Source organism: Limnohabitans sp. (assembly GCF_023910625.1).
Taxonomy (GTDB): domain Bacteria; phylum Pseudomonadota; class Gammaproteobacteria; order Burkholderiales; family Burkholderiaceae_C; genus Limnohabitans_A.
Genome location: NZ_JAAVVW010000003.1, coordinates 503,537 through 559,837, shown reverse-complemented (window position 1 = coordinate 559,837; position 56,301 = coordinate 503,537). Strand labels below are relative to the sequence as shown.

Below are 56,301 nucleotides of genomic sequence, written 5' to 3'. Positions count from 1 at the left end.
TGCCATCAAAGGCATAACCGTTGCAGGATTGAGCGCATTGGAGGTGGGCGCTGATGGTGCAGGAGCTTCTGAGGAATCTTTGCCCTCAGCCGCGGGGGCAATGGCCGGCGCGGGCACAGGGGACGTCTGCAAGTTGTCCTCTTGAGTGATTTGATCTGAGGAGGGCTTGTTGAATAGAGTGAGATTCAACCTGTCCCAGATTGCCCACTCGGATGGTGAAGGCATCCACAAGAATGAAACCGTCAATGCAAACAACAAGAACCCCAACCAAAAGACCTTGGCGGAAAACACTTGCCAAAAAGACGGGCGGCGGCGGGCCCCCTCAAGCAAGGCGTCATAGGGTAACTTTGAAGTTTTACGAGCAGAAAGTTGCCCCGGCAACTGAGGCAAACCATCCAGAATGGGGCGTGGATCGGTATTCAACTGCCTGCACATGCTGGAAGCCAGCCCACGGTAAAAAAACGGCCCTTTACCGGGATCCAACTCATCGGCCTCCAGGGCTTCCAATTCTCGGACAGGTACTTTCAGATGAGATGACAAAACCGCAAGATGCACGCCAGCCAGTAGCCGGGCCTGCCGCAACAACTGACCTGCCGTCAAATGATTTTTGACCTCAAACTCAGGGCTATTTGTCATGAAATGCCTCCTGTTGAATCATCGTGGAGAATGGAACCAAGCGGACAGTGCGCTGCCGGGCCATGCGCGATTGCACCTGAGTGCGGTCTTTCACATCACCCGCCAATTGACCGCAGGCAGCATCGATGTCGTCACCCCGGGTTTTGCGCACGGTAGTCACCAAACCCGCGTCTTGAAGATTTTTGGCAAAAACCTGAACTCGAGCCTGGGGAGAGCGCAGTAAACCCGAGGCTGGAAAGGGGTTGAATGGGATCAGGTTGAACTTGCTGCGCAGACCATGACGCGCGTGTTTTTGCACCAGGTCAATCAACTGGCTGGCGTGCTCGGGCTGGTCATTGACGCCGTCAAGCATGCAATACTCGAACGTGATGAAATCGCGCGGGGCATGGGCCAAGTAGCCAATGCAGGCCTGCATCAGTTCATCCAGTGGGTATTTGCGGTTGAGCGGCACCAGGTAGTCGCGCAGCTTATCGTTGGGGGCGTGCAGCGAGACCGCCAGCGCCACAGGACAGTCAAGCGAAAGGCGCTCAATCAAAGGCACCACACCCGAAGTGGACACCGTAACTCGGCGACGCGACAGGCCATAGCCATGGACATCAAGCATAGCGCGCAAGGCGGGCACCAATGCCGAATAGTTTTGCAGCGGTTCTCCCATGCCCATCATCACCACGTTGGAGATGACGCGTTCATCGGTTGACAAGTGTTGGCGCAAAAAGTGCTCGGCAAACCACAGCTGGGCCAAGATCTCGCCCGTACTCAGGTTGCGGCTGAAGCCCTGATGGCCAGTGGAGCAAAAGCGGCACCCCACCGCGCAACCAGCTTGGGAAGAAATACACAAGGTGCCCCGATCGTCTTCGGGAATAAACACCGTTTCAATGGCGTTGCCATCGCCCACATTGAACAGCCACTTGATGGTGCCGTCGGTGGAGACGTGCTGACCAATCACGGGCATGGCTGCGATGTGGGCGTTTGATTTGAGCTTATGGCGCAAGGACTTGGCCAAATCGCTCATTTGATCGAAGTCAGAGTTGCCGCGCTGGTGAATCGCGCGGAACAACTGGGTAGCCCGAAAGCGCTTTTCCCCCAAACCGTCACAAAAAACGGCCAGACCTTCAAGGTCAAATTCAAGAAGGTTGGCCGTCATGGAGCACCGGGCAGCGCAGAAGGCGCGTCACGATCAGCGTGCGTAAACATTCATGCCGGGGAAGAAGAAGGCAACTTCAGCGGCAGCGGTTTCGGGGGCGTCAGAGCCGTGCACGGCGTTGGCGTCGATGCTGTCTGCAAAGTCAGCGCGGATGGTGCCGGTGGCGGCCTTCTTGGGGTCGGTGGCTCCCATCAGGTCGCGATTTTTAGCAATGGCGTTTTCGCCTTGCAGGGCTTGGATCATGACAGGGCCGGAAACCATGAAGTCCACTAAGTCCTTGAAGAAGGGACGCTCTTTGTGCACAGCATAAAACTGCTCGGCTTCCCCGCGCGACAAATGGGCCATTTTGGCGGCAACCACTTTCAGGCCAGCAGCTTCGAAGCGGGCGTAGATCTGGCCGATCACGTTTTTGGCAACGGCGTCGGGTTTGATGATGGAGAGGGTACGTTCGATGGCCATGATGTTTCCAGTGACAGAATAAAGTTTTAAATGCATTTATGCCCAGCGGCAAAGCCACTCATTCTAACCTGAGCGGAACCGATCAAAGCCTGTGAAGTCCTTCAGTACCCGTGGGAATCGGGCCAGCCGCGTGCAGCCGTGCAGACAGAGGGTTTCAACGGCTGCGGCCCGAACTGCCCCGACCGCCACGACCTGCTTCACCTTTAGCCTTCTTAAGACGGTTAAAGCTGTCTGCACCAATGTATTTGGCTTGTGCTTTTGGCGCATCGGACTTGGCGTGCAAGTCGACGCCTCCCTGCATTTGCTGGGTTCTGGCGACCGGTTTGGCACGCGGAACGGCTGAACCCGCCCTGCCCTGCCCCCCGGTACGGGGGCGGCGGTCGTTTCGATGGTTGCGAGCCGACTGATCGTTGAAAGGTTGTGAGCGTTCCCTGGTACCCGCTGCCCGCATCAGGGAACGAATGTCGGCTTCGTCCAGCTCCAACCAGGCCCCACGGCGCAAGCCGTGGGGCAGAACCATCGAACCATAGCGGATGCGGATGAGGCGGCTAACAGCATGGCCCACGGCATCCATCATGCGACGCACTTCTCGATTACGGCCTTCAGAAATGGTCACGCGGTACCAGCAATTGGAACCTTCGCCGCCGCCGTCTTCGATCGAGCCGAACTGTGCCAGGCCGTCTTCCAGCATCACGCCGTCCAGTAATTTTTGTTTTTCTTCCTTGCTCAAGGCTCCCAGAACGCGCACGGCGTATTCGCGCTCCAGCCCAAAACGCGGGTGCATCAGTTTGTTGGCCAATTCGCCCAAACTGGTGAACAGGAGCAAACCTTCGGTGTTCAGATCCAGGCGCCCCACCGACTGCCATTTGCCATTGTGCAAGCGGGGCAGTTTGCGAAACACCGAGGGGCGGTTTTGTGGATCGTCGTGGCTGACGATTTCGCCGGCAGGCTTGTGGTATGCAATCACGCGTGCTGGCGACGGGTCGATGCGGATACGGATGGGCTTGCCGTCCACCTTGATCTGGTCACCGTATTGAACACGCTGGCCAACATGGGCCATCTCGTTGTTCACGGCAATGCGCCCTTCGGCGATGAGTTTTTCCATCTCCAAGCGAGAGCCCATGCCCGCCTGGGCCAGCACCTTGTGCAATTTGGGCGAGTCCAATTGAGGGGGCAATACGCGTTTGCCCATCTCATCGTTCAAAACATCCCTGCCCTCTTCTTTGTCATACTCTCCCGAAACCACATCGGCCAAGACAATCGGCTTGAATGTAACGGTCAGGGGCTGCGAGCCGGCAAGCGACTTGCGGTTGGCATCAACACCCGGGTTGGGGTTGGGGGCTTGGGAAATGCGATCGCTCATTGATTTGGATTTTCGTCCCCATCTGTCGGGGCAAAGTGGGTTAAACCGGTCACATCAGAAACCAAGGAATGGTCCAAAGGGTGGTCGGCTAGATGATCCTCAAGAGACAAATTGGCTTGTATGGACTCATCTTCCAGCACACTGGCTAGGGCCGTGATCTGGGGATCAGCTTCAGACAAAAGGGGTAACTGATCCAAGGAATCCAAACCCAGGTCATCCAGAAACTGTCGTGTTGTGGCGAACAAACTCGGCCGCCCCACTGTTTCACGATGACCGATCACCTCCACCCAGCCCCGGTCTTCCAATTGCTTGATGATCTGAGAACCGATAGTTACCCCTCGAATGTCCTCCATGTCGCCTCGGGTGACCGGCTGCCTGTAGGCGATGATGGCCAAGGTTTCAAGAACGGCACGGGTGTATTTGGGCGGTTTTTCGGGATGTAGGCGATCAAGATAACTGCGCAACTCAGGCCGACTCTGAAAGCGCCAACCGCTGGCTACATGGGTCAACTCCAAGCCCTTGGTAGCCCATTCCAATTCGAGCTCTTGCAACATCAGCCGCAGGGAGTCGGCCCCCAGCTCATCGTCGAAAAGCACCCGTAAATGGCGCAAGGACAAAGGTTGACCTGCGGTGAGCAAGGCCGTTTCCAGGACACGCTTGGCTTGCGCCGTCATCATGGTGCCGATCTTTCGGAAAAAACGCCTCACGGCGAGGTTGGGGAGAGGCAGTCACCATGGCGTAACAAGTTCAGCCAAAAGTTTGACTGTCAAGCATGTAGCTGCATGGGAGATGCAATGATCAAAAATCAGTGCTTGGATTGTAGCGGAGGCCCAATGGTTCCAAAGCAGCAGCCATGTCCGCCGGGCAATCTGTTCTGAGGTCGATGTCGATACCCGTGATCGGGTGAACAAACGCAAGACGCCAAGCATGCAGGGCCTGACGCGTCATTCCGGCCATCTCCCTTCCACCATAAACAATATCACCCACCAGCGGATGCCCCAGATGAGCCATATGGACCCTGATTTGGTGAGTACGTCCTGTGTGTAAAGTGCACTGGACCAAGCAACAGCGCTGACCTTGCGCCAATAAATCCAAAGTCGTTGAAGCAGGTTTGCCGGACTGTTGGGGCAAATTCACAACCGCCATGCGCAAGCGGTTACCGGGGTCTCTGCCAATCGCAGCATCCACAAATCTTTGAGCAGGACCCGACCAACATTCGTGCGCAATCGCCAAATACTGACGGTGCACCTGACGAGCGGCAATTTGAGCCACCAAGGCATCCATGGCCAGTCGTGTTCGGGCCACCACCATCAGTCCGCTGGTGTCCTTGTCCAAACGATGAACAATGCCAGCCCGAGGCACCTCGCTGGCTTTGGAGTCCCAGGCCAAAAGCCCATTGAGCAAGGTCCCCCCCCAGTGCCCAGGCGCGGGATGCACGACCAGCCCCGCTGGTTTTTGGATGATACGTAAATGGTCATCCTCGTAAACCACATCGATGTGCATCGTTTCAGGAACAAACGCTTGGGATTGAGGCGTGGCCCTCAGGGTGATCCGGATTTGATGGCCCAAACGCACTTTGGAAGAAGCCTTGGTGGTCACCCGACCATCCACCAGAGCATCACCGTGCTCGATCATTTGCTGCAAAAAACTACGCGAAAACTCTGGGACCAGTTGTGCGACAACCCGATCCAATCGTTGCCCATGCAGCGAAGCTGGAACACAAACCTGTCTGACCTCCTGGATGTTTTCAAGGAGGCGATCAGAATCGTCCAGTGCGTGAACCGGATCGTCGATTTCGGAGTAGGTCGATATAATCAAAGTGTTCAACAGTTCCAAGGTGTTACAGATGCAAAGCTTCAGATTATCGATGGTTCCGGCCAGTCTTTTATTGGCTACGGGACTCTTTCTGACTGGCTGCGCCAACAATCCCAAAGACCCGACCACGGCATGGACGCCTGAAAAAATCTACAGCGAAGCACGTGATGAGGTCAGTGCTGGAGCTTGGGACAAAGCGATTAGCTATTATGAAAAACTCGAAGGTCGCGCCGCTGGAACAGTCCTGGCCCAGCAAGCGCAAATCGACATGGCTTTTGCCCAGTACAAAACGGGCAATAAAATCCAAGCATCGGCAACCCTGGACCGATTCATCCGTTTGCACCCCACCAGCCCAGCAATTGACTATGCGCTTTATCTGAAGGGGCTGGTGAATTTCAATGACAACCTCGGGCTTTTTTCTTTCATTAAACGGCAAGACCTTTCCGAGCGGGACCAGAAAGCAGCCAAGGACTCCTATGAGTCATTTCTGGAGCTGACTACACGGTTTCCAGACTCCAAATACAGCCCAGATGCGCGCCAACGGATGAGGCATGTGGTCAATTCATTGGCGGCCTATGAAGTTCATGTGGCGCGCTACTACGCCAAGCGTGGAGCCCATGTGGCGGCCATCAATAGGGCGCAACTAGCCATCTCTGACTATGACGGTGTGCCCGCCATCGAAGAGGCCTTGGCGATTTTGGTGAAATCCTACGATGCAATGGGCATGGTGGTGCTTCGCGACGATGCCCAGCGCGTCTTGCGCAAAACCTACCCGCAATCCATTTATCTCCAGTCCACCAGTCCTGCCAAGGCTAAAAACCGCTGGCTTCCTTGGTGAGTTGACTCAGCGCTTCTAAAAAATCTTGGTGCTTTTCAAGTCGGCGCATAGGCGGCAATGCGCTCAGCAAGCGTCGACCGTAAGACATTGCACGCAAACGGGTGTCACACACCACCAAAATTCCCCTGTCGAGTTCACTCCGTATCAAGCGCCCGGCACCCTGCTTGAGAGACACGGCCGCTTCAGGCAAGGCATGGTCTGCAAAGGGGCTTTTCCCTTGTTGAGTCATGCGCTGGCTGCGCGCTTCGAAAAGCGGGTCATCTGGGGGGGGGAATGGCAACTTGTCGATCACAACCAACTGCAGAGCATCCCCGGGCACATCAAAGCCCTCCCAAAAGGAAGCCGATGCCACCAAGACACATCCCGATCGTCCCTGCGGATCGCCAACGCCGCCACCGTCTCGAAAACGCTCCATCAAACGGCGCTTGGGACTTTGACCCTGCACCAGCACTTCGAACCTTGCATCCGCTTGAGCCTGCAACTGCTCGCCAATGCTACGCATCGCAAACAGGGTAGTGGTCAGCACCAAGGTTCTTCCACCGAGAATGGCCAGACTTTCCAGCACCAGACTCGCAACTTGCCGGACATGGTCCGGATCACCTGGACGTGGCAGATGTGACGGCACATACACAGCAGCTTGTTGTGCATAATCAAAGGGACTGCTGACCTGCATGACCTCGGCAGAAACCAGACCGCAAGGCTCTGTAAACCAGCGCAAACTCGCCTCGTCACCCAAAGTGGCTGAAGTGAAAATCCAGGCTCGTTGAGCCAAGCCCGGTGAAGTCTTGATTGCGAGAGCCCCCTCCTCCAGCGCTCTTTCCTGGACATCTGGCCTATGCACCTCTTGCGACATGGGCCGGGACAAGGCGTGCGTGGCGAACTTGGGATCAGTTGAGCGCATCAAAGCCTCAAAAGCCTGAGCAATATCCAATGGAGACTCCACCACACGCAATTGCGCACCAACTTCAACCCAGCGAACCCCCTCTGGATTGGGTGCAGTGGTGAACAATGCGACACGTTCAAGCAATTCTCGGTTGCGGTCGCAAAGACGCTGAAAATCAGGCGCCAGCTCGCTGACCATGTCCAAACCCTTTTGCAAATCCAACAAGGACTGGGTCAAGATCTGCAAACTCAAGGTCCATTCCTGAGGGTTGACGCCGTCTGGCAGTTGGCTGATCCAGCGCAAGCGCGCACCGCCCCGGTGCACTCCTGCTGACAAACGCCAATCGCGTACAGACTTTTCCAACTTTGCGGTCAATGTCTGCCAATCGACGAGACCCCGTGCCAGCTGCAAACCTGTTGCCATCACATCTCGAACCAGTTCGTGCAATTGAACGGTGGACAATTGCTGCCCTAAAAAATTTACCCCGATTTCATTGAGCTGGTGAGCTTCATCAAACACCGTGATGCGAACTGTTGGCAACAACTCGGCCACGCCAGACTCGCGCACCGACAAATCGGCAAAGAACAAATGGTGGTTAATGACCACCACATCCGCAGCCATGGCTTCTTTGCGTGCCAAATTGACATGGCAAGCACGATAGCTTGGACAAGCCGAGCCCAGGCAATTGTCGCGGGTCGAGGTCACCAATGGCCGCAATGGCGAACGTTCATCCAGCCCGGACATCTCAGCAAGGTCACCAGTGCGAGTGGACTGGGCCCAGGATTCAATCTTGGCCAATGCCGTTAGTGAACCAGGATGGTCCAGCTCGTGGCTGTTCCTGGCTTGAGCCATGCGATGAAGGCAAAGGTAATTGGAACGGCCTTTGAGCAAAGCGATCCGAATGGGCAATCCCAACGCATCTATCAGGCGCGGAATGTCACGCGAAAACAATTGGTCTTGCAAGGCCTTGGTGGCGGTGGAAACCAAAGCGCGCTGACCACTCAGCAACACAGGCACCAGATAAGCATAGGTTTTGCCTGTACCCGTACCAGCCTCTACCACCAGCTGTCCGCCCGCTTGAAGAGTACGACTGACCGCCATGGCCATGTCGCTTTGCCCCTGTCTGGGCTGAAAACCTGGCACCGCATGAGCCAATACCCCATGGTTGGACAAGGCTTCGGCAACCCGTTTATCCAGAAGGTTCAAGCAGGCTCCTTGGGTGTCGATTGCAACTGCAGCAAAGCAATCTGATCGCGCAGTGCCAAGCGTTTCTTTTTCATCCGCCGAAGGCTCAATTCATCGATGTCATTGATCGCCGACGCCTGGTCGATCAGTGCGTCAAGTTCTCCATGTTGAATTTGGAATTCAAGCAAACGCTGCTGAAGAGCGTTCAACTCCAGCGTTTGGGCCGAAGGCAGCACAGGCTTTGGGGGCTGACTCATGGCTTGTCCCGATTATCGAACTGCTTCCCTTGCAAGCGCTTTTCCCTTTGCTCGGTTTTCCACAGGCGCTCTTGTTCATTGAGCACCAATTCGCGCTGCGTCAAGGGGTCCAGGGCTTGCCTGCGGACCCGACGGGCTTCGATCAAACAAGCATTCACTGCAAATTTCTGCCAGCAATCGGCTTGCAGTTTTGTATCAGCCCGCAAAACCGCATCTCGCTGCATTGCCAAAGACTGCCTTTGCTGGGCGATGAACTCCGGTACTTGCAGACCATCAAGTGAATCCACCGCCGACAAAGAAAAGGGGGACGGATCAAATTGAACCGTGGTTTGTGCGAAAGACACACCCTGCAGACCCATAGTTGCAATCCCCAAAAAGGCCAGGCTCACAACACGCAGCATCATGTGAGGCGGGTGTCCACGGCTCTGTGTTCCAAAGCCAGGAATTCACTGGACTGCATCTCGTGCAAACGTGAAACCGTACGCGGAAACTCATGTGACATGGGGCCAGATGCGTACAGCGCCTCGGGTTCGACTGCGGCCGACATGATGAGTTTGACGCGTCTGTCGTAGAGCACATCAACCAACCAAGTAAAGCGACGCGCTTCAGACGCCATGCTGATCGGCATTTGCGGCACGTTACTCAGCAAAACCGTGTGGTACAGAGTGGCAATTTCGAGGTAATCATTTTGCGAACGCGGTCCACCACAAATAGTCTTGAAGTCAAACCACACCACGTCCCCGGCACGCCGTTTGGCGGTGATCTCACGCGCTTCGATGTGCAAAACTGGACCTTCGTCGGGACCCGTAGCCAGACGGTTGAAGGCATCGTTCATCTCTGCGTCAGCCTGTGCACCCAATGGCGAATGGTAAAGCTTGACCATTTCTAATGTGCGTCGGCGGTAGTCAGTGCCATTGTCCACATTGAGCACCTGCATGCGCTCATTCAACAGGGCAATGGCGGGCAAGATGCGGTCGCGGTGCAAGCCATCGGGATATAGGCCATCCGGCTCAAAATTGGACGTTGTCACAAAGCCCACACCGTTCTCAAAAAGCGCTTCCAGAAGACGGTGCAAGATCATGGCATCGGTGATGTCGGCCACATGAAACTCATCAAAGCAAATCAGCTGGTAACGCTTGGCCATGCGTTTACCCAACTCATCCAAGGGGTTGACCGTTCCTTGAATGGCGGTCAACTCGCGATGCACCTCTCGCATGAATTCATGAAAGTGCAACCTGGTTTTCCGTTCAATCGGAACAGCAGCAAAAAAACAATCCATGAGAAAGCTTTTGCCACGCCCCACACCCCCAAACATGTATACGCCTTTGGGAATCTCTGTACGGGCAAAAAATTTACCCAATAAGCCGGTGCGGCTGGATTTGTAGGCCGTCCACTCTGTCGCACAGCGCTCCAAAGCCTCGATCGCCCTGATCTGAGCAGGATCGCTTTGGTAAGCACGCTTTTGCAATTCAGCGTCGTAAACTTCACGAACGGACATGAGGGTGGGACTTTTGATTTCTCATCACAAAAACCAGGGCAGGCCCGGGTTTGCAGGGCTGTGGAACTTTACCCCAACTCATCCCAAACCGCTCTGCAGCACGGGGGATGGGCTCAAAAGTTCAAGGTCCGCTTGTCCACCGCCAAAGCCGCCTCTTTGGTCGACTCGCTCAAGGACGGGTGCGCGTGGCAAATGCGGGCGATGTCTTCGGCGCTGGCACGGAACTCCATGGCCACCACAGCCTCGGCGATCAACTCGCTGGCTTGTGGGCCCACGATGTGCACACCCAGGATTTCGTCGGTGGTCGCATCGGCCAGCATTTTCACCATGCCCGTCGTGTCGCCCAAAGCACGGGCACGGCCATTGGCCAAGAACGGGAACGAACCCGCCTTGTAGGCCACGCCATCGGCTTTGAGCTGCTGCTCGGTGCGACCCACCCAAGCGATCTCGGGGCTGGTGTAAATGACCCAAGGGATGGTGTTGAAGTTGACATGACCGTGCTGACCTGCGATGCGCTCGGCCACGGCCACGCCCTCTTCTTCGGCTTTGTGCGCCAGCATCGGGCCGCGCACCACATCACCCACCGCCCACACGCCGGGCAGGTTGGTTTTGCAATCCGAGTCCACCACGATCGCGCCGCGTTCGTCCAGTTGCAGGCCGACCGCTTCGGTGTTCAAACCGATGGTGTTGGGCACGCGGCCGATCGAGATGATCAGCTTGTCGGCGTCCAGCGCCACGGCTTCGCCCTTGGCGTTGGTGTAGTGGACAGTCACGCCCTTCTTGCCGTTGACGATCTCGCCAACTTTCACGCCCAGCTCGATCTTCAGGCCTTGTTTGTCGAAAGCCTTCTTGGCTTCCTTGGCGATTTGCTCGTCCACGGCCCCCAGGAAAGTCGGCAGACCTTCGAGGATGGTGACTTCTGCGCCCAGACGGCGCCAGACCGAACCCATTTCCAGACCGATCACGCCGGAGCCGATCAGGGCTAGCTTCTTGGGCACTGCGCCCACGCGCAAAGCGCCATCGTTGGACAACACATTGACTTCGTCAAACGGCGTGCCAGGCAGAGCACGCGCGTTGGAGCCGGTGGCGATGATCACTTGCTTGGCCGTGATGGCCTCTTCGGTCTTTCCAGCCACGTTGATGGCATAGCCGCCTTCAGCTTGGCCAGCAAAGCTGCCGCGACCGTGGAAAAAGGTGACCTTGTTTTTCTTGAGCAGGTAAAGAATGCCATCGTTGTTTTGCTTCACCACGGTGTCTTTGCGCGCCAGCATCTTGGCCACGTCCATCTTCACGTCCTTGGCAGTGATGCCGTGGTCTGCGAAGTGGTGGTTGGCGTGCTCAAAGTGTTCGCTGGACTGCAACAAAGCCTTGGACGGGATGCAGCCCACGTTGGTGCAGGTGCCGCCGGGCGCTGGGCCACCGGCTGCGTTTTTCCATTCGTCGATACAGGCGACCTGGAAACCGAGTTGCGCGGCGCGAATGGCCGCAATGTAGCCACCGGGGCCACCGCCGATGACGACGACGTCGAATTGTTTGCTCATGGAATGGGTCTTCTGGATGGAAAACGCCCCCTGGGCAGGGGCATTCAAAACAAGGGGGGTTCAGATGTCGAACAGCAAGCGGGCTGGATCTTCCAGCGCTTCTTTCATGGCGACCAAGCCCAAGACAGCTTCGCGGCCGTCGATGATGCGGTGGTCGTACGACATGGCGAAGTAGTTCATGGGGCGAACCACGACCTGGCCGTTTTCCACCATGGCACGATCCTTGGTCGCGTGAACGCCCAAAATGGCCGACTGGGGTGGGTTGATGATGGGGGTGGACATCATCGAGCCGAAGGTGCCGCCGTTGGAAATCGAGAAGGTGCCGCCGGTCATCTCTTCCATGCCCAGCTTGCCGTCTTTGGCTTTTTGGCCAAATTCAGCGATCTTTTTCTCGATGTCGGCAAAGCTCATCTGGTCGGCGTTGCGCAAGATGGGCACCACCAGACCACGGGGCGAACCCACCGCGATGCCGATGTCGAAGTAGCCGTGGTAAACGATGTCGTTTCCATCCACCGAGGCGTTGAGCACGGGGAACTTCTTGAGGGCGTGCACAGCGGCCTTGACGAAAAAGCTCATGAAGCCCAGCTTGCAGCCATGTTCCTTCTCGAAGCGCTCTTGCATGCGCTTGCGCATGTCCATGACCGGAGCCATGTTGATTTCGTTGAACGTCGTCAGGATGGCGTTGGTCGATTGCGATTGCAGCAAACGCTCGGCCACACGGGCACGCAGACGCGTCATGGGCACGCGCTGCTCGGGGCGCTCGCCCAAATCAACCGCCGGGCCAGACACCTGCGGCAAGGCCTTGGTGGGCACACCCGTGGGGATCACCGCGGCAGTCGTTTTGACGCCACCGGCCACTGCAGCCAGCACATCGCCCTTGGTCACGCGTCCGTCTTTGCCGGTGCCAGGCACCGAGCCAGCGGCCAGACTGTTGTCGGCCATCAGCTTGGCTGCAGCGGGCATGGCCACAACGGCCATGCTGGTGCTCGTGGTTGCAGGCGCAGCAGCTGGCGCCGAGCTGGCAGCAGGTGCAGCTTGAGCAGGCGCTGCGGCGGCCACTTTGCCCTCGGTGTCGATGCGTGCGATCAATTGATCCGCTGCAACGGTGCCTCCATCGCCCACCAGAACTTCAGACAACACGCCAGCCGAGGGGGCGGGCACTTCGAGCACCACCTTGTCGGTTTCGATCTCAATCAGGATTTCATCAGCCGCAACGGTGTCGCCGACTTTCTTCTTCCACTGCAGCATGGTGGCCTCGGCAACTGACTCGGACAATTGGGGCACTTTGACTTCTACGATAGCCATTTTGAATTCTCTTTAAAGTTGTAACGCGCGGTTGTTCGGGGGAATCACTTGGTCAGCACGAAGCCTTTGAGCTTGGAGAAAGCGGCTTCGATCAGCGCTTTTTGCTGATCCTGATGCAGGTGTGAATAGCCCACGGCAGGCGATGCGGATGCGGCACGGCCTGCATATCCCAGGCGCTGACCACTTTGCATGTTTTCGTGGATGTTGTGCTGGATGAAGAACCAGGCACCCTGGTTTTGCGGCTCGTCTTGGCACCACACCACATCGGAGGCATTGGGGTACTTTTTGAGCTCTGCAGCAAACGACTTGTGCGGAAAAGGATAAAGCTGCTCTAAACGGATGATGACCACTTCGTCAGCACCTTTGGCCTCACGGCTCTTGACCAGATCGTAGTAAACCTTGCCAGAGCAAGCGATCACACGTTTGACCTTCTCGGCCTTGATGTCCCTGGTCTCTCCAATGACGGTCTGGAAGCTGCCTTTGGTGAATTCGGAAACGGGAGATGTCGCGTCCTTGTTGCGCAATAGCGACTTGGGCGTAAAGATCACCAGCGGCTTGCGCAGGTCACGCACCATCTGGCGGCGCAGCACATGGAAAATCTGGCTGGCGGTGGTCGGCTGTACCAACTGCATGTTGGTGTCTGCAGCCAACTGCATGAAGCGCTCCACACGGGCTGAGCTGTGCTCGGGGCCCTGGCCTTCGTAGCCGTGTGGCAGCATCAAGGTCAGGCCATTCACACGGCCCCACTTGACTTCACCGGAGGCGATGAACTGGTCGATCACCACCTGTGCACCGTTGGCAAAGTCGCCGAACTGGGCCTCCCAGACCACCAGGGTGTTGGGGTCATTCGAGGCATAGCCGTATTCAAAGCCGAGCACGGCTTCTTCGGACAGGATCGAGTCAATGACCACAAACGGTGCCTGCTTGTCAGACACGTTTTGCAGAGCCACATATGTACCTGTGTCCCACTTTTCCCGCTTTTGGTCGTGAATGACCGCGTGGCGGTGTGTGAACGTGCCACGGCCGCAATCTTCGCCCGACAGGCGCACGGGGTAGCCACTGGCCACCAAAGAGGCGAAGGCCATGTGCTCGCCCATGCCCCAGTCCACAGGGATTTCGCCACGGCCCATGGCAGCGCGGTCGTCATAGACCTTCTTGACCAATTGATGTGGCGTGACCGAATCGGGGATGGTCGAGATTTTCTCGGACAGGCGCTTCCAGTCGGCCAATGGGATCGAGGTGTCGCCCGCATCGGTCCATTTCTTGCCCATGAAGGGCGCCCAGTCCACGGTGAACTGGGTCTTGAAGTTGGTCAAGACAGGTTCGGTCGTGTTTTTACCAGCGTCCAAAGCGGCCCGGTAAGTCTTGGCCATGTCGTCACCCAAGGTGTCGCCGAGACCTTGAGCTGCCAGTTTGTCCGCAAAAAGCTTGCGTGTGCCGGGGTGCGCCGCGATTTTTTTGTACATCAGCGGCTGTGTCAGCGCGGGGGTGTCCTGCTCGTTGTGACCCAGTTTACGGAAGCAGACCACGTCCAGCACCACATCCTTGCGGAAGGTCATGCGGTATTCGAGCGCCAACTGCGTGGCCAAAACCACGGCTTCCGGGTCGTCGCCGTTGACGTGCAATACCGGAGCCTCGACCATCTTGACGATGTCGGTACAAAACACGCTAGAGCGCATGTCGCGAGGGTCGGACGTGGTAAAGCCGATCTGGTTGTTGATGATGATGTGCACCGTGCCACCGGTGGAATAACCCCGGGTTTGCGCCAGCGCAAAAGTTTCCTGATTCACACCTTGGCCACCAAAGGCCGCGTCACCGTGCACCAGAACAGGCAACACTTGTTTGCCCAGCGGATCGCCTCGGCGGTCCATGCGGGCGCGCACAGAGCCTTCCACCACAGGGTTGACGATTTCCAGATGCGAGGGGTTGAATGCCAGGGACAAGTGCACAGGGCCGCCAACGGTGTTCACATCCGAGCTGAAGCCTTGGTGGTATTTGACGTCCCCGGCAGGCAGATCTTCGGGTGCCGTGTGGTCGAATTCGGCAAACAGATCCGCTGGCAACTTGCCCATGGTGTTGACCAACACATTCAAGCGACCACGGTGTGCCATCCCGATCACTACCTCCTGCACGCCTTGCGCGCCGGCGGACTGGATCAACTCGTCCATGGCGGCGATGAAGCTCTCGCCACCTTCCAAGGAGAAACGCTTTTGGCCAACGTATTTGGTGTGCAGGTAACGCTCCAGGCCTTCAGCAGCGGTCAGGCGGTCCAGGATTTGCTTTTTCTTCTCGGCTGTGAAGTTGGGCTTGCTGCGAATGCTCTCGAGCTTTTGCTGCCACCAGCGCTTTTCGGCCTGCTCGGTGGTGTACATGTACTCGGCACCCAGGGTACCGCAATAAGTCTCGCGCAACGCATTCAAAAGCTCGCGCAAGGACATGTTGTTCTTGCCGAAAAAGGTGTTGCTGGTATCGAAAACGGTTTCCTGGTCTGCATCGGAAAAGCCGTAAAAAGCGGGATCGAGGTCTGGAATGTTGGGCCGCTCGGTGCGCTTGAGCGGGTCCAGGTCGGCCCAGCGCTGGCCCACGTTGCGGTATGCGGCGATCAACTGCTGCACGGCGGTGCGCTTGCGTCCCATCTCGACGTTTTCGCTGGCCATGACGACCTTGGTGCCGCCAGCTTTGGCACGCTCTGCGAAAGCATTGATTACGGGCAGGTGCGGCACATCTTTGGCGCTGGAGCCATCGACGGCAGGAACGTGCTGGAGGGCGTCGAAATAATCGCGCCAGGAATCTGGCACGCTACCGGGGTTGGTCAGGTAGTTTTCGTACATCTCTTCGACGTACGGGGCGTTGCCGCCGAACAAGTAGGTGTTGCCTTGATAGGCAGCGTAGACGGAATTGGTCTCGCTCATATTTCGCTGACCTCCGTTTCCCTTTGGGAAACATTAGTTGGTTGAGATTTACCTTCCGCGACACGGCTGAACCGGTTGGCGGATGCGACTGTGGCATGGGAAGGGCCTGAGTACAGGGTGTATTGTGCCATGGCTTTGCCGATGTCTGACTTACATACGCATGAAGCCCCGATGAAAAAAAGACCCCGCCAAGGCGTGGTCCTGATTTGAAACGTGGTGTCAGCCCTTGACCTGTTCCACGATCTGCTGCAAAGCGGCCGGGTCGTCCATGGTGGTCAGATCGCCCGGATCGCGCCCCTCGGCCACGGCTTGAATGGCCCGGCGCAGCAATTTGCCGCTGCGCGTCTTGGGCAAGGCCGAGACGAAAAAGACACGCGAGGGGCGCGCCACCGCGCCCAGTTGCGAGTCCACCACCTTCATGACTTCGCCTTCGAGCTTCAAACGCGCCGCCGCATCGGTCAGGCCCGAGGTGTCCTTGGCAATGGCAAAGGCCATGGCCACCTGCCCTTTGAGCGGGTCGGCCACACCGACCACCGCCACTTCGGCGATGTTGGGGTGGCTGGAAATGCTTTCTTCGATCTCACGGGTGCCCAAGCGGTGCCCGGCCACGTTGATCACGTCGTCGGTGCGGCCCAGGATGAAAAAGTACCCGTCTTCGTCGCGCACAGCCCAGTCGAAGGTGTTGTAAACCAGTTTGCCCGGCACGGTTTTCCAGTAAGTCTTGACGAAGCGCTCGTCATCGCCCCAGATGGTTTGGAGGTTGCCGGGGGGCAGCGGGCCTTCGATGGTCAACACGCCCTTCTGATTGGCACCCTTCAGTTCTTCACCGGTCTGGTCGTCGACCAGTTTGACGTTGTAGCCATAAATGGCTTTGCCGGGCGAGCCAAACTTGCTGGGCGCTTTTTCCACGCCATTGCAAATGCTCAAGATGGGCCAGCCGGTCTCTGTCTGCCAGTAGTTGTCGATGATGGCCTTGCCGTTCAGTCCTTCAGAAATCCACTTGGCGGTCGGCTCGTCCAGCGGCTCCCCGGCCAGGAACAGCGCTTGCAGGCTGGACAAATCGTATTGGGTGAGCAGCGCAGGGTCTTGCTTTTTGAGCACCCGGATGGCCGTGGGCGCGCTGAACATGACGTTGACTTTGTACTTTTCGACCAAGCTCCACCAGATGCCGCCGTCTGGACGAATCGGCAGACCTTCGTAAAGGATGGTGGCCATGCCGCCAATCAGTGGGCCGTAGATGATGTAGCTGTGTCCCACCACCCAGCCGATGTCGCTGGTGCAGAAGAACGTGCCGCCCGGCTTGCCTTCAAACACATGGGGCATGCTCGCCGCCAGGGCCACGGTGTAGCCGCCGGTGTCACGCTGCACGCCTTTGGGTTTGCCGGTGGTGCCCGAGGTGTAGAGCGTGTAGCTGGGGTGGGTGGATTCCACCCATTCACAAGGCACGACCGCATCCATGTGCTTGGCGCGTTCGGTGGCGTAGTCCACATCGCGGCCAGCCACGGGTGTGAAGGCGGCGAGATTTCGGTTCACCATGACCACTTTGGCGGGTTTGTGGGCCGACAGCTGGATGGCTTCGTCGAGCAGGGGCTTGTAGGCCACCACCTTGCCGCTGCGTGAACCCGCGTCGGCACTGATGATGACTTTGGGCGAAGCGTCTTCGATGCGGGTGGCCAGCGAGTGCGACGCGAAACCGCCAAACACCACCGAATGGATGGCCCCCAGGCGCACGCAAGCCAACATGGCGAACGCCGCTTCGGCGACCATGGGCATGTAGATCAACACGCGGTCGCCCTTGACCACGCCCAGGTCTTGCAAGATGGCGGCCATGCGCTGCACTTCGGCGTGCAGGTCACGGTAGGTGTAAGTTTTTTCGGTGTCGGTTTCGGTCGACACGAAGATCAAGGCGGGCTGGTCGGCGCGCCCGACCAGGTGGCGGTCCACCGCGTTGTGGCACAGGTTGGTTTGGCCGCCGATAAACCACTTGGCAAACGGCGGGTTGCTGTAGTCGCAAATTTGCTGGGGCTGGACTTTCCAATCCACCAGTTTGGCCTGCTCGGCCCAAAAAGCGTCGCGGTCGTTGATCGAGCGCTGGTGAAATTCTGCGAAATTGCCCATCAATGTCTCCTGAATACCCATCACGTTGAAACCGGGGAAGGGGGCAATGTCTTTGCACCACCCAGCACTTCTGAATTCATAATTATGGCCAAGGGACTTGCAAGAAGCTGACTCAGCCCATGGTCAAAACCGTCATCGACGATGGTTGGCCAGCGCACGTCCCGCTCGGCCCGTTCACTTGAACAAACTTTGCAGCAGCTTGAAATCGGGGTGCTCGGCCGTGCGCAGCCACTCGAATGCCACCATTTCGGCGGTCACCAACTCAGCCCCAGCCCCAGCCAGGCGGTCGTAGGCCGCATCGCGGTTGCGCTCTGTGCGCGAGCTGCACGCATCGGTCACCACCCACACTTCGAACTCGTCTTCCAGCAAATCCAGCGCCGTTTGCAGCAAGCAAATGTGCGCTTCGCAACCCGCCAACACGATGGTCTTGCGCGGCTCTGCGCCGGGCTGGGGTTTTTGGAGGTGGCGTGGCAAGCTGCGGGCATTGCCCTTGGGGGCCTGGGGCGCCTCGGGTTGCAGCCATTCGCCCAAGCCCTCTTCCACAGCGCTGAACTGCATCTTGGCCAGCACCTTGCGGCAGTGGCTTCGGATCTCGGCAGGCATCTCTCCCAAACGCGAGGGGTTTTGTTCTGTCCCCCAGGTGGGCACCTCCAAAATTTGGGCCAAAGTGGCCAGACGGGCAGCATTGGCCCACACGACATCGGCATCCAACATGGCCGACTTCAAGCTAGCCTGAAAATCGACCAGCACCAATTGGCTTTCATCTGCATCCATCAACATACAAGTTCCTGTGAGTTCTTTGACTGGATTGTCGCCGCTGCCGACATGGCTTTGCAGACAAGCCCCTCAGTCACCCTGCCGCTGTGCAAGCCAAGGCCGTAGAAGATCCGTTATGCTCATGACCTATGCCATGGAAGTTGCTTTTAATGCTGGGCCTGCTCTGCAGCAGTGCCACCTGGTCTGCCCCAGAAGACGATGGGGGGCTGAATTTGCCGACCGACAAAGGCCTGATGACGCAAATTACAGGTCAACTGAACATGGCCAAAGACAAAGCCAGCGAACAAGCTTCGGGCATGGTGCTGCAAGCCATGAACCTGTTGGGTGTGCCTTACCGCAGAGGTGGCAACACGGAAAGCTCCGGCTTTGACTGCAGCGGCTTCGTCCGTCACCTGTATGAAAAATCAGTCGGTCGGCTCTTGCCGCGTCGCGCAGAAGAACAAGCCAAAGTCACACAAGCGATTGATCGAGAAGAACTCAAACCTGGCGATCTGGTGTTTTTCAACACCATGCGGCGGGCCTTTAGTCATGTGGGCATTTACGTGGGAGATGGCAAATTCATCCACTCACCCCGCGCCGGCATGTCGGTCAGGGTCGAAGACATGCGCAGTGCTTATTGGAAAAAACGCTTCAACGGCGCGCGCCGTGTAGCCCAGGACGGCGCCGAAGCCAAACCATGAAAACTCAAATTGACCATTTGGTGGTCGTCGCTTCGACCCTCGAAGCCGGTGTGCAGTGGTGTGAAGCCACCCTGGGCATCACACCCGACGCGGGAGGAGAACACGAAAAGTATGGCACCCACAATCGCCTGTTCAAGATCGCCACACCGCAGTACCCCTTGGCCTACTTTGAAATCATTGCCATCAACCCTGAGGCCCTGATTCCCAAACGCCTGCAGGTCACGCGATGGTTTGACATGGACGACCCCGTCCTGCAAAAAACCATCGCCCAAGAGCCCCGGCTGGTGCACTTTGTCAGCAGCACCGACGACCTCAAGGCGGCCCGTCACGCCTTGCGCACCCAAGGCATCGAACGCGGACAAATCGTGCACGCCAGCCGCAAGTCCAGCAAAGGCATGCTGCACTGGCAGATCACCGTGCGTGAAGAAGGTGAACGCCTGTTCAACGGCTGCTTGCCCACACTCATTCAATGGGGCAAACCTGAGGCCACAGACCCCCTGCGTCTGCACCCGCGCAACAGTTTGCCGCGCTCGGGCGTCAGCCTGCAAAGCCTGACTGTGTGCCACCCGAGCGCGGCCAAACTTCAAACCGCATTTGACGCCATTGGCCTGACGGGCGTCGACACCCAAACCGGGCCTGCCAACCTGGTGGCCAGCTTGCAAACCCCAAAAGGCTTGGTGCAACTCCAAAGCCTGGGGGCTTGATCAGCCTTCATCCGGCAAAGTCGCCAACAGGGCCATGCCTGCCAGCATGACAGCTGCCGTCAACCACAAAGCCCCTTTGAACCCCCCAGTCGCCTGAGCCATGGCACCCGCCACCACCGGGGCCAGCATTTGCGCAGCGCCATAGCTCAGGGTCAACCGCGCCATCGCTTTACCCGGGTTGTTCGGCGCGCGCCGCCCCACCATGGCCAGGGTCAAACTCACAATCCCGATGAAGGTGGCGCCATAACCGATTGCACCGATCAAAGCCGCCAGCAAAGACCCCGACATGGCAGGCAGCACAATCGCCAGGGTTTGCAAGGCAAAGGCCAACATCAAGGCCCGTATATCGCCCAAGCGACGGGCCACCCTGTCCCACAAAAACACCGCCGGCATGGCTGCCAAGCCCACCAAAGCCCAAACGAAGGCACCCTGCCCCGCCAAGGCGGGTTCACGCTCCACAATGGCCACAGTGAATGTGGCGCTGATCACAAAGCCCCAACCCGCTGCAAAGTAACTCAAGGCCATGGTCCACATCCAGCGGCGCGACAGCTGAGCTGGCGCGGCAGCCACCGCTACAGCGACCGGCCCCGCGGGAAGGGGTGGCCGCCACATCCAGGCCGGCACCAAAAACACCAAGCCCAAGACGCCAAAAGCCAGCCATTGGTCTGACCACAAAGTCCAGACAGCAGAAAGGCCCAGAGCCCCTAAAGCCGAAACCACAATGCCCAAGCCCAAACCGATGAAATAAATCCCCAGCTCTGGCCGCCGTCCCTGGCGCATCAACCAACCCAGCACCAAACCCGAGCCCAAAAGCATGCCCGTGGCCCCACACAAGCCACCCAAAAATCGCCACAAGGCCCAGGCAGGCAGCCAACTGGACATGGCCATTCCGACTGTGGTGAGCAATGCCAGCCATAAGCCAGCGCTGTAAAAACGATGACGCCAGCGCACATCGTCCACCCACGCTGCGGCCAAGGCTCCAGCAATATAGCCGCCGTAATTGACCGCCGCCAGCGCACCCGCCTCTGCATCGTTCAGACCGGTCTGCGCTTGCAACGCCGGCAAAAGCGGGGTGTACGCAAATCGGGCCAGACCGATGGTCAAAACCAGGCCGCAAATCCCCCCCATCATCACTTGCCAAGCCTGCAGGGGGCGATGCTGTGAAGCGTCGGCATCGTATGGGGGTTTCATGTCGTCACGCATAAGGTCGATTGTGGGCCGATTTTGGTTGAAAGAACCTGACTCAAGACAGCTTGGCACAGTCCATGGCCAGACCCTCTGCCAGTGCGGGATGTGCAACTCGACCTTGCACAACGCCGGAATACGGACGCTCTGCGGGTGACTTGAAAGTCGCTAAAGTCACTCCAAGACCATCTGCTGCAACCACCCCCCTACCCTGATGCTGGAGACCGCCGAGTCAGCAGTCAAACCCCGCAAATCCAAAGCAAAGCTCAAAACTGACTGACATCTGAACACTTCGACCACTCTCGCGCTGGAACCATGGTCAACGTTTGCTGAAACAAGTCAGGGGCATTGACCGGAGACAAAAACGATTTTCACCCCAATCTACCGGACAATCACCCCTTTGCATTTTCGGACTACAGCGGTTTATGGCGATTCAATGGTTCCCCGGACACATGCACCTCACGCGCAAGGCGATTGGGGAGCGCATCAAAGACATTGACGTCGTCATTGAGATGCTGGACGCCCGCCTGCCGGGGTCGAGTGCCAATCCGATGCTGGCCGACCTGATCGAAGGCAAACCCGCCCTCAAAATCCTGAACAAGCAAGACCTCGCCGACCCGGCTCGCACCGTGAAGTGGCTAGCCCACTACAACGCCCTGCCCGGCGTGAGCGCCATGGGCCTGGACACCAGCATGGTGTCGCCCACCAAGGCCTTGGTGGACGCCTGCCGCCAACTTGCGCCCAACCGGGGCGGCATGGTCAAACCCATGCGCGTGCTCATTTGCGGCATTCCCAACGTGGGCAAGTCCACCCTGATCAACACCCTCAAGGGCAAACGCGCTGCCAAAACCGGCGACGAAGCGGGCGTGACCAAACTGGAGCAGCGCATCACGCTGGCCGACGACTTTCATCTGTATGACACGCCCGGCGTGCTGTGGCCTCGCATCATCGTCGAGCAAAGCGGCTACAACCTGGCCGCCAGTGGCGCAATTGGCGTGAACGCATTTGACGAAGAAATGGTAGCGCTGGAACTGCTGAACTACCTGATTCCGCATTACCCGCAGGCCATCACCGAACGCTACAAAGTGCAAGACGTGGCCAGCCACACCGACGAAACCCTGCTCGAAGCCATTGCCCGCTACCGGGGTGCGATCCAAAGCGGCGGTCGGGTCAACACCACCAAAGCCGCCGAAATCGTGATCCACGACTTCAGGTCTGCTGCATTGGGACGCCTGACGCTGGAGACCCCAGAAGAATTTGCCATCTGGGTGGCCAAAGGCAAAAAAACCGACGCGGAACGCGCGGCGCGCAAAGCAGGCAGCAAAAAGGCCACAAAGCCATGAAAGTCTGAGTACACCATGCAAGCCCACAAACCGACCCCCGACAAAGAGGTCATCGCTTTATTGCCCGAATTTGAGCGTTTGGGGCTGGACCGCATCACCTTGGTGTCTACCTCAGCGCAAGCCCGTCAAGCGCAAGAGCAACTCGGCAAAGCACAGGCATGGGGTTTTGACACCGAATCCAAACCGACCTTCAAGGTGGGCGAGCAGTCCGATGGCCCGCACATCTTGCAACTGTCCACACTGGAGCGTGCCTGGGTGTTTCAACTGCACGAGCCCGAGTGCCGCCAGGTGGCAGGCCAGTTGCTGGCCTTGGGTGGCGTGACCAAAGCCGGTTTTGGCTTGGGCGATGACCGCAAACGCATATTGCTCAAACTGGGCATCGAACCCCAGGGCGTTTTGGAGTTGAACGCGGTGTTCCGTGAGCGCGGTTACCGCAAGGACATGGGCGTCAAAGGCGCGGTGGCGGTGCTGTTCAACCAGCGCTTCATCAAGTCCAAAAAAGCAGCCACCAGCAACTGGGCGAATGTACGGCTGAGCGAAGCGCAACTGGTTTATGCAGCCAACGACGCGTATGCTGCCATCCGGGTCTGGCAGGCGTTGGGACTTTAAGGCCCCCATCCGCCCGTCCTTGTTTTGCCAATTGACCACCTGGCGCCCACCAGTGGGACAGCGACAATCGAACCATGTTCAGAAAACAACTCAGCTGGGTTCTTCTTTTTTTGGCGGCTTGCATCATTTTGCAAGGTGTTGGGGCAGTTTTTGCTCTGCGCGAGGCCGAACGCCAAGTGGTGCGCGGACGGATAGCGAGTGACATTCACCAAGGTTTTGTGCAATTGTCAGCCACCAAACAACACCTGCGCGCCTGGGTCACCCAGCACAAGATCGGCGCGGGAGGCAACCCTGCAGCCCGCGAGGCCTTGCTGGACAACATGCAAACCACGCTGGCCGAATTGGCCATGCTGGCCCAGACCGCAGCCAGATTGGGCATGCAAGGCACCGATGGCGAGGAGCAAAGCGAACGCATCGAAGCCTTGCGAGTTCTGGAGAAAAACGTCAAAACATTAGGCGATACCCTCAAACAGGTCAAAACCTTGCCAGCCGAAATTCCGGCCCGATTGGGTTGGGACACCTTGACTGAGGTCTTCGATCGGACCGAAGGGCGTGATTTGCGCCAACTCATTGCGCAAAGCATCATCCGCGAACGCGCAGCCATGCAAAGAGAGCGTCAGGCAGCCGACGCCACATTGGACCGCATCCATTGGTTGTGGATCGGCATGGCCTTGTCATTGGCCTTGCTGTCTTTGGGGGCCACGGTGTATTTTGCAAGAGCACTGCGTCGCCCGATTGATCAGTTGGTCAAGGGGGCGCACACGCTGCGGCAAGGTCGACTGGCGCACCGAATTCACCTCGATGGCCGAGACGAATTTTCTGATGTAGCCCGAAGCATGAACGCCATGGCCGCAGCCCTGGAAAAACACAGCCAACAAGAAACCGAGCAGCGCCACCGCCTGGAGTCTGAAGTGCGTGAACGCACCAGTGCACTGCACGAAGCGAACAAGTCGCTGCAACTGACCGACAAACGGCGACGTCAATTGCTGGCGGACATCAGCCATGAGTTGCGCACCCCCACCACGGCCATTCGGGGTGAGGCAGAAATCACCTTGCGCGGGGGTGAAAGGCCGACACCGGAATACCGTGAGGCGCTCCAGCGTATTGTGGCCATCTCGCGACAACTGGGCTGCGTCATCGACGACTTGCTGGCCATGGCCCGAAGTGACATGGAAACCCTGAGCATCGTGCAACAAACCGTGGATTTATCAGAGCCTTTGGCCGATGCACTCTTTCAGGCCAGTGCTTTGGGTGGAGAGAAAAACATCACCATCGACTGCCCCCCCATGCCCAAGGGCACGATGTGCGTAATGGGCGATGCCCAGCGCCTGAGCCAGCTGTTTTTGCTGTTGCTGGACAATGCCGTGCGCTATTCACATGCCCATGGGCGCGTCACGGTGCGCTGGCAGTACCTGGAGCAAGACCCGCCCTGGCTGGAGCTGAAGGTCACCGACCAAGGCATTGGCATTCCGGAGGAAGAACTGCACCAGGTATTTGATCGGCACTTCCGAGGCAGTCTGGCCCGCTTGCACCGCGCCTCTGGCAGTGGGCTTGGCCTGCCGATTGCCAAAGCCTTGGTTCTGTCCCATGGCGGCAGCCTGACCCTTCAAAGCCCTGCTAATGAGCGTTTGGGCACAGGTACTTGTGTTGTTTTGCAATTGCCGCTGCTGCCAAATACCGGTGCTGCCCCTCTGATAACCCCCTCACCCGTTTGACCATGAACATCCTTTTAATTGAAGATGACCCGCGCATCGCCGACTTCTTGCAACGCGGTTTGCGGGCGGAGGGGCTGCAAGTGCAACGTGCCTCCACCGGCCCCGAGGGCCTGACTTTGGTGCTCGATACGGTTAGGCAAAACAAACCCGACATGGCATCGACTGTGGTGGTACTCGACCTGATGCTGCCGGGCATGAATGGCTTGGAAATCTGCCAAACCCTGCGGTCCCAAGGGGTCACGATTCCGGTGCTGATGTTGACAGCACTGAGCACCCTGGAAGAACGGGTGGCGGGTTTACGCATGGGGGCTGACGATTACCTTTGCAAACCTTTTGAATTTGAAGAGTTGCTGGCGCGGCTCGAAGCGTTGGCGCGCCGAGGTCAAGCGCTGCAGAACGTGCGCCCCAAGCACTTGCATGTGGCCGATTTGATCCTCGATCTCGAATCCATGCGTGCCACCCGTGCTGCAGAAGCACTGAACCTGACTGCTCGAGAACTGGCTTTGCTGGAGCTGCTGATGAGCGCACCGGGCCGTTTGTTCAGCCGGGAACGGATTTTGTCGAGCGTTTGGGGACTGAACGAGGACCCGCTGACCAATGTAGTGGATGTGTACATCCGTCGTTTGCGCAGCAAAATTGACGATGGTCGTCCTGTGCCCTTGATCCAAACCATGCGTGGACTGGGTTACAGGCTGGAAGCGCCCCCCGAGGCGCAGGCATAAAGCGCCCCTCCAAGCTCACCCCGATCAACCTGCGGCCATCGAGCGTACACGCTCACGCCACAAGGTGTAAAGACCTGCTCCAACCACCAAAAAAGCGCCCCACCAAACATGCGCCCCGGGCCACTCGTGCCAAAACGCCCAACCGAACAAGGCTGCCCACAACAGCTCGCTGTAATGAAAAGGTGCCACCACGCCCACCGGTGCCATCCGCAAGGCCCGAAAGGTACAAAGCTGCCCCAACAGCACCAATACGGCCATAAAGCCGATGACCGGCCACATGCCCGGCCCCACCTCCAGGGGTACAAAACACAGCCCCACCGTGCCGACCAGGCAGACCGTCAGGTTCTGCCAGACCATCATCGACAAGTCGCTCTCAGTCGGCGAAAGCCAGCGCACAGAAGTCATCGAGGCAGCATAAAACAGCGCGGCCGCCAAAGCCAGCCAAGCCCCCAGGCCCAGCTCGCCGTCCAACGCCTGAGGCCCGACGATCAGACCCACGCCAACAAATCCCGCCAAAAGTGCGCCCCACCGGTGCGCTCCTACCCGCTCGTGCAGCAATGGCACCGACAACAGCGTCATGAACAGCGGCGCGGCAAAACAGATGGCGATCACAGTCGCCAGCGACAACCAGCGCAAGCTCTCAAAAAACGCCCACATCGAACACACGACCAACAAACCACGCAACAACTGTGCCCAAGGACGGCGCGTGCGCAAGGCCGACCAGCCCCCGCTGCGCAGCGCCCATGGCACCAGCAGGACCAACACCATCGCCGAGCGGGCAGCCATCAACACGGGAATCGACAACTGAGACACAGCGTGCTTGGACAAGGCATCCAACACCGACAGCAAGAACATCCCCGCCACCATCCAGGCAATACCTTGCAGCGGTCGATCGGCCCGCAAAAGGACATCCAGTGGAGATGGGGAGTTCATGATTTGAAGCGGATGGTGGACCGGCAAAGCGACGAAAAAAACCGCGCCGATGCTGGGGTGAACCTGTCACCCATCACAATTTACAACTTTAATCACCCATGGGCAGTCACATGCGTTGCCTGCTTGCATGCGGCGCTTGGCTGGCTTACTTCAATGCCCGACCGCTCGACCTGCACCCTGATCGAGCCTGAAATCCATCACTCACCACTCTAAAATTGCCGAATGGCCCCAAGCTCAAACACCCACACCCACCCTGCCCCCATCACCTCGGTACTGCACTTTGCCAACCGCCAATGGCGTGTGCGCAGGCCACGTCCTTTTGTGTTGGTGATTGAGGGTGAAGTGGGTCAAGAAGACCCCGAGCCCAGCGACTACCTGCACGAGCAACTGCTCTTGCCCGAATGGCGCGAGGCTTTTTACCAATTGGTGGACACCACTGGCCTCGTGGTGTGCCTGAATGTGCACACGCAGCACCCCAGCTACCGCGACGTGCGCGGTCGCTCCAGCAAGGGGCGCCTCAGCCAAGGCGAGTACTACCACCACGACGGCTGCACAGGGCCTGTGAAGCCACGCCTTGTGGAAATCCGCTGCCCCATCCAGCCGCAAACACGCGGTGTGGCCACCGCCGTGGCACCGCACCACGATGTGGTCAAAGCCATGGTGCAAGTGCTGCCCGCCGAATTGGCCGACACGCCTGCGCTGGCGGGTCAAGACATGAGCCTGGCCACCATCGGCCAGATGGACGATGCCGCGCTTGACCAGTTGCAAGGAATGATCACGCGCACCGTGCGCAAAAAGCTCAACGCCGAAGGGGCTCGCGCCTACTTCCGCCAGGTTGATGCCGCCGCCCATGCCTACTTTGAACCCTGGGCCTTGGGCGAAAGCCGCTTCATCGCCAACGCCAACAGCGGCGTGACCCTGCAGCACCGCCGCGCCTACCAAGCCCCACACACCGGCGGCGTGGCCAATGGCCACTTGGTCAAGCGCTGGACGAATGAAGAGCTGCTGCTGCCTGGCCAGGTGGTGAACCAAGCCTTGATTGCTGCGCTTTGTAGCGAAGAAGGCGATGAAGCGGAAGGCCTTGAGGGGTGTTACCTTCAGGCGCATTGAATCGCTTCGGATTTTGAGGAGTTTCCCTAACTTGAAAAGAGGGAGCCATGAGCAAAGAATCAAACCGTTTTTTTACCCGAGGTGCTCGAACGTGCCGTCCCCATGGAGCTCGGGCACCAAGCGGTGTCGGCGTTCGCCGAACTCCGCTCGAAACGCCGCGCGCCTGTTACATCCCCCAGCGCAGCGCAGCGGTGTGCACGGGTGCATCCCACAGCGCCAGAAATTCGGGTGTTGCCGCCGTGACTGTGATGGAGCACCCGGCCATCTCCAGTGATGTGACATACGAGCCGGTAAGAAATCGAACCACCTTGACGCCGCTTTTCTCCAATACGGTGCGGGCTGCGTTCACCATCAGATACAGCTCCAGCAATGGAGTGCCGCCAAAACCATTGACCAGCAAAATGACTTCCTGTCCCGCTTTCAAGGCCAAGTCCTTGAGCACCGCACCGGTAAGCTCCTGCGCGATATCGTCGGCACTTGCCAGCGGGACTCGACGGCGACCGGGCTCGCCGTGAATACCGACGCCGACCTCCATCTCGTGCATGCCAATCTGAAAAGTAGGTTTACCCGCCGCAGGCACAGTGCAAGAAGTCAGGGCCACGCCCATGGAGGCTGTGGCCTTGTTGACAGCATTGCCCAGCGCCAGAAGTTGCGCCAGGTTGTCGCCACGCTCCGCCGCAGCACCGAGTATTTTTTCTATGATGACTGTACCGGCCACACCGCGCCGACCGGTGGTGTAGGTGGAGTCCTCCACAGCCACGTCATCGTTGACGATGACTACCGCATTTTCCTGGTCAAGCATCTCCGATGCCATCTGGAAATTCATCCGGTCACCCGAGTAATTCTTGACGATAAACAGCACGCCCGCGCCACCGTCAACAGCCTGCGCGGCATCGAGCATCTGGTTTGGCGTGGGCGAGGTAAAAATCTGACCCGGGCAGGCTGCATCAAGCATGCCGTATCCGACAAAGCCGGCATGCAGCGGTTCATGTCCTGTGCCACCACCCGAAATCAGCACCACCTTGCCGGGCTTGGTGCGCTTGCGGCGTACAAATTCACGGTCGACCCCAAGGGTCACGATGTCTGCGTGTGCAGCGGCGAAGCCGTCCAGCGATTCAGCCAGTACGGTATCCACGTTGTTCATCAAATTTTTCATAAGGCACCCCAAGTTTGATTAAGCGTTGATTGGTAGAACCTGCTCAGGCCCGGTTCAGGCTGTCGCAAATCGAGCCGATGATCAGGGCCATGGAACGCGAGCCCGGGTCTACATGCCCCTTGGCACGGTCACCCAAAAACGAGGAGCGCCCACGTGTGGCATCCATATCGGCGGTAGCCTGAGCGCTGTCGTGTGCGCATTGGCCGACGCGTGCCAGCAAGTCCGGGCCACCGGCTGCCAGCATTTTTTGCACCGGGTCCAGCACATCCAGCAGGGTCTTCTGGCCCACTTCAGCCTTGCCCAGTCGGGTCAGTGCCTCGATGCCCAGTCGCAGCGCCTTGGCCATACCGTCCGCTGAAGCCTCCTCGGGCAGTTCTTTGCCAAGCGTCATCAACAAGGTGCCAAAAACCGGACCGGAGGAACCACCTATCACGGCAACACAGGTCTTGCCCATGGATTTCAGGGCTTCGTTCAGCGTCATCGCTTGCAGTTCCGGCAACTTGGCCTGAATCGCCTGCGCCCCGCGCTTCATATTGAGCCCGTGGTCGCCGTCGCCAATGGCTTGATCGAGGGCAGTCAACTCTTCCAGATGGTCGACCAGGATTTGTGTGGCGTTTTCAATGAGGGCGTTCAATGTCATAGTGTGTTGCTGGTTGAAGGGGTCATGGCCTGAGCCGTCGGTCTGCTGCATCAAACCAGAGGCACTGCGTGATCTGTATCAGCACATCCTGATCGGCCCGGGCGCTGTGGCCAGGGCCGCACGATGCAATAAGCTCTTGAACACTGCCCGGCAGACGCAGGTGCAGCAGGTGCTGGTCACCAAGGCGCTCCTGGCGCAGCACCCGGGCCGGCACGCCATCCGTCACGCCAGAGTCGGCCGCATGCACTTGTAGATGCTCGGCGCGCACGCCCAGAGTCTGCACAGCGTCGGGCAAGGACAATTGCGGCAAGGCAGAACGCGCCAGCAGGTTGATGCGCGGGGAGCCCAGGCGGCTGGCCACGGCCACGGAGTCGGGGTCCTGGTAGATCTGCTGCGGCGTGCCCAACTGCACCATACGGCCCTGGTCGAGCACACCGATACGATTGGCCAGGGTGAGTGCTTCGACTTGGTCGTGAGTGACATACAGCATGGTGGCACCGCTGTCCTGCTGGATGCGCTTGAGCTCCAGTCGCAGGTCATTGCGCAGCCTGGCATCGAGTGATGACAGCGGTTCATCCATCAAATACACAGAAGGGTTGCGCACGAGCGCCCGGCCGATTGCCACCCGCTGCATTTGCCCCCCCGAGAGCTGGGTAGCAGGGTTTTTCAGCTTGTCTTCCATATGCAGCATGCGTGCCACCTCCAGCACTTTGGTGCGGATCTCATCCTCGCTGATTTTGCGCAATGGCGAGCGCAAGGGGAAGGCCAGGTTGTCGTACACATTGAGGTGCGGGTAAAGAGAGTACTGCTGAAAAACAAAGGTCACGTCCCGCAGGGCCGGTGCCAGTGCCGTGACATCGCGGCCATCGATCCATACCGCACCAGTGTCGGGTTTTTCGAGGCCGGCCACCAGCCGCAAGGTGGTCGTTTTGCCAGCACCACTGGGGCCCAGCAGAACCACGAACTCGCCACTGGCAATGTCGATATTCAAGTCGCTGAGCGCAGTCTGCGAACCAAAATTTTTGCTGACGCCTGTAAGTTTCAGGTCAGCCATACGCAGCCTTTCGGGTTCCGACGGCGTTGATCGCCAGGTCGTCGCGTGCAGTGCCAATAGCCCGCCCGCTGGTCTGATCAAACAAGCTTACTTCGGTGGAATCGAATTCCAATCCGACCTGATCGCCACGAGTTGCCTTGACATTGACATCGACCTTGGCACGCACGACGCAATTGAGCGCGGTGTTGAGTGTGATGATTTGGCAATTGCCCAGGTATTCCACACCCACGACTTCGGCGCGCAAGGGCGCATCGCCTGATAGGCGAATGTGCTCAGGCCGCACGCCGTAAAGCAGCGGACGATGACTGACTTCATCGCGCACGGCGGGCATGCCGACCGCGAACGAACCCAAGTTGATGCTGGTGGCACCCTGTGCCAAAGCGGTGTGGGCGGGAATGAAGTTCATGGCGGGCGAGCCCATAAAGTCGGCCACGAAAACACTGGCCGGGCGCTCATAAATCTCCTGCGGGGTGCCGAGCTGCTCAATCACGCCCTGATTCATGATGGCGATCTTGTCGGCCATGGACATGGCCTCGCGCTGATCGTGTGTGACGTAGACGGTGGTGGCATTCAGCCTATCGTGCAGGCCGCGCAATTCCTGGCACATCAGTTCGCGGAATTCAGCATCCAGCGCGCCCAGCGGTTCGTCCATCATGAAAGCCATAGGCTGACGCACAATGGCCCGCCCCAATGCAACACGCTGTCGGTCACCGCTGGTCAGACCAGAGACCGACCTCTTGAGCAGGTGGCTGATATGCAGGATATTCGCGGCTTGGGCTACGCGCTCCTCAATCTCGGCGCGTGGCATGCCTTGAGAGACCAGTGGGAAAGCCATGTTTTGCCGGACCGACATGTGCGGATAGAGCGCAAACATCTGGAAAACAAAGGCGATGTCACGGGCCGAGGCGCGCTTGAACGTCACATCCTCATTGCCAAGAAAAATCTGACCTGAGGTCGGCAGTTCCAGCCCGGCAATCATTCGCAAGGTCGTGGTCTTACCGCAGCCGGAAGGACCCAGCAGGCAAAAGAATTCGCCGTCATTCACCACAAAGGAGGAATCCTTGACGGCTGTGAAATCGGCAAATGCCTTGCACAGATTTTGAATTCGTATTGCGGCCATCGTGTTACTCGGGAAACTTGGAGACCACCATGAACATGACGGTACCCGCCAGCATGGTGACAAAAGACCAGGTGTAAAGAATCAACGCAAAAGGCTGCAGCAGCATCAAGATGCCCAGGCCGATGATGAAGCAGGCTACCAGTTCCAGAGTGTTGCGACGCAGCCAGCGGGGCCAGTTGTTCTTTTTTTCGTGACAAGGGCTTGAGGGTTGGGACATGGGGAGGCTTTCGCTTTATTTACGCACGGCACCAAAGGTAATGCCTCGCAAGAGGTGTTTGCGCAACAGTACGGTGAAGACCAGAATTGGCACCAGAAACAACGTGGTACCAGCGGCGACTGCGGGCCAGTCCATGCCACCCTCGCCGATGATGATGGGAATGAAGGGCGGCGCGGTTTGCGCCTCGCCCGAGGTCAGCAACACCGCAAAGGCGTATTCATTCCAGGCAAAGATCAGGCAAAAAATGGCAGTTGCCACGATGCCGGTGGTGGCCTGCGGCAGCACCACTTTGCGGAACGCTTGCAGGCGGGTGTAGCCATCGACCATCGCAGCCTCTTCGTACTCACGTGGAATTTCGTCAATAAAGCCCTTGAGTAACCAGACAGAGAGAGACACGTTAACTGCGCTGTACAACAAGATCATTCCCAGCCGGGTGTCGGACAAGCCCAACTCGCGATACATCAGATAAATAGGAATGGCCACTGCAATTGGCGGCATCATGCGGGTGGACAAAATGAAGAACAACAAGTCGTCCTTGAGCGGTACCTTGAAGCGTGAGAATGCGTAGGCGGCCATCACACCCAAGCCGACCGAGAGCACGGTGGAGCCAAAAGCAATAATCAGCGAGTTGGTGAAGCGCGGCGCGAAATTAGAAGGCCCAGCCACCACCATTTGTTGGCTGCGCGCAATCTCTTCGCAGTTGCTGACTGGGGGCGGCAGGCTGGCAATGTACTCCGGGGTCTGGCGGGAGCGCGTGGTGAACAGATTGCAGTAACCCTCCACAGAGGGGCTGAAGATCACTTTGGGCGGGTAGCTGATCGCATCAGCCGGTGTTTTGAAGCCGGTCATGATGATCCATGCCAGCGGAATCATCGTCAACAGCGCGTAGAACACCACCAGCACGCCAGCCAGCCAACGGGTTTGTGGTGAAGGTTCTACGACCGAGTGGGCGGTGCTGATGCCTTTGCGCATGGTGCGTTACCGGTTCTTGATGTGGTTAAGGGCTTTGACATAGATATTTGCCAGACCGAATACGGCAACAAACAAAATGATGGCAAAGGCCGATGAATAACCGGTGCGCCATTTTTCAAACGCCTCGCGTTTGAGCGTGATGGATGCCACCTCGGTGGTGGAGCCTGGGCCACCGGAGGTCAACAGATTCACCATGTCAAACATCTTGAAATTCTCAATACCGCGAAACAGCACGGCCAGCATGATGAAGGGCAGAACCATTGGCAGTGTGATGGACCAGAACTGGCGCCACTTGGAGGCACGGTCGACTTCGGCAGCCTCATAGATGTAGTCCGGAATCGAGCGCAATCCAGCCAGGCAAATCAGCATCACATAAGGGGTCCACATCCAGGTGTCCACCAGAATAATGGCCCAAGGAGCCAGAGGCACTTCTCCCAGCATCGAGAACGAAGCAGGCGAAACGCCGGTCAGGACAGCCGCGACAGCGTTGAACAAGCCGGTTTGCGGCTGGTACAGAAAAGCCCAGAAGTTGCCCACCACAGCGGGCGACAACATCATGGGGATCAGGATGAGCGTGGTCCAGAAACCATGCCCACGGAACTTGCGGTCAATCAGGAAAGCCAGGGTAAAGCCGATCAGGGTTTGCAAGGCAATCGTCCAGAACACAAAGTGAGCGGTGGTTTGCATGGCGGCCCAGATGTCGGGGTCGGTCAATATCGTGACGTAGTTTTCAATGCCCAGATCGCTCACCGGAGCGTTGGGCCGATTGGCCCGGTAGTTGGTGAAGGAGAGTTTGATGGTCCAAATCAGCGGGAAGATGTTGATGGCCAGCAGCAACAGCATGGTCGGGCCAATAAAAATCCAGGCGATGGAACGGTCGGACAGGCCGCGCATTTGGCTGGCCACCGGCATCGGTGTGGCACGGGCAAGGCGGTCAACCAAAGGTGTTTGAACTGACATAGCGCTCCAGCCAATCAGGAATGGGGTTGATGAACCCGCTCTGCGCCACCGGCGCAGAGCGGGAACACTGTCGGAGGCAGGAGAACAGATCGGGTCTTACTTGACCTTACCGTCGTCCTTGAAGACCTTCTTCCAATCAGCAACAAGGCCGTCGAGAGCCTCTTTGGCGGTACCCTTGTCGGCTACCACGAAGTCATGCACGCGCTTTTGCTGAGCCAGCATCAGTTGCGCATACGACGGCTCGGCCCAGAAGTCCACCACTTGGTTCATGGACTCCTGGAAGGCAGCCGCATAAGGCGCGCTCTTCAGATAGCCAGGGTCTTTGAGCACTGCGTTGTGCGCCGATGAGCCGCCAATGGCCTGCCATTTTTTCTGTACCTCGGGATTCGCAAACCACTTGATGTAGGCCAGCGCTTCATTGCGATTGGGTGAGTAAGAAACCACCGAGATGCCCTGCCCCCCCAGTTGTACGCCCTTGGTTTTGTCCGATGGGTTCACAAAATAGCCGATCTTGGCCCCCCCCACATTCGGGTCTTTGTCCAGACCCGGGAAGAAGGCAAACCAATTCATCATCATGGCCACCTGCCCGGACTTGAACGCGTCCAGGCCTTCGCCCATATAGGCGTTGGTCAACCCGGGAGGCGTGCTGCCTTTGTGGAGCGACTTATAAAACTCCAGGGCCCTGATTGAATCTGCCGAGTTGACGAATCCGTCCAATGCATAAGGCTTTTTGGGGTCTTGGTATTTGAAGCCGAAGGGATACAACACATTGCTCACGCCCATGGTGATGCCTTCGGAGCCACGCTCAGTGAAGATGTAGGCGCCGTAGACTTTCTTGCCATCGATCATCCGACCCTGGAAAAACTCGGACACTTGTTTGAACTCTGTCCAGGTCTTGGGTGGCGCCAAATCGCGGTTGAACTTCTTCTTAAACTCAGCCTGGATCTCAGGCTTGGCAAACCAGTCCTTGCGGTAAGTCCAGCCAAGGGCATCGGCCATCGCTGGCAGCGCCCAGTAATTGGGCGTGTTCTTGGGCCACTCGGCGTAGCCAACCACGGTGGCCGGCGCAAAATCGGTCATCTTGATGCCTTCTTTGGCAAAGAAGTCATTGAGCTTGACGTAGTGGCCGCTTTCGGCGGCACCGCCAATCCACTGACTGTCACCAATGATCAAATCACACAGTTTGCCTTTGGAATTGAGCTCATTGAGCATGCGGTCCGCAAAGTTGGGCCATGGCACGAATTCGAACTTCATTTTGACCTTGCTCTTCGCAGTAAAGTCCTTGGACAGTTCGACCAATGCATTGGCCGGGTCCCACGCAGCCCAGCAGAGGGTAATGGTCTTTTCCTGCGCCTGAGCGACCGTGCTGCCAAGACTCAGCGCTGCTGCCAGTGCCACTGTCGCCAGCGCTGGCAACTTCTTGAAAATCTTCTTCATTTAACGTTCTCCTCGAAAAAATTGAATAAAGTCACACACCAACACACACCCGGCTACCGCTCAATGCAGGTTCTCGGCAGTCAAGATTTCTACGCGCGGCTGCGCTACGCTTTGCACCCCGCGCACGTTTTCACACAGCCCGCGCAGGACGCGAGCAGCAGTGAGAACACAATAATGAACATCCTGGTGCAGCACATAAGCCAGACTTCCATTGATCAACATGGACTGGTGTGCCGCGGTCAAATCGTGTGCAATGAGCGGCACGCATTGGGTTAGTCCTGCTTGTTCAAGTGCCCCAGCCAAGCCCGCACTGGCAAGGCCAACGCAATACAGCCCGCTCAAACTCGACAGGTCAACACCGCTTTCCAGGTAATCGGCCAATGCCTTGAAAGCGCCTTCGTCGTCGGACGGAATATCTGCCAAACGAACCACAGAAAGGTCCGGGAAACGCTCCTCAACCACTTGAGAAAAACCGATGCGCCGTTCGATCTCGCTCGACATCCGGGTGGTCTGGGATACCAACAAAAGCTGTGTGCCTTGTTGTTGGCGAGCCATTCGCCCCAACAGCAACCCGGCCGTTCTTCCGGCGGCAAGGTTGTCGGCTCCGATAAAGGCCTGACGCATGGAGCCGGCCACATCCGTAAACAGTGTTGCGACATGCACGCCGGCACGAACGCGGTCATTGATCGCCAGTTTGATCGCTGATACATCGGGTGCGATGAGCACAATCGCATCACAGTCGGTCACACGGGATAGCTCCAGTGCAAAATTTGCAGGGTCTTCGGCTGAAAATCGGAAGGTCAGTTCGGTGATGTGCTGGTGACGGAAATCACCGGCGGTTTGCGCAATGTGCCGCTCCAGGTCATCCAGAAACGGTGAGTTGCCCTCTGGCAAGACGTACGCGAACTTCAAGTTGCCTTTGCTGCGCGGCCTGCCGCGGCTAACGGCCGGGGCACCAAGGGCACGTATTGCATCCAAAACCTTGCGCTCGGTCTCGACATTCACACCCGATCGCCTGTTGAGCACTCGGTCCACTGTGGCCGTACCTACTCCTGCGCTACGGGCAATTTCAGCAATAGTGACAGGAGTTGACATTGCGAATTGATGTTTGATCGATGTTCAGCTTATCTACATCAATAACTAAATCAATCAGGGTTTTTACCAGTTCCGTGGTGGTTCCGGTGGCATTGTTGGCTCGCCGGATCATCTTCGAGATGCCGACCGCACGCCGCGCACCAATGGCATGGTCGAGCGCTTCAACGGGCGTATCGCTGATGTGCTCAAGACACACCAATTCACCAGCGGAGAAGATTTGGAGCAAACGCTCATGCGTTACGTGGCTCTGTACAACCATCAGTTACCCCAGTCAGCGCTTAAAAGCAAAACACCGATGAGGGCCATGAAAGACTGGTACGCCTCTCATCCTCATTTGTTTATAAAACGGCCTTACGATCATCCGGGATGCGACAATCTGGTTTTCTGCCTGTTCATGGTGGCCAATTGGGTGAAAAGACCCAAATGCCCACGCAAGAGATACCTGAAGCCTGACACCCACAAAAAAACCGCGGCGAAGCGGTTTTTTTGTGGGTGCACGGCGCTCCAGTCGGGCTTCATGGATCCGGCCTTGTGAAGTGAGGGGGTCTTAAATTTTTTGTAAACGGCTAAATTGCGGGAAACTGCCGAACATCCAGAAAGATGAACCATGACCGTCAGCAACGAATTGATCGACCTGCTACTGGATGGCAATAAAAACCTGAAGACCTCATCGGCGAGAACGGCCTGCTCAAGCAGCTGACCAAACGCCTTGTCGAGCGCGCGTTGGAAGCCGAGATGACCGAGCACTTGGGTCACGCCAAGAATGCCAGCGTGGCCAATACCGCTGGCAATGCCCGCAACTGCAAAAGCAAAAAGACTCTCAAAGGCGACTTTGGCGAGCTGCCCATTGATAGGCCCCGTGATCAACATGCCAGCTTTGAACCGCAGATCGCGCCCAAGCGTCACACGCGCTGTACGGGCTTTGATGACAAGATTTTGTCCCTGTATGCACGTATCATGACTGTTCGGGAGATCCAAGGCCACTTCTGTCGATGGACTGTGCGTTGAAAGTCTGTAAAATTTTTTTTGCTAAAAATCATGGAGAAAAAAATGTTCAAGCAACTATTGGTCGTTAGCGTTTTCGTGCTCTCATTGCCTGTCATGGCACAAGGCGCAAACGATCCCGCCGAAATCCAAGCCGTGGTTTCGGCTATCAAGTCGGCCAATCCCGATCTGAGAGCACTTTGCCAGAAAGGCCCGGATGGTATCCGCAAGGCGTCCATTGATGCTGTCATGGGCCTCATGTCTGCCGGCAAACTGAAGGGCAATCCTCAAGCATTAGGCAGTGAGGCTGGCCAGCTTGTCGGCCGCGAATGTCGCGGCAGCTGAGGGTCCCTCGTTCATATCCGAGGTGCTGTCTATTACCAGCTTTTTTCGAGCTCTAGCGATTACCATTTTTTGCTGGGGTAGCGAACTATGATCTACACATCCATGCTGCGTACATTGACCCTTGCCCTTTTGCTGGCCCCTTGCGTAGTGCCAAGCGCCCTCGCGGCGAGCGAGGCGCATGTGCGTCTGGTCTACGACACAGTCCGGGCCAAGTTTGTAGACTTTAATGCCTATTGCCAACTCGAGGAGGGTCAGCGCCGTCAGGCAGTGCTACAGATCATCATGTCACTGGTCAGCCAACGCAAGATCAGCGACCCCTTTGCAACGGGGTCTCAAGCCGGTAGCCGTCTTCGGGGCGACTGTGGTCTGCAAACTGGAGCAGTCGACGCAGCAAGCGTCCGCTGGACCGCCAGTGCTGCGTCGCTATCATTTGACAGCGAGCAGCGAAGTTTCGGCTTCTTCACTACCGTGGCCAGCTTGGGAAACCGAATCTATACGCCAGAGGGAAAAGGCCCTTTCCCTGCCGTGGTTCTGAACCATACCATTGGCGGGCTGAGCCAACATCTCCAAGTCCAGGCCAAGCTGCTGCTGGACGCCGGGTTTGCAGTGATGGTGGTGGACAGCTACGGCCCCCGCAACATACGTCCCGGGGCCATCCTCTTCCCAGCCGAGGTGGCACGTGACGCCTATGACGCCCTTGCACACTTAAACAAACAGCCCTACATCGACCGCCAGCGTATCTACCAAGCGGGTTATTCGCTCGGAGCGCTGGCCTCGGCCCTGCTTGCCAGCCCCGAGGGTGCGCAGGTCTTCAAATCAACCGCACGTTTTCGCGCCACAGTGGGGCACTACGGCAGCTGCACGGTGCAGGATCGCCCTAGTTCCCCACGATTAGAAATGCTCACCGCTGACAGCGACCGCCCGATCCTCATGCTGATGGCAGAGCTGGATATAGAGGCCCCGCCGCAGCTTTGCTTCCCACTACTTGAGCAAATGAAGGCTGCCGGCAAAGAGGTGGATTGGCACATCTATCCCGGTACCACCCACGGTTGGGACAAGGCAGAGAACAACGGCTACGTTTACCGCGCAGCGGATGGGCGCACCATGACCTACCGTTATGATGCAGCCACAACACGCAACGCCAGCGAACGCATGATCTCTTTCTTCAACGGCTACCGTTGAACATTTGCGGTCGCGCGGCTCACCAATGGGTTCCTGTCACTTTTCACCATATAGAGTCCAATCCATTTTCGGCCTATAAGAGTCAGTGCGTTTTCGGCACTTACAGGCCAGCTGATTTTCGGCACAAAGGCGCCAGTCGCTGGCGCTCAACAGACATCTCGAACCAGACCATCGTGGTTGCCTCTCAGTAGTGTCCCAACGTTTCCACATTAGGGCTTCGTAAGTTAATGATTTACCTTGGTTTTTTGGCATTTCAGTCTGGTCTCGATTTGAACTTCGATTCCATGACTTATGGTCTTTTGCGTCGTCACGCAAAGGACCGCAATGAACCAAGGCAAGCTTGTTTTCTCTCAACTCATGGCCTTCTTGCCGCTGAGCACGTTTCGCCGCTGCGTGGCCAAGCACCGAGGCGATCACAAAGTTCAAGACTTCACCTGCATGGACCAGTTCTTGACCATGGCCTTTGCTCAATTGACCTACCGCGAGTCTTTGCGCGACATCGAGGTCAATTTGCGTGCTCAAGCCAAGCGGCTGTATCACATGGGTCTGCGCTGCAAGACAGTTTCTCGCAACACCTTGTCCAACGCCAATGCAACCCGGCCTTGGCAAATCTACGCCGACTTCGCGCAACACCTGATCGCCATGGCGCGCCCGTTGTATGCCAAAGAGCCCATGGCGATCGACTTGGATGCCACCGTTTACGCCTTCGATGCCACGACGATAGACCTGTGCTTGTCGGTTTATCCGTGGGCACCGTTTCGCGCGCAGAAGGCGGCTATCAAACTGCACACCCTGTTGGACCTGCGTGGCTGTATCCCCACCTTCATTCACATCAGCGATGGCAAGACGCACGAGGTCAACACCTTGGACCTGCTGGACATCGAGCCTGGCGCCTATTACCTGCTCGATCGTGGGTACTTGGATTTCCAGCGCCTGTTTGTGATCCATCAGGCCAACGCTTTCTTCGTCACCCGTGCCAAGTCCCATACCCAATTCAAGCGGCGCTACTCCAACCCCGTAGACCGGGCCAACTCGAACATCGTGTGCGATCATCATGATCGACGGCGTGGTCCGCTGCGGCCGCAGCCGCAACACCCCGCCGGCGATGGAGGTGTCGGTGGTGGTGCATTGAGTGATTCGATGTGCCCCTGCCTGTGCCTGCGAGCAAGCGCCAGGCGCTGGCTTCGACCAAGGCCTTCAAGAAAGGGTGTTCATCGCAAGCGGGGTTGCTTGAATCAAGGGGAAAGGCGAAACACCCTTTTGGCGTTGCCATGCGCTACCCGGTCCACCACGGCGGGGTTCAAGTGGGCCAGCAAGCCTTCGCGCAGGGAACGCACCACCTCATCGTATTGGGCCCAGTCGTGGGTGTCATCGATGGCCACCATGAACCGGTCAGGGTGGTCTTCAATCAGCTTTTTCCAGTCTGGGGCCAGGTAGGCCGTGCGCCCCGGCGCGGACGCCCAGAAGATGGTGCGTTCCGGGAACCGTCTGAAATCGTTGGCCTCTTGCGGCAGGCTGCGGTAGCCCAGATCGCAGACCACGTTGGGGTGCTTTTCAAAGAAGGAACGTATGTCCTGGGCTGTGGTGGTTTTGCCGCAGTGTGACAACAACAGGGTGAGCGTGGGCCAGCGTTCCAGCAAGCGGCTGAGGCCCGCGACCGATTCGGGGTGCCACTCCATGTGCATGGGCAGCGGCCGGTCGAAGCGGGTAGCGATCTCAGCCAGCGCCTGGAACATGGGCCCATCCAACGGTACACGCCGGCGGCGCATCGGGTCGGCGCTGGAGCGCTCCGCGTTGGGGAAGGTTTCGCCAATGGTGCGCGGTAGTTTGCCCAGAAACTCCTGGATCCTTTGCAGAGCCAGAGGCCGTTCCTTGCTGTTGGGGTCGATGAACAGTGTGGGCCCTTCCGCCCGCTCGGCGTTGACCAGTTCAGCGTTCCCCACCGCTGGCAAGAAGCGAGGGCCTATGGCCGCTGCCGCGTTCGAATCCCGGAGGTTGGGGTGTCCAATGGCTGGACTGCCGATCGCACCTGCGCTCACCGTGTGGCTGATGCTGTGTTGGTCCATGCGGGCCAGCAGGTCAGCCGGTGTCATGAAGGCCATCAGGTGAAAGTGGGCGTCTACCAGGGGCACAGTGCGCCAAGCGTCGGTGAGGGCGGTTTGGGCGTGGACCCAGTGCGCGCTGCACAGCAGCAGGGGGCACAGCCAGCGGGCTGCCTTGGTGGTCAAGGTGGGCATACGGTTTTCGGGTGTCGTGGTGGCGAAATGGTGAAGCCCCGTCTTGACCCGAAGTGCCTCACGGCATGAGCCCACCTGGATAAAGCGTCTCGGAGTCAATACTGACTCTTCGGCAACGGATAGGAAATTCAACCGCATGAGCACAAGTATGCCACGGGGTTGGGGCATCACAAGCCTGCGCACTTGGGTCTACTTGGGAGCTTGCTCTGGGCCTGTCGCCCGAGATTTTTCGGTTTGCGCATTTTTGGGCAGCACCAGGCGCAGCCCTGCCCCGCAGCGTTGGCCAAACCGCTGTTACCTTCCCTCACCAACTGATGCGCTGATCGACCTCAAAGTCCGGCACCGGTTGGGCCGCTTGGTCCCAATCTGGCTCAACCTCGACACCCTCGCCCATGGGCGCATCGCACCCGTCCCACAGCGGTGGCCCGCGTGCCGGAGTGATGCGCGGTGGCTCTACATCCACCCCGATGTGATCAAGGATCTTCCTGATCTGCGTGCCCTCGGTAATGAATGCGATCAAGCGCATTTGTCCACCGCACTTCGGGCACAGCAGCGGGAACACTTCGTAAATACGGGCGATCAGCACGGCCCACAGGTAATGCGCCTTCGACCGTTTGGGTGTCGCAGGCTCGGGCGTGGGTGGGATCGCATGGCCCAGCGGCACCACCCCCGGCGCGCCCTCGCCCGTGGCGGCTGGGTCGGCCTGCACGACGACTTGCTTGGTCGGTTGTGCCGGTGTCGCCAGCGCCGTCACCGCCGCCCTGTGCGGCGAATTCGGGGCCAGCACACCAAAGTAGCGGTGCCGGTGCGTGCGCGGCGGCGGCACCAGCGCCGCAATGCGAGCTATCAGCTCCAGCGGCGTGAGGTGTAGCTCGTCTGCCTTGGCAACGCGCTTGTCACTGCTGGGCTCGCTGCGCTGCTTGGCACAGCGGTACACCAAATCGCATCCCTCCTTGCGCAGACGGTCCATGGCAAAGGGTGGGCGGGCGCAGTAACGCAGCAAGCGCTCCAGCGCTGCGCGGTCGTGTGCTTCGATGCACACACCCGCGTCCACCGAGAAGCCGCTGTGCTGGTAGCCCAGCATCTCTTTGGCGTCACAACTCGCCAGCAGACCCCGGCCCACGAAGGCGCGCAGGATGCGGCGGCGCAAATCAGTCTGTACCTGCGCCACAGCGGTCTCATCGATAGCACTGGCCGGGTGGAATATCACGCCTGGCGGTGAGGACTGTGCATCAGTGTCGCCTGGCACTTCCTCAAACACCCCATCGACCACACAAACATGGAAGTGCACATGCCCGTTCAGGCTGGAGCCGAACCGGTGGATAAACGCCACGGCGCCGATGTGCAGAGCTGCCCTGTCCAGCTGCGCCGTCCCAGGGCTGTTGGATTGCAGGCTTTGCGCGATGACCCGCAGGAAGATGCGCAGCACCATGTTGAGCACGGCCCCGTCGCGCTGCATGAAGTAGCGCAGTCGCTTCGGAACAGACAGCACCCACTGGCGCACCGGCAGTCGCGGGAAAACGTGATCGGCGAGGTGTGCCGCCGTCTCCACCATGCGCCGCGTGTTGCACGAGGGGCAGACGCCACGGCCTTTGCAGGAATAGGCGACGAAGTAGTCGTGCCCGCAGTCGTCACACCAGGCCCTGGCAAAGCCGTGCGCAAAGATGCCGCATTCCAGATATTTGCGAAACGCTTGGCGGACATAGGGCTTGGGGGTGTGGTGGTCGCCCTGGCCGTCGAATTGGCCTGCGCTGGCGAGCGCGTGCCAGGTCTCAAAGTGTTCGGCAATCGTTTGGTAGAAAAGGGTGCGCTCAGGGTGGCGCGGGTTGTAGAGCTGGGGCTTTGCACCCGCTTGCCCGCCCGCATGAGAATGCGCTTGCGTTGGGCGTGCGGTGGCGGGCATGGGGCAGTGCCAGCGTGGACTGGGTGCCTGATGGTACTGTGTTTATATCCAGCTTTGTGGATTTCTCTGCTGTCAGCCGGTAGCCCATTCACTCCTAAATTCATAGCTACTTACGCACATTACACGGGGGCTTCAGGTCGATTCACCCATTAATAACATAGCGCTACTCCCGCTCCATCTCCAGATAGGTCTGATTCGCCAATTGTGGAATCCAGACATCAGCGTGCTTCAGATTGGAAAACGGCTTGCCGTCAAAGGTCTTCACGGCGGCGCTGAGGTCCACACCATCGTCCACCGCCTTCTTCATATGCGCGCGCAGGGCCAGCAGCAGGTCGCGCGTGTGCGCCTGTGCCGTGGCCCGGTTGGTCACGTTGCCGTGACCGGGCACGATGGTCTGGGGCTTGAGCGCGTCGATAACGGCAAAAGACTCCAGCCAGTTGCGGGTGTTGCTGACCGGGTGCAGGCCCAGCACGCGGTCCACATAGACCACATCGCCCGCAAACAGCACGCTCTTTTGCGGCAACCACACCACCATGTCGCCTGGCGTGTGGCCGCCTTTTCGGTATTTCAGTTCCAGAACGGTGCCTCCCAGTTCCAGACGGGTGTCCTGGTCTGCAACAAAACGGGTGGGCAGCGTCGGCACGGTGCCGTCCAGCCGCTCCTTCAGGACTTTGAGACCTTCCAGGTGCTCGCCAGAGCGTTTCTTCATGTCCGCCTGCGCAGCGCTATGGACCCCATTCATGTGGACCCGGCCTTGGGCGAACGCGCCCGTCTGCCCATTGACCGGATGCTGGCTTTCGCGGCTGCATTGAAGAGCGGGCAGCCGCCCGGCGGCTTGGTGCCAAAAATTGGGGCGGCTTAAGGTCTATTTTTTGGGCGAAGCTCCGTTGCTACAGACGGCCCTGCCAATACCGAGGTTCGCGACTTTGGTGAGAAAAAGCATAGATACGTGGCCCGGAATCGTCTTCGCGGTACACCAATGAGTAGGGGAATCGCCGAAATGGATAAACGCGCAAGCCGTCATTTGCCGGGGTACCGATCTTTTGGTTTAGTTCCAGCAGCGCGAGCATGGGCTTGCGCGACATCCTTTTCCGCTCCAGGGTGGAGCGAAAAGGTCACCGCAAAATCCTTTGCCGCAAACGCGCAATAGCCTCCTGTGCTGGAACCACCGTGGCCACACCGGAGTCCAGTTCACGCTCCCTTCGATCCGCCTCTTCTTCCCAGGCTCTCTCAACGTCGGCATCTGAATCCAGGCTCGCTATCAGCCGCTCGAAAAGGCGTGAGCGGTCGGCGGGGGCCAACTGCAGAACTTCTGCTTGTAGCTTTCGGCGCCGAGCGATACCCCCTCCCGCGGTAATTTCAGATGATGAAGCAGCATGACTTGGCATTGCTTCAGCTGTCGTAGCTGGCCAACTTGAGGCTTTCGCGTCTGTCGTGTGCTCGCAGGAGGATCACCGCAGAGTTGTCTGTGAATTTTTTCAAAAAAAGACTGTTTCGATCAATAAGTACTTTTATAGCTCATTAAATTGGTCTTTAAGGGTTTTTACTGATCTTTTTTGGCGATTTGATGACTTAAACTGATCGTTATGATCATTAAATATTGATCATAAAAGTTGTTAAGTGGGGTGCAGCCGTGAAAATATGAGGTTCAAGTTCTCAACAAGGTTGCCCGGTTAGCTAAATCAATGAAATTCAGAATGGAGACCGAGTCATGCAGATTAAGCAAACAATCGAAAAAATTCCCGGTGGAATGATGGTGGTACCGCTATTTTTAGGAGCCTTGCTGAACACGGTTGATCAGATGCACCTACCGGTCATCATGGATTTCCTGAAATCCCTCGGGGTCGCACCCGTGAAGCCGGGAATTTATGAGTTCTTGAGAATTGGGGGGTTTTCTGAGGCACTTTTCAAAACGGGCGCGCTCACTCTGATCGCTTGTTTCCTGTTTTGTGCCGGCAGTCAGATGAATCTTCGTGTGGGTGGCGTGGCCATGAAAAAGGGAATCATCTTGACTGCTTCCAAGTATTTTGTGGGTCTTGGTGTGGGTTTTCTCTGGGGCTACCTATCTGGCGACATGTTCAATGGTTTTCTTGGCTTATCGGCATTGGCCATCATCGCCGCGATGACCAACGGCAACGGCGGCATGTATGCAGCGTTGACGGGGCAATATGGCAACCGTTCTGACGTGGGTGGGCTGTCTGTGCTCTCCTTGAATGATGGGCCGTTCTTCACCCTGATGGCGCTTGGCATGCTGGGCTCGAACTTCCCAATAATTGCTTTCATCGCTGTACTGCTGCCCATAGTGCTGGGTATGTTGCTAGGTAACCTCGACAACGACATGCGGAAATTCTTGAAGCCCGGCGAGTCGCTGCCCGTGCCGTTTTTTGCCTTTGCGCTGGGCGCCGGGATGAATTTCGCCACCTTTTTCAACCCTCAGGTGGTTGTTGGTGGTTTGGTTCTGGGTGTAATGACCGTTGTGTTTACCGGCGCAGCGGGCATGTTCTGGTTCTGGGTTTTCCGCGAAAAAAGCATGATCGCACCTGTCGCCGAAGCATCTACAGCCGGTAATGCGGTTGGGACACCAGCTGCGATCGCTGCTGCAGCTGCAGTTGCCGCCGCTGCAGGCATGATGAGTGCTGAAGAAGCGCTGGCTTACAAAGAAATCGCTTCTATCGCGGCACTGCAGATTTCCATCTCCACTTTGTCCACTGCCATCATGTGCCCTATCGCAGTCATCCTTATAGACAAGTGGCAACGGCGCCGCGGAATCGATGGAAAGTTGGAAACGAACGAACTGTCAACGGATCGCGCAGTGACCTCATGATGAGCGGCTGCCCCAATTCTTTGTTCATCCTTGCGGACGATCTGACCGGCGCAGCCGATTGCGCGATGGGCGCGGCAAGAAAGGGGCTTCACAGCATCGTTCTTTTTGAACCCACGGTAGCCGCAGAGGCGCAGGTGATTTCCATTGATGCCGACACGCGCTACTGCGCGCCAGAGGTGGCGCGCGAAATCTGTAAGAGTTTGTGGCGCACGTGGGCAGCACCGGGACGGCTTCTTTATAAAAAAATTGACTCGACGCTAAGGGGTAACTTTGCAGCCGAAATTTCGGCATTTGCCGATGTCGGTGTTGCAATCGTTGCACCTGCCTTCCCATCGGTGGGTCGCACCATGCGGAATGGTCGGGTTTTCGTCCATGGCGTGCCGCTGGAGGCGACCGATATTTGGTCGAAAGAATGCATGGATGGCGTGGCTGATGTCGTTGCGATGCTGCAGGCAGAGGGTGTGAAGGCTGTTAACCTGCCTCTGGACATCGTTCGAGGGGACTTGCGTGCCGCACTCAAGCAGCTTGTCGAACAGGACGCTGTTCAGGCCATCGTTTGCGATGCTTTGACAGATGCAGATCTGGAAGCTGTCGCTGGTGCATCAGTCGGTCTGCCTGTGTACTGGGTGGGCTCTGCGGGTTTGGTCGCGCACCTTCCCGCCGCGGCCGGTCTTACTGGTTGCGCCAAACCGATTACTCCCACTGTGTCAGGCTCTATCGTTACGGTCGTTGGCAGTCTGTCGCCAGTTTCGCGGCAACAGGCGCAAAACCTTGAAGCTGGTGTTGATCTCGCACTCTTCGAGCCAGCGCCTGTGCTGCTGCGGGCAGGCTCAGCAAGCTCACTTTGGCAGTCAACCGTCGAGGCGATAGGCCAGGCCTTGGCGTTGGGGCGGGATGTTCTTATCCGCACAGGCACTTTTGGTGACGATGACCTGTCCCAGGGTCACATACTGTGTCAGGCTCTCGGACAATTGCTGCTGCCGCTGGCGCCTCAGATTGGTGCGCTGGTGGTAACTGGGGGTGAAACAGCTCGAGCGCTGCTGCCGGCCTTCGGCACTCATTCGTTGCAACTTTTGCAAGAGGTAGAGCCTGGCGTGCCCTTATCAGTGTCGATCGGCACGCGCTCGCTGCCAGTCGTGACAAAGGCTGGTGCGTTCGGTTCGCCGGATGCGCTACTTAACGCCCATCGCATGTTGGCGCGCCTTCGCGCCAGCACTATGTCCAATATTTAGGAAAACTATATGACTTACCGCCCCTTAATTGCCATCACCATGGGAGATGCCGCCGGCGTCGGACCCGAAATTATCATGAAGAGCTTAGCCCAGGCGACTTTGTACGATCAATGCCGACCACTGGTTGTCGGCGACGCTGAGCGGCTTCGGCAGGCAGGTGTCATGGTTGGCGCAGCGCTGCCGGTCGGGATAGTTGATAGCCCTGTGCAAGCAGAGTTCAAGCACGGCGTCGTCGACTGCATTGACCTTGGCTTGATTCCGGCTGAACTGCCTTTTGGCATCCTTTCAGCAGTTGCTGGTGATGGAGCCTATCGCTATATCGCCAAGGCAGTTGAACTGGCGCAGGCGGAACAGGTTGATGCGATTTGCACTGCGCCACTGAATAAGGAGGCCCTGCACGCTGCCGGCCACAAGTTTCCGGGTCACACTGAAATGCTGGCTCACTTGACCGGTACACCTGAGGTCTCGATGATGCTTACGGCACCCGGCTTGCGTGTGATTCACGTGACGACGCATATTGGGTTGCTTGACGCCATCTCTCGGATCGAGCCAGGCCTCGTTGAACGCACGATCGCCCGTGGCCACTCGACGCTGGTCAAAGCCGGGATTTCCGACCCCATAATTGGTGTGTGTGCCATCAATCCGCACGCTGGTGAGGGCGGCTTATTCGGTCACGGTGAGGAGGCAACAAAAATATTGCCGGCCATCGTCGCATGCCAATCGCGTGGTTGGCGTATCGAGGGACCGCTGCCGGCCGACACCTTGTTCTTTCGTGCCAGTAGGGGCGACTTTGATCTCGTTGTTGCCATGTACCACGACCAGGGACACGGTCCGATCAAAGTGCTAGGCATCGAGGCAGGCGTAAATGTCACCGTAGGGTTGCCAGTCATTCGCACCTCAGTTGACCACGGCACGGCCTTCGATATAGCTGGTAAAGGTACCGTCGATGAACGATCAATGCTCGAGGCCATTCGGCAGGCTGTTGGACTGGCCACTCGCCGACAGTGAGCACGACCGGGGCTCGAGGAGCGGCAATTGGCAGTGCGTTGGATGCAACTGATGGGTGTTAAACTGCAACGCAATCATGTCCAACAAGGTCGAGCTCCGCCATCAGTCAATCATCTCGGCGATTCAAAGTGGCATCATTGACTCCGAAGCGCTGAGCACGCACCTCGGCGTTTCGGTGGTCACTCTCCGCCGAGACCTTAATCGCCTGCAAACCGCAGGGCGGCTCGTGCGCACTTTCGGCGGAGCTGTACCAATAGGTGGTCATGAACCTGAGTTGACGCCGACTCGCCGCAATTACTTGCACCGCAGCGCTAAAGAAGCTATTGGTCGAACTGCTGCGGCCATGGTGCACGCTGGCGACACCATCATCATTGACGGTGGCACGACCACAGCTGCATTCGCGAGGCAGCTTCGAGGACGGCGAAACCTGCGTGTCATCACTAACAGCTTGCAAGTGGCAGCTGCTATTTCCGAGGAACAAGGCATTGACGTCGTGCTGCTCGGCGGCTCGTTGCGGCGAGTCAGCTTGGCCACTAGTGGTAGTTTGGCTGTGATGATCCTGCAGCGGGTGTCAGCAGACCGAGTTTTTGTCAGCGCCGATGGCATCGTTGCGGGTCGCGGGTTGTGCGAGGCCAGCATTGAACAGACCCAGCTTAAGGAGCTAATGATGGCTCAGGGCTGCGAGGTCGTGGTTCTTGCAGATGGATCCAAGCTTGGGCGGGCGGCCCAGCAGGCCTGGGCACCGCTACCACTTAGATGGACGCTCGTTACTGATGCCCAGGCCGACGCAAAACAAGTGGCAGCATTTAGGGAGTTGCCGGGTGTCACTGTTGTTCTGGCCGAAGTACAACCCTCCGAGATGTCGTCCGTTTGATCAAGGTCAGTGATGCTTTTGCACACTGACCTGTTCTTGTCTTCCTCAAGCCACTGGCAGATATTTGCAACGACCGTCCTGACACCCGATGCGCTGCGCCCGCGTGTTTTTATGTATGCAGCCCGCGCAATTACAACTGCTGAGTCGTTCCCGAGAAATTTGAATCGTGGTGACGGATAAGCATTTCAACCGCCCCAAGGCCAGTATCGCACCTTTGATCGGCCACCAACCCACGTAAAAACTTTCGCGATTCTCGCTACAGCGTGAATCCATGGCGAGCCACCACCAAAATGTGCCTGACGACAGGGGCATTTGCGGCGGACCGCGCAGGCTTACCCCGCAGCGCATCAAAATCGCCGCTTTGCTCAGTCACCAATTGATGCGCTGATCGACCTCAAAGTCCGGTGCCGGTTGTGCCGCCAGATCCCAGTCTGCTGGCTCGATTTGCGCCCCGTCACCCATCTGCGCATCACAGTCAGCCCACAGCGGTGGCCCGCGTGCCGGGGCGATGTGCGGCGGCTCCGCGTCGACCCCGATGTGATCAAGGATCTTCCTGATCTGCGTGCCCTCGGTAATGAATGCGATCAGGCGCACCTGCCCACCACACAGCGGGCACAAGAGCGGGCACACTTCGTAGATGCGGGCGATCAACACCGCCCACAGGTAGTGCGCTGGTCGCTTAGGCTGCACCGGCTGGGCCAGGGTTGGGAGTGGGTCTCCTGCCCCAAGTGCGACCACGCCCTCGAGCGCGCATCGGCATAGGGGGGCCGCAATTATTGCAGCCGCCCCTGCCACACCACCGGGCATGCGGGTCCGCACCCGGCGGTTCGAGAGCTTGAGGTCATGTCAGCCTTGGCACTCCCAACCCATCAAAGTACGCAATCGTCAGCACCGTCTTGAGCAACCGGTCACTGTTGCGCCACCAGCGACGGCTGTTCACCGCCACTTGCCGCGCCACATTCTCCTTCGCTCCCAATGCCTTCAATTCCCGATAGATCGCCCTGGGCCGTTTCCAGTGCTTGAGCTGGATGGCCCGCAGTCGGTGGCGCAGCCACTCGTCCAGCTCGCGCCAGACCCTGGTTGTTTGCGCCATCCCGAAGTACGCCTTCCAGCCCAGCAGGTAGGGCCGCAGTTTCTCCACCACCTGCGCCATGCTGCACCCGCCCGAGCGGCACGTGAGTTGCCGGATGCGAGCCTTGAAGTTGTCCAGTGCCTTGTAGGCCACCGCACATTTGACTTCTTTGCCCTTGGCCATCCACAACGCATACCCCAGGAACTTGCGCCCAAGGGCGCTGGCCACTGCATTCTTGGCTTCGTTGATCTGAAGCTTCAAGCCCGTGTACAGCTTCCTGAGGTAGACCATCACCCTCTCGCCCGCCTGCTTGCTGCCCACGTAGACGTTGCAATCGTCGGCGTAGCGCGCGAAGCAGTAGCTGCGCGCCTCCAACGCCTTGCCCACTTCGTCTAGCAGCACGTTGGCCAACAGCGGACTGAGTGGCCCGCCTTGCGGCGTGCCCAGATGGCGATCGACCACCACCCCGCCATCCATGATCCCGGCGTTCAAGTAAGCCCGAATCAGCCGGATGACTCCAGCGTCGTCGATGCGCCTTTTGAGCCTGTCGATCAGGATGTCGTGGTTGACCCGGTCAAAGAACTTGGCCAGGTCCACGTCCACCACCACGCGTTTGCCCGATTGGACGTACGCCCGTGCGGCCTTGACCGCATCGTGTGCACGCCTGCCCGGTCGAAACCCGTGGCTGTGGTCGCTGAAGGTGGGGTCGATCAGCGGTTGCAGCACCTGTAAAAGGGCCTGCAGGTTCTGTCTCGTCAGCGCCGCCTCCAGCAGGCCACCAGTGCCTGCCAGCTGCTTTGCCGACCCTGTGCGCGGGTGCTCAAGAGGCGGGCCGCAGGCTGCGCCGCTGGCAAGATCACTGGCGGCTTCACCCCTTGCTACGCTTGCCCGCCCAGGTTGCCCCGGCATCTGACGCATGGCCTTTGACATCTTCTTGTCCTCGCTCACTCACTCTCGTTCGGTCCTTCGTGCTGGCCGCACCTCCCATTCAGGTTTCGGGCTTGCACTACTACGACTTGTGCTGACTTCTCACTCCGGCAATGCCGTCGCCCTTTCAGACGCAAGGCGAGATCTCCCCAGGTAAGGGTCGCACACCTTCATCGCACAACCGCCGCATCTACGCCACCTCGCCTTGGTCACAAGAGCTTTGCGGTTCTTTGCCCACTCGCCCTGCTTGGCAGCGCCTTCTATGCGGTTCTTGTTCATCGGCTCGCGATTTACGCTCCACGCTTCCTTCCCACGCTTCCTTCCCACGCTCGGTCGCCCTCACGCAGTTGCGCTTGACTTTGCTCACTGTGACCAGCTCGCAGCGGGACATGCACCCGCAGGTGCGCGCCCATGCTAGGCGCACAATGCGCAAAGTCCGAACCGTTGCCGGATCGGGCTTTGTCAGGACAGCTTGAAAGCTGGTTTACTTCTTCGCAGGCGGCACGTCCGTGCAAGGCCCCTGCGCCACCTCCGCCGCCATGCCGATGCTCTCGCCCAGCGTGGGGTGGGGGTGGATGGTTTTGCCGATGTCCACCGCGTCTGCGCCCATTTCGATGGCCAGAGCGATCTCGCCAATCATGTCGCCCGCGTGCGTGCCCACCATGCCGCCGCCCAAGATCTTGCCGTGGCCCCGGCCTGCATGGCCGTCTCCTGATCCTGCCTCAGGTGAATCGTCAAACAGCAGCTTGGTCACGCCTTCGTCGCGGCCGTTGGCAATGGCGCGGCCTGAGACCGTCCAGGGGAACAAGCCCTTCTTGACCTTGATGCCTTGCGCTTTGGCTTGGTCTTGAGCAGCTGCAAGTCAAAGCGTTTAGGGCGCCAAGAGTTCGTTGGTCAGTTGGGCTTGGCGGTAAATGACCTTCACACCCCCCCACAGGCTTTTTGATGGGGTGGCACAGCCAAATGAGTTGCTTGGTGGTCATTTAAAACCCAGCCATTTCCAGAGGCCAGATCGCCCTTTGCGCTTGGGGTAGGAGACACTTTGCTCTTCACCCAGATGGGCGCAACCACCGTAGACCCAATAGGGCATGACCAAACCGGCCTGTCGCACACGCCTGGAGATGTGACGCTCTTTTTTAAAGGAGGCGAATGGGCCGAAACGCTTCCAAAGCTCAATAGACGCGAAATGGGGATTGAAGGTGTAGCCATGCCACTGGATGTGCAAGGGGTCCAAGCGGTAGACCTCCAGTCCGTCATGGCTTTCGTGGCGAATACGGGCTTGATCGGCGGGCGATATTTCAAAGTCCGATAAGGAACGGAAACAAACACCAGACATCCATGGCTGCTGAGTCAGCGTGTTGGCCAACGCACCAAAGTTCAAGTCTTTGGTGAAGGACCAGTCGTCTTCACAGTGCATCACCCACGGGGTTTTGACTTGACTGTAAAGGTGATCCACCGCGCCGTGATGCCCCAGCTGATGATCCAGGCTGATGAGCTGCCCTTGCGGACACAGCTGTTTGAACACCGCGTTGGTTGGTTCATCGCGAAAGTCGTTGATGGCAATGACGTGTTGGAACTGGGCCCGCTGAAACAGGGACGTCAAAGTTTGGGCCAGCAATTCCGGGCGACGCCCCATGGTGATGCAAAGGGTAACCGCTGTCATGTGGGTTGCCTCATGTGATGTAAGCGCACCGTGATCAAGGCCAACAAACTGACGGCCAAGGCCACGTACACCGAACGGAAAACATTGATGCCAAACACCGACACCGATAAACCAAATTCCAAATACAAAGGCACCATCAGCATGCCGATGGTGGCCAAAGCTTTGATTTGCGCGTCGCTGTGTTTTCGCCAGCGCCAAAACGCCATCCAGACACACAAATACGCTGCAAAAACGGCCAGCGCACCCACAACACCGCCGCCCTTCAGCGCCCCCAGCAGTTCATTGTCTGAACTGATGAATTTGGTGGACCCATACAACTGGGCCAATTCGGCGTGGGAAGGCGCCTGCGCCGCCAACTCGTCCCATCGCTCGTGGGCGCCCACCGATCCATGACCGAACCAAGGCTTTTCTGCGACCACCATGGCACCGAGGCGCCAAATTTCAAAACGCATGCTGACCGAACCTTCAGTAACTTGGCCCGTTTGCAGCCAGTGCCAGCCGCCCGCCAAACCAGAAGCGATACGATCTTTCACCACGTGGGCGGGCGCCAAAGCCCCCGCCACGACAATCGCCAACACCACCGCACCAGCGGCAACATGACGACGCCAAGCGGCCCAGTGCTGTGTGGACAAATATGAAACCGTGATGCCAATGATGAACAAGGACATCCAGCCACCTTTGGACCCGCTGAGCAAAGACGCCCCCGAACCGGCAATGGCTCCGAGCCACATCAGTGCTCGGGCCAACTTCGAGTAAGGCCCCACAAAGGGGAACATGACCGCGGCAACCCCGCAGATGGCGGCCAACACAATGGCGGTGTTGCCAAACGGAATGGGGTTGCCCGTGGCACCAATGGCGCGTCCTATCCCCAAAAACATGGATTGATAAAAAGCCACCGAAAACGCGGATACAGCCCCAACCGCCACCGCAACCAACCATGGGGTTGCCGACCATTGCCCCGCCCTGATCAGCCAAGCCATGACCGGAAACAACACAAAAGGCACATACAACTCGTAATGCCCGGCATGGTTACCGTGGAACAACCCGAGACCCACTCCAACCAACACAAAAACAGCAAACCCACCCAAGAGCCAACGCCAAGACTGAACGATCGCAGGCTCAAGCAGCGGCGTTTTGATCTGGGCTTGTCGGTAAAAAAACAACCCTGCCCAAGCCATGAAAAATGGCCCAATGAAATGCCCACTCTTGACAACCAGCACCAAGGCTGGACTACCGTTAAAGACCCCCTGCCAAAATCGCAACATGTTGAAAACCCGTAATTGAACCGCTAGAGCCTTGGATGACTCATGAATGGCACACATTGTCGTTGGCTTTTCAGTGCCCCAAACAGTCGAACACGGGCTTTTTTCAGCTCGGCCCTGAGGCGCTTGAGCCGCATGGCCCTCCAAGACTTCGGGCTAGGAGGAGTGGGTGACTGAACCGACTCACGGGCGATCAATGAAGGGCTCTCAAAACCACTCTTCAGGCCAAACTGCGGCGCGATGTTCATTTGAACCACATTGGCGGGCACCAATTGCCACGCTTGCCAGTGCTCCGTTTGATTGATGAAAGCGTCGGTCAAAGCAGCACCCTCTGACTCGAACCGGTCCAACAATCGCCTCGCGCCTGTGGGCCACAACACATAGCCCGCCGCACCCGCACTGTTCAGCGCGAGCCGCTTCAAAAGCAAACCCGAAACGGTTTGGGTTTCTCCCAGCAACTTCTTGCCCCAGGTCTCCAAGCAAATGAAATCGGCTGAGGCTTGGTCTGCGAGGGTTCGAATATCGGCCAACCAGTCGCCGCCCAGCATGACGTCGTCCTCCAGCACCACCGCAGGCCCATCGCTTTGCGCGATGCGCTGCCACAGTTGGTAATGGCTCATGAAGCAACCCACCTCGGTTTTCTTCAAGGGCCGCTGCCAGCTGAAGGCGTGCTGCAAGAAAAACGCGTCGCTCATGTCGTCCACGCCGACTGCGGGGTGCCAAATGGGCTCAAAGCCCAAACGCTCGGCTTGCGCTTGCTGAAAGGCTCGGCGCTGGGTGGCACTGGCCAAGGTGATGATGTAGATGGGTGGCGTCATGCCAAGACCCCTTGCAAACGACCCCACATGCGGGCAATCAACTTGGGCGAAAACAGCAGCACGCGCAGGGGAGAGGATAGGAAATTCAACCACATGAGGACAATTATGGCCCAGGTTTTGGACATCACAGGCCTTCAGCCTGGGTCTGTCTGAGCGCTTGTTCAAGGCCTGTCGCCCGAGATTTTTCGGTTTGCGCATTTTTGGGCAGCACCAGGCGCAGCCCTGCCCCGCAGCGTTGGCCAAACCGCTGTTGCCTTCCCTCATCAACTGATGCGCTGATCGACCTCAAAGTCTGGTGCCGGTTGGGTAGCCTCGTCCCAATCTGGCTCAACCTCGACACCCTCGCCCATGGGCGCATCGCACCCGTCCCACAGCGGCGGCCCGCGTGCCGGGGTGATGCGCGGTGGCTCTGTCTCCACCCCGATGTGCTCCAGTATTAGCCGGATGTCAGCGCTGTAGGTGATGAAGGCGATGATGCGCATCTGCCCGCCACAGATCGGGCACAACAAAGGGGGCACAACAAAGGAAACATCTCGTAGATGCGGGCGATGAGCACCGCCCACAGGTAGTGCGCCGGTCGCTTGGATGCGATTAAGGGTGCCGTAGAGTAAGTACTAGACGCATAAGGCATCGCAAGTGCAGTTGCCCGAGCATAAAAAAACGCCCTCTGAAGGATGGCGTTTTTAATGGATGGCGTTGCCTGTTTTATTTGCAATACACCCGGGCTGTGCGAGGTGTGTAAATGCCGAATGTGACCAGACCTACCAGCACGTTCACGCCGGTTTGCTCGACGTCCACACCGACTACTTTGGCTGCGCCGCCACAGACCTGGGCTGCGTCCACATTGCTTTGCTGGCCAATGCCGCTTACCCAAAAGCTTTGGCTGTCTTCCATTTTGGGTGTGGAGCCGGTTATGTCGCCTGCCACATTAAAGCGTTGGTTGGCGCAACCCAGCAAGAACACGCTGGCGAGCAAAGCTATAAAAACAGACTTAAACATTAAAAATACTCCCTTGGGGGTTGATGAAAATAACCTTCACATTAAAGGCTAATTAATCGTACCAGCGAATCAGGGGAAACCATGACCAGTGTCGCATCCCGGATAATCGTAAGGCCGTTTTATAAACAAATGAGGATGAGAAGCGTACCAGTCTTTCATGGCCCTCATCGGTGTTTTGCTTTTAAGCGCTGACTGGGGTAACTGATGGTTGTACAGAGCCACGTAACGCATGAGCGTTTGCTCCAAATCTTCACCGCTGGTGAATCGGTGTGTCTTGAGCACGTCAGCGATACGCCCGTTGAAGCGCTCGACCATGCCATTGGTGCGCGGCGTGCGTGGTTTGGTCAGGCGGTGTTCAATGTTCAAGGCTTGGCACAGTTGATCAAACTCATGGTTGCCCGTGGCCTGGCGCTCACGGCTGGCAAACAACCTGTCAGTGAACTCCTTGCCGTTGTCGGTCAGAATTTTCTGCATCTTGATCGGGCACGCCTTGTGCAGGGCATTGAGAAACGCTCGGGCTGCCGCTGCCGTCTTGTGGCTCTTGATCTGCACAAACACCCAGCGTGTGGCGCGGTCGATGGCCACAAA

51 protein-coding genes and 7 pseudogenes (2 of these 58 only partly in view) are annotated in these 56,301 nt (G+C 58.0%); 18 read left to right on the top strand and 40 right to left on the bottom strand.

Features of this window, described 5'->3' with window-relative positions; translation table 11 throughout:
* From HEQ17_RS05770 to HEQ17_RS05745, 6 genes are all read right to left on the bottom strand, one after another.
* Window positions 1–636 carry the 5' portion of a helix-turn-helix domain-containing protein gene (locus HEQ17_RS05770; RefSeq protein WP_296291853.1) on the bottom strand. Its footprint begins 291 nt before the window's first position, so only the first 636 of its 927 coding nucleotides appear in the window; its start codon is at window positions 634–636; the stop codon falls past the left edge of the window.
* Complete coding sequence (rlmN, locus tag HEQ17_RS05765) at window positions 626–1,780, bottom strand: 23S rRNA (adenine(2503)-C(2))-methyltransferase RlmN (protein WP_296291852.1); 1,155 nt, start codon at window positions 1,778–1,780, stop codon at window positions 626–628. The genes HEQ17_RS05770 and rlmN overlap by 11 nt, the downstream gene beginning before the upstream one ends.
* Window positions 1,781–1,813: 33 nt before the next feature.
* A complete protein-coding gene (gene ndk / locus HEQ17_RS05760; protein WP_296291851.1) occupies window positions 1,814–2,239 on the bottom strand; it encodes a nucleoside-diphosphate kinase in 426 nt (141 codons plus the stop codon).
* A gap of 154 nt (window positions 2,240–2,393) precedes the next feature.
* Window positions 2,394–3,602 (bottom strand): pseudouridine synthase, encoded by a 1,209-nt coding sequence (locus HEQ17_RS05755; protein WP_296291850.1) that lies wholly within the window; start codon window positions 3,600–3,602, stop codon window positions 2,394–2,396.
* Window positions 3,599–4,279, bottom strand: a complete 681-nt coding sequence (gene scpB / locus HEQ17_RS05750) for an SMC-Scp complex subunit ScpB (RefSeq protein ID WP_296291849.1) — start codon at window positions 4,277–4,279, stop codon at window positions 3,599–3,601. The genes HEQ17_RS05755 and scpB overlap by 4 nt, the downstream gene beginning before the upstream one ends.
* A gap of 121 nt (window positions 4,280–4,400) precedes the next feature.
* Window positions 4,401–5,396 (bottom strand): RluA family pseudouridine synthase, encoded by a 996-nt coding sequence (locus HEQ17_RS05745; protein ID WP_296293682.1) that lies wholly within the window; start codon window positions 5,394–5,396, stop codon window positions 4,401–4,403.
* A 52-nt stretch (window positions 5,397–5,448) separates the two neighbouring features.
* Between HEQ17_RS05745 and HEQ17_RS05740 the strand changes: the two genes are divergently transcribed.
* Complete coding sequence (locus tag HEQ17_RS05740; RefSeq protein ID WP_296291848.1) at window positions 5,449–6,255, top strand: outer membrane protein assembly factor BamD; 807 nt, start codon at window positions 5,449–5,451, stop codon at window positions 6,253–6,255.
* Here the strand turns inward: HEQ17_RS05740 and HEQ17_RS05735 are convergent.
* The 9 genes from HEQ17_RS05735 to HEQ17_RS05695 all read right to left on the bottom strand — a co-directional run bounded on the left by HEQ17_RS05735 (window position 6,230) and on the right by HEQ17_RS05695 (window position 18,734).
* Window positions 6,230–8,344, bottom strand: a complete 2,115-nt coding sequence (locus tag HEQ17_RS05735) for an ATP-dependent DNA helicase (RefSeq protein ID WP_296291847.1) — start codon at window positions 8,342–8,344, stop codon at window positions 6,230–6,232. The two genes, HEQ17_RS05740 and HEQ17_RS05735, sit on opposite strands and share 26 nt — an antisense overlap.
* On the bottom strand, window positions 8,341–8,580 hold the full coding sequence (locus tag HEQ17_RS05730) for a YdcH family protein (protein WP_296291846.1): 240 nt from the start codon (window positions 8,578–8,580) through the stop codon (window positions 8,341–8,343). Before HEQ17_RS05730 ends, HEQ17_RS05735 begins: the two co-directional genes overlap by 4 nt.
* The gene (locus HEQ17_RS05725) at window positions 8,577–8,984 is read right to left on the bottom strand and encodes a hypothetical protein (RefSeq protein ID WP_296291845.1); all 408 of its coding nucleotides are present in this window, start codon (window positions 8,982–8,984) and stop codon (window positions 8,577–8,579) included. The genes HEQ17_RS05730 and HEQ17_RS05725 overlap by 4 nt, the downstream gene beginning before the upstream one ends.
* Window positions 8,981–10,078, bottom strand: a complete 1,098-nt coding sequence (gene zapE / locus HEQ17_RS05720; protein ID WP_296291844.1) for a cell division protein ZapE — start codon at window positions 10,076–10,078, stop codon at window positions 8,981–8,983. Before zapE ends, HEQ17_RS05725 begins: the two co-directional genes overlap by 4 nt.
* Before the next feature lie 113 nt (window positions 10,079–10,191).
* Window positions 10,192–11,619 (bottom strand): dihydrolipoyl dehydrogenase, encoded by a 1,428-nt coding sequence (lpdA, locus tag HEQ17_RS05715; protein ID WP_296291843.1) that lies wholly within the window; start codon window positions 11,617–11,619, stop codon window positions 10,192–10,194.
* Between the two features lie 60 nt (window positions 11,620–11,679).
* On the bottom strand, window positions 11,680–12,924 hold the full coding sequence (gene odhB / locus HEQ17_RS05710) for a 2-oxoglutarate dehydrogenase complex dihydrolipoyllysine-residue succinyltransferase (protein WP_296291842.1): 1,245 nt from the start codon (window positions 12,922–12,924) through the stop codon (window positions 11,680–11,682).
* Between the two features lie 44 nt (window positions 12,925–12,968).
* Complete coding sequence (locus HEQ17_RS05705) at window positions 12,969–15,836, bottom strand: 2-oxoglutarate dehydrogenase E1 component (RefSeq protein WP_296291841.1); 2,868 nt, start codon at window positions 15,834–15,836, stop codon at window positions 12,969–12,971.
* A gap of 219 nt (window positions 15,837–16,055) precedes the next feature.
* A complete protein-coding gene (locus HEQ17_RS05700) occupies window positions 16,056–17,954 on the bottom strand; it encodes a propionate--CoA ligase (protein ID WP_296291840.1) in 1,899 nt (632 codons plus the stop codon).
* 174 nt (window positions 17,955–18,128) lie between these two features.
* Window positions 18,129–18,734: an isochorismatase family protein gene (locus tag HEQ17_RS05695; protein ID WP_296291839.1), complete on the bottom strand. Its 606-nt coding sequence runs from the start codon at window positions 18,732–18,734 to the stop codon at window positions 18,129–18,131.
* A 146-nt stretch (window positions 18,735–18,880) separates the two neighbouring features.
* On the opposite strand from HEQ17_RS05695, the gene HEQ17_RS05690 reads away from it, so the two are divergent.
* A complete protein-coding gene (locus HEQ17_RS05690; RefSeq protein WP_296291838.1) occupies window positions 18,881–19,411 on the top strand; it encodes a C40 family peptidase in 531 nt (176 codons plus the stop codon).
* Window positions 19,408–20,115, top strand: a complete 708-nt coding sequence (locus HEQ17_RS05685; protein ID WP_296291837.1) for a VOC family protein — start codon at window positions 19,408–19,410, stop codon at window positions 20,113–20,115. The genes HEQ17_RS05690 and HEQ17_RS05685 overlap by 4 nt, the downstream gene beginning before the upstream one ends.
* On the opposite strand, the gene HEQ17_RS05680 is transcribed toward HEQ17_RS05685, so the two are convergent.
* Window positions 20,116–21,306 (bottom strand): YbfB/YjiJ family MFS transporter, encoded by a 1,191-nt coding sequence (locus tag HEQ17_RS05680; protein WP_296291836.1) that lies wholly within the window; start codon window positions 21,304–21,306, stop codon window positions 20,116–20,118.
* Between the two features lie 419 nt (window positions 21,307–21,725).
* Between HEQ17_RS05680 and ylqF the strand changes: the two genes are divergently transcribed.
* From ylqF to HEQ17_RS05660, 4 genes are all read left to right on the top strand, one after another.
* Window positions 21,726–22,643, top strand: coding sequence for a ribosome biogenesis GTPase YlqF (gene ylqF, locus HEQ17_RS05675; protein WP_296291835.1), 918 nt, complete (start codon window positions 21,726–21,728; stop codon window positions 22,641–22,643).
* A gap of 15 nt (window positions 22,644–22,658) precedes the next feature.
* Complete coding sequence (locus tag HEQ17_RS05670) at window positions 22,659–23,252, top strand: 3'-5' exonuclease (protein ID WP_296291834.1); 594 nt, start codon at window positions 22,659–22,661, stop codon at window positions 23,250–23,252.
* Between the two features lie 74 nt (window positions 23,253–23,326).
* Window positions 23,327–24,967 (top strand): HAMP domain-containing sensor histidine kinase, encoded by a 1,641-nt coding sequence (locus HEQ17_RS05665; protein WP_296291833.1) that lies wholly within the window; start codon window positions 23,327–23,329, stop codon window positions 24,965–24,967.
* Window positions 24,968–24,969: 2 nt separating this feature from the next.
* On the top strand, window positions 24,970–25,689 hold the full coding sequence (locus tag HEQ17_RS05660) for a response regulator transcription factor (RefSeq protein WP_296291832.1): 720 nt from the start codon (window positions 24,970–24,972) through the stop codon (window positions 25,687–25,689).
* A 24-nt stretch (window positions 25,690–25,713) separates the two neighbouring features.
* Here the strand turns inward: HEQ17_RS05660 and HEQ17_RS05655 are convergent, their stop codons facing one another.
* Entirely contained in the window at window positions 25,714–26,622 is a 909-nt protein-coding gene (locus HEQ17_RS05655) for a DMT family transporter (protein WP_296291831.1), read from the bottom strand.
* 222 nt (window positions 26,623–26,844) lie between these two features.
* Here HEQ17_RS05655 and HEQ17_RS05650 point away from each other — a divergent pair, with 222 nt between their 5' ends.
* Window positions 26,845–27,732, top strand: coding sequence for a hypothetical protein (locus HEQ17_RS05650; RefSeq protein ID WP_296291830.1), 888 nt, complete (start codon window positions 26,845–26,847; stop codon window positions 27,730–27,732).
* A gap of 166 nt (window positions 27,733–27,898) precedes the next feature.
* On the opposite strand, the gene dhaK is transcribed toward HEQ17_RS05650, so the two are convergent.
* The 10 genes from dhaK to HEQ17_RS05600 form a co-directional block, all read right to left on the bottom strand.
* Window positions 27,899–28,888 carry a dihydroxyacetone kinase subunit DhaK gene (gene dhaK / locus HEQ17_RS05645; RefSeq protein WP_296291829.1) on the bottom strand — a complete coding sequence of 330 codons (990 nt, stop codon included), beginning with the start codon at window positions 28,886–28,888 and terminating at the stop codon, window positions 27,899–27,901.
* Window positions 28,889–28,931: 43 nt separating this feature from the next.
* A complete protein-coding gene (dhaL, locus tag HEQ17_RS05640) occupies window positions 28,932–29,528 on the bottom strand; it encodes a dihydroxyacetone kinase subunit DhaL (protein WP_296291828.1) in 597 nt (198 codons plus the stop codon).
* Between the two features lie 22 nt (window positions 29,529–29,550).
* On the bottom strand, window positions 29,551–30,582 hold the full coding sequence (locus tag HEQ17_RS05635; protein WP_296291827.1) for an ABC transporter ATP-binding protein: 1,032 nt from the start codon (window positions 30,580–30,582) through the stop codon (window positions 29,551–29,553).
* Window positions 30,575–31,765 (bottom strand): ABC transporter ATP-binding protein, encoded by a 1,191-nt coding sequence (locus HEQ17_RS05630; protein ID WP_296291826.1) that lies wholly within the window; start codon window positions 31,763–31,765, stop codon window positions 30,575–30,577. The genes HEQ17_RS05635 and HEQ17_RS05630 overlap by 8 nt, the downstream gene beginning before the upstream one ends.
* A complete protein-coding gene (locus HEQ17_RS05625) occupies window positions 31,707–31,919 on the bottom strand; it encodes a hypothetical protein (RefSeq protein WP_296291825.1) in 213 nt (70 codons plus the stop codon). The genes HEQ17_RS05630 and HEQ17_RS05625 overlap by 59 nt, the downstream gene beginning before the upstream one ends.
* A gap of 15 nt (window positions 31,920–31,934) precedes the next feature.
* Window positions 31,935–32,891, bottom strand: a complete 957-nt coding sequence (locus tag HEQ17_RS05620) for a carbohydrate ABC transporter permease (protein ID WP_296291824.1) — start codon at window positions 32,889–32,891, stop codon at window positions 31,935–31,937.
* A 6-nt stretch (window positions 32,892–32,897) separates the two neighbouring features.
* On the bottom strand, window positions 32,898–33,851 hold the full coding sequence (locus HEQ17_RS05615) for a carbohydrate ABC transporter permease (RefSeq protein ID WP_296291823.1): 954 nt from the start codon (window positions 33,849–33,851) through the stop codon (window positions 32,898–32,900).
* A gap of 96 nt (window positions 33,852–33,947) precedes the next feature.
* On the bottom strand, window positions 33,948–35,288 hold the full coding sequence (locus tag HEQ17_RS05610; RefSeq protein ID WP_296291822.1) for an extracellular solute-binding protein: 1,341 nt from the start codon (window positions 35,286–35,288) through the stop codon (window positions 33,948–33,950).
* Window positions 35,289–35,348: 60 nt separating this feature from the next.
* Window positions 35,349–36,383 (bottom strand): LacI family DNA-binding transcriptional regulator, encoded by a 1,035-nt coding sequence (locus tag HEQ17_RS05605; protein ID WP_296291821.1) that lies wholly within the window; start codon window positions 36,381–36,383, stop codon window positions 35,349–35,351.
* Window positions 36,358–36,609: a hypothetical protein gene (locus HEQ17_RS05600; RefSeq protein WP_296291820.1), complete on the bottom strand. Its 252-nt coding sequence runs from the start codon at window positions 36,607–36,609 to the stop codon at window positions 36,358–36,360. Before HEQ17_RS05600 ends, HEQ17_RS05605 begins: the two co-directional genes overlap by 26 nt.
* Between HEQ17_RS05600 and HEQ17_RS05595 the strand changes: the two are divergent.
* The 5 genes and pseudogenes from HEQ17_RS05595 to HEQ17_RS05575 all read left to right on the top strand — a co-directional run.
* Window positions 36,511–36,756 (top strand): annotated as a pseudogene (locus HEQ17_RS05595) (integrase core domain-containing protein); the annotation flags it as partial. The gene HEQ17_RS05600 and the pseudogene HEQ17_RS05595 overlap by 99 nt on opposite strands.
* 227 nt (window positions 36,757–36,983) lie before the next feature.
* Window positions 36,984–37,367, top strand: a pseudogene (locus HEQ17_RS05590) (transposase); the annotation flags it as partial.
* A gap of 66 nt (window positions 37,368–37,433) precedes the next feature.
* Window positions 37,434–37,712 (top strand): hypothetical protein, encoded by a 279-nt coding sequence (locus HEQ17_RS05585; protein ID WP_296291819.1) that lies wholly within the window; start codon window positions 37,434–37,436, stop codon window positions 37,710–37,712.
* Window positions 37,713–37,799: 87 nt separating this feature from the next.
* Window positions 37,800–38,894, top strand: a complete 1,095-nt coding sequence (locus HEQ17_RS05580; RefSeq protein ID WP_296291818.1) for a dienelactone hydrolase family protein — start codon at window positions 37,800–37,802, stop codon at window positions 38,892–38,894.
* 324 nt (window positions 38,895–39,218) lie between these two features.
* Window positions 39,219–39,944: pseudogene (locus tag HEQ17_RS05575) on the top strand (IS4 family transposase); the annotation flags it as partial.
* Window positions 39,945–40,129: 185 nt separating this feature from the next.
* Here HEQ17_RS05575 and HEQ17_RS05570 read toward each other — a convergent pair.
* The 3 genes from HEQ17_RS05570 to HEQ17_RS05560 form a co-directional block, all read right to left on the bottom strand.
* Complete coding sequence (locus tag HEQ17_RS05570; protein ID WP_296291817.1) at window positions 40,130–41,131, bottom strand: amidohydrolase family protein; 1,002 nt, start codon at window positions 41,129–41,131, stop codon at window positions 40,130–40,132.
* A 304-nt stretch (window positions 41,132–41,435) separates the two neighbouring features.
* Complete coding sequence (locus tag HEQ17_RS05565; RefSeq protein WP_296291816.1) at window positions 41,436–43,034, bottom strand: IS91 family transposase; 1,599 nt, start codon at window positions 43,032–43,034, stop codon at window positions 41,436–41,438.
* 163 nt (window positions 43,035–43,197) lie between these two features.
* Window positions 43,198–43,743 carry an MBL fold metallo-hydrolase gene (locus tag HEQ17_RS05560; protein ID WP_296291815.1) on the bottom strand — a complete coding sequence of 182 codons (546 nt, stop codon included), beginning with the start codon at window positions 43,741–43,743 and terminating at the stop codon, window positions 43,198–43,200.
* Between the two features lie 21 nt (window positions 43,744–43,764).
* On the opposite strand from HEQ17_RS05560, the pseudogene HEQ17_RS05555 reads away from it, so the two are divergent.
* Window positions 43,765–43,896 (top strand): annotated as a pseudogene (locus HEQ17_RS05555) (quinolinate synthase NadA); the annotation flags it as partial.
* A gap of 253 nt (window positions 43,897–44,149) precedes the next feature.
* Here the strand turns inward: HEQ17_RS05555 and HEQ17_RS05550 are convergent.
* Window positions 44,150–44,422, bottom strand: coding sequence for an addiction module protein (locus HEQ17_RS05550; RefSeq protein ID WP_296291814.1), 273 nt, complete (start codon window positions 44,420–44,422; stop codon window positions 44,150–44,152).
* Window positions 44,423–44,745: 323 nt separating this feature from the next.
* Here HEQ17_RS05550 and HEQ17_RS05545 point away from each other — a divergent pair, with 323 nt between their 5' ends.
* The 4 genes from HEQ17_RS05545 to HEQ17_RS05530 all read left to right on the top strand — a co-directional run bounded on the left by HEQ17_RS05545 (window position 44,746) and on the right by HEQ17_RS05530 (window position 48,972).
* Complete coding sequence (locus tag HEQ17_RS05545) at window positions 44,746–45,858, top strand: 2-keto-3-deoxygluconate permease (RefSeq protein ID WP_296291813.1); 1,113 nt, start codon at window positions 44,746–44,748, stop codon at window positions 45,856–45,858.
* The gene (locus HEQ17_RS05540; RefSeq protein ID WP_296291812.1) at window positions 45,858–47,090 is read left to right on the top strand and encodes a four-carbon acid sugar kinase family protein; all 1,233 of its coding nucleotides are present in this window, start codon (window positions 45,858–45,860) and stop codon (window positions 47,088–47,090) included. The genes HEQ17_RS05545 and HEQ17_RS05540 overlap by 1 nt, the downstream gene beginning before the upstream one ends.
* Before the next feature lie 9 nt (window positions 47,091–47,099).
* The gene (gene pdxA / locus HEQ17_RS05535) at window positions 47,100–48,098 is read left to right on the top strand and encodes a 4-hydroxythreonine-4-phosphate dehydrogenase PdxA (protein WP_296291811.1); all 999 of its coding nucleotides are present in this window, start codon (window positions 47,100–47,102) and stop codon (window positions 48,096–48,098) included.
* A 76-nt stretch (window positions 48,099–48,174) separates the two neighbouring features.
* A complete protein-coding gene (locus HEQ17_RS05530) occupies window positions 48,175–48,972 on the top strand; it encodes a DeoR/GlpR family DNA-binding transcription regulator (protein ID WP_296291810.1) in 798 nt (265 codons plus the stop codon).
* Between the two features lie 369 nt (window positions 48,973–49,341).
* On the opposite strand, the pseudogene HEQ17_RS05525 reads toward HEQ17_RS05530, so the two are convergent.
* The 9 genes and pseudogenes from HEQ17_RS05525 to HEQ17_RS05485 all read right to left on the bottom strand — a co-directional run.
* Window positions 49,342–49,659 (bottom strand): annotated as a pseudogene (locus tag HEQ17_RS05525) (IS91 family transposase); the annotation flags it as partial.
* A 154-nt stretch (window positions 49,660–49,813) separates the two neighbouring features.
* The gene (locus HEQ17_RS05520; protein ID WP_296291809.1) at window positions 49,814–50,974 is read right to left on the bottom strand and encodes a reverse transcriptase domain-containing protein; all 1,161 of its coding nucleotides are present in this window, start codon (window positions 50,972–50,974) and stop codon (window positions 49,814–49,816) included.
* Between the two features lie 481 nt (window positions 50,975–51,455).
* Window positions 51,456–51,821: pseudogene (locus HEQ17_RS05515) on the bottom strand (dihydrolipoyl dehydrogenase); the annotation flags it as partial.
* Window positions 51,822–51,950: 129 nt separating this feature from the next.
* Complete coding sequence (locus tag HEQ17_RS05510) at window positions 51,951–52,634, bottom strand: glycosyltransferase (protein WP_296291808.1); 684 nt, start codon at window positions 52,632–52,634, stop codon at window positions 51,951–51,953.
* Window positions 52,631–53,812, bottom strand: coding sequence for an O-antigen ligase family protein (locus tag HEQ17_RS05505; protein ID WP_296291807.1), 1,182 nt, complete (start codon window positions 53,810–53,812; stop codon window positions 52,631–52,633). Before HEQ17_RS05505 ends, HEQ17_RS05510 begins: the two co-directional genes overlap by 4 nt.
* A 110-nt stretch (window positions 53,813–53,922) precedes the next feature.
* Entirely contained in the window at window positions 53,923–54,714 is a 792-nt protein-coding gene (locus HEQ17_RS05500) for a glycosyltransferase family 25 protein (protein ID WP_296291806.1), read from the bottom strand.
* A 263-nt stretch (window positions 54,715–54,977) separates the two neighbouring features.
* Window positions 54,978–55,297, bottom strand: a pseudogene (locus tag HEQ17_RS05495) (IS91 family transposase); the annotation flags it as partial.
* A 122-nt stretch (window positions 55,298–55,419) separates the two neighbouring features.
* Window positions 55,420–55,713 carry a Bor family protein gene (locus HEQ17_RS05490; protein ID WP_296291805.1) on the bottom strand — a complete coding sequence of 98 codons (294 nt, stop codon included), beginning with the start codon at window positions 55,711–55,713 and terminating at the stop codon, window positions 55,420–55,422.
* 69 nt (window positions 55,714–55,782) lie between these two features.
* Window positions 55,783–56,301, bottom strand: partial view of an IS481 family transposase gene (locus HEQ17_RS05485; protein ID WP_296291804.1) — the 3' portion only. 468 nt of this gene lie beyond the right edge of the window; 519 of the gene's 987 nt are visible here — the last part of the coding sequence; its start codon lies beyond the right edge, outside the window; its stop codon occupies window positions 55,783–55,785.

Excerpts from the sequence above, each read along its gene's own strand:
- rlmN (WP_296291852.1), bottom strand. The coding sequence starts at position 1,780 with ATGACGGCCAACCTTCTTGAATTTGACCTTGAAGGTCTGGCCGTTTTT.
- ndk (WP_296291851.1), bottom strand. The coding sequence starts at position 2,239 with ATGGCCATCGAACGTACCCTCTCCATCATCAAACCCGACGCCGTTGCC.
- HEQ17_RS05755 (WP_296291850.1), bottom strand. The coding sequence starts at position 3,602 with ATGAGCGATCGCATTTCCCAAGCCCCCAACCCCAACCCGGGTGTTGAT.
- scpB (WP_296291849.1), bottom strand. The coding sequence starts at position 4,279 with ATGATGACGGCGCAAGCCAAGCGTGTCCTGGAAACGGCCTTGCTCACC.
- HEQ17_RS05740 (WP_296291848.1), top strand. The coding sequence starts at position 5,449 with ATGCAAAGCTTCAGATTATCGATGGTTCCGGCCAGTCTTTTATTGGCT.
- HEQ17_RS05730 (WP_296291846.1), bottom strand. The coding sequence starts at position 8,580 with ATGAGTCAGCCCCCAAAGCCTGTGCTGCCTTCGGCCCAAACGCTGGAG.
- HEQ17_RS05725 (WP_296291845.1), bottom strand. The coding sequence starts at position 8,984 with ATGATGCTGCGTGTTGTGAGCCTGGCCTTTTTGGGGATTGCAACTATG.
- zapE (WP_296291844.1), bottom strand. The coding sequence starts at position 10,078 with ATGTCCGTTCGTGAAGTTTACGACGCTGAATTGCAAAAGCGTGCTTAC.
- lpdA (WP_296291843.1), bottom strand. The coding sequence starts at position 11,619 with ATGAGCAAACAATTCGACGTCGTCGTCATCGGCGGTGGCCCCGGTGGC.
- odhB (WP_296291842.1), bottom strand. The coding sequence starts at position 12,924 with ATGGCTATCGTAGAAGTCAAAGTGCCCCAATTGTCCGAGTCAGTTGCC.
- HEQ17_RS05705 (WP_296291841.1), bottom strand. The coding sequence starts at position 15,836 with ATGAGCGAGACCAATTCCGTCTACGCTGCCTATCAAGGCAACACCTAC.
- HEQ17_RS05700 (WP_296291840.1), bottom strand. The coding sequence starts at position 17,954 with ATGGGCAATTTCGCAGAATTTCACCAGCGCTCGATCAACGACCGCGAC.
- HEQ17_RS05695 (WP_296291839.1), bottom strand. The coding sequence starts at position 18,734 with ATGTTGATGGATGCAGATGAAAGCCAATTGGTGCTGGTCGATTTTCAG.
- HEQ17_RS05690 (WP_296291838.1), top strand. The coding sequence starts at position 18,881 with ATGCTGGGCCTGCTCTGCAGCAGTGCCACCTGGTCTGCCCCAGAAGAC.
- HEQ17_RS05685 (WP_296291837.1), top strand. The coding sequence starts at position 19,408 with ATGAAAACTCAAATTGACCATTTGGTGGTCGTCGCTTCGACCCTCGAA.
- HEQ17_RS05680 (WP_296291836.1), bottom strand. The coding sequence starts at position 21,306 with ATGAAACCCCCATACGATGCCGACGCTTCACAGCATCGCCCCCTGCAG.
- ylqF (WP_296291835.1), top strand. The coding sequence starts at position 21,726 with ATGGCGATTCAATGGTTCCCCGGACACATGCACCTCACGCGCAAGGCG.
- HEQ17_RS05670 (WP_296291834.1), top strand. The coding sequence starts at position 22,659 with ATGCAAGCCCACAAACCGACCCCCGACAAAGAGGTCATCGCTTTATTG.
- HEQ17_RS05665 (WP_296291833.1), top strand. The coding sequence starts at position 23,327 with ATGTTCAGAAAACAACTCAGCTGGGTTCTTCTTTTTTTGGCGGCTTGC.
- HEQ17_RS05660 (WP_296291832.1), top strand. The coding sequence starts at position 24,970 with ATGAACATCCTTTTAATTGAAGATGACCCGCGCATCGCCGACTTCTTG.
- HEQ17_RS05655 (WP_296291831.1), bottom strand. The coding sequence starts at position 26,622 with ATGAACTCCCCATCTCCACTGGATGTCCTTTTGCGGGCCGATCGACCG.
- HEQ17_RS05650 (WP_296291830.1), top strand. The coding sequence starts at position 26,845 with ATGGCCCCAAGCTCAAACACCCACACCCACCCTGCCCCCATCACCTCG.
- dhaK (WP_296291829.1), bottom strand. The coding sequence starts at position 28,888 with ATGAAAAATTTGATGAACAACGTGGATACCGTACTGGCTGAATCGCTG.
- dhaL (WP_296291828.1), bottom strand. The coding sequence starts at position 29,528 with ATGACATTGAACGCCCTCATTGAAAACGCCACACAAATCCTGGTCGAC.
- HEQ17_RS05635 (WP_296291827.1), bottom strand. The coding sequence starts at position 30,582 with ATGGCTGACCTGAAACTTACAGGCGTCAGCAAAAATTTTGGTTCGCAG.
- HEQ17_RS05625 (WP_296291825.1), bottom strand. The coding sequence starts at position 31,919 with ATGTCCCAACCCTCAAGCCCTTGTCACGAAAAAAAGAACAACTGGCCC.
- HEQ17_RS05620 (WP_296291824.1), bottom strand. The coding sequence starts at position 32,891 with ATGCGCAAAGGCATCAGCACCGCCCACTCGGTCGTAGAACCTTCACCA.
- HEQ17_RS05615 (WP_296291823.1), bottom strand. The coding sequence starts at position 33,851 with ATGTCAGTTCAAACACCTTTGGTTGACCGCCTTGCCCGTGCCACACCG.
- HEQ17_RS05610 (WP_296291822.1), bottom strand. The coding sequence starts at position 35,288 with ATGAAGAAGATTTTCAAGAAGTTGCCAGCGCTGGCGACAGTGGCACTG.
- HEQ17_RS05605 (WP_296291821.1), bottom strand. The coding sequence starts at position 36,383 with ATGTCAACTCCTGTCACTATTGCTGAAATTGCCCGTAGCGCAGGAGTA.
- HEQ17_RS05585 (WP_296291819.1), top strand. The coding sequence starts at position 37,434 with ATGTTCAAGCAACTATTGGTCGTTAGCGTTTTCGTGCTCTCATTGCCT.
- HEQ17_RS05580 (WP_296291818.1), top strand. The coding sequence starts at position 37,800 with ATGATCTACACATCCATGCTGCGTACATTGACCCTTGCCCTTTTGCTG.
- HEQ17_RS05570 (WP_296291817.1), bottom strand. The coding sequence starts at position 41,131 with ATGCCCACCTTGACCACCAAGGCAGCCCGCTGGCTGTGCCCCCTGCTG.
- HEQ17_RS05565 (WP_296291816.1), bottom strand. The coding sequence starts at position 43,034 with ATGCCCGCCACCGCACGCCCAACGCAAGCGCATTCTCATGCGGGCGGG.
- HEQ17_RS05560 (WP_296291815.1), bottom strand. The coding sequence starts at position 43,743 with ATGAAGAAACGCTCTGGCGAGCACCTGGAAGGTCTCAAAGTCCTGAAG.
- HEQ17_RS05550 (WP_296291814.1), bottom strand. The coding sequence starts at position 44,422 with ATGCCAAGTCATGCTGCTTCATCATCTGAAATTACCGCGGGAGGGGGT.
- HEQ17_RS05545 (WP_296291813.1), top strand. The coding sequence starts at position 44,746 with ATGCAGATTAAGCAAACAATCGAAAAAATTCCCGGTGGAATGATGGTG.
- HEQ17_RS05540 (WP_296291812.1), top strand. The coding sequence starts at position 45,858 with ATGAGCGGCTGCCCCAATTCTTTGTTCATCCTTGCGGACGATCTGACC.
- pdxA (WP_296291811.1), top strand. The coding sequence starts at position 47,100 with ATGACTTACCGCCCCTTAATTGCCATCACCATGGGAGATGCCGCCGGC.
- HEQ17_RS05530 (WP_296291810.1), top strand. The coding sequence starts at position 48,175 with ATGTCCAACAAGGTCGAGCTCCGCCATCAGTCAATCATCTCGGCGATT.
- HEQ17_RS05520 (WP_296291809.1), bottom strand. The coding sequence starts at position 50,974 with ATGTCAAAGGCCATGCGTCAGATGCCGGGGCAACCTGGGCGGGCAAGC.
- HEQ17_RS05510 (WP_296291808.1), bottom strand. The coding sequence starts at position 52,634 with ATGACAGCGGTTACCCTTTGCATCACCATGGGGCGTCGCCCGGAATTG.
- HEQ17_RS05505 (WP_296291807.1), bottom strand. The coding sequence starts at position 53,812 with ATGGCTTGGGCAGGGTTGTTTTTTTACCGACAAGCCCAGATCAAAACG.
- HEQ17_RS05500 (WP_296291806.1), bottom strand. The coding sequence starts at position 54,714 with ATGACGCCACCCATCTACATCATCACCTTGGCCAGTGCCACCCAGCGC.
- HEQ17_RS05490 (WP_296291805.1), bottom strand. The coding sequence starts at position 55,713 with ATGTTTAAGTCTGTTTTTATAGCTTTGCTCGCCAGCGTGTTCTTGCTG.